This is a genomic window from Hydrocarboniphaga sp. (genome assembly GCF_965279055.1).
Classification (GTDB): domain Bacteria; phylum Pseudomonadota; class Gammaproteobacteria; order Nevskiales; family Nevskiaceae; genus Hydrocarboniphaga.
Genome location: NZ_OZ257125.1, coordinates 4,045,711 through 4,101,072, shown reverse-complemented (window position 1 = coordinate 4,101,072; position 55,362 = coordinate 4,045,711). Strand labels below are relative to the sequence as shown.

At 65.5% G+C, this 55,362-nt stretch carries 55 protein-coding genes and 1 tRNA gene (2 of these 56 cut by a window edge); 30 read left to right on the top strand and 26 right to left on the bottom strand.

Features of this window, described 5'->3' with window-relative positions; all coding sequences use genetic code 11:
• Positions 1–728, top strand: partial view of a hydrolase gene (locus tag ACQZF9_RS18505; RefSeq protein ID WP_428310437.1) — the 3' portion only. It extends 316 nt beyond the left edge of the window; only the last 728 of its 1,044 coding nucleotides appear in the window; its start codon lies off the left edge, out of view; its stop codon occupies positions 726–728.
• A gap of 7 nt (positions 729–735) precedes the next feature.
• Here ACQZF9_RS18505 and ACQZF9_RS18500 read toward each other — a convergent pair whose 3' ends face one another.
• The gene (locus ACQZF9_RS18500) at positions 736–1,146 is read right to left on the bottom strand and encodes a PilZ domain-containing protein (RefSeq protein ID WP_428310436.1); all 411 of its coding nucleotides are present in this window, start codon (positions 1,144–1,146) and stop codon (positions 736–738) included.
• A gap of 195 nt (positions 1,147–1,341) precedes the next feature.
• On the opposite strand from ACQZF9_RS18500, the gene ACQZF9_RS18495 reads away from it, so the two are divergent.
• The 5 genes from ACQZF9_RS18495 (at position 1,342) to ACQZF9_RS18475 (ending at position 6,816) form a co-directional block, all read left to right on the top strand.
• Positions 1,342–1,698: a hypothetical protein gene (locus ACQZF9_RS18495; protein ID WP_428310435.1), complete on the top strand. Its 357-nt coding sequence runs from the start codon at positions 1,342–1,344 to the stop codon at positions 1,696–1,698.
• Positions 1,695–3,521 carry a long-chain-acyl-CoA synthetase gene (locus ACQZF9_RS18490; RefSeq protein ID WP_428310434.1) on the top strand — a complete coding sequence of 609 codons (1,827 nt, stop codon included), beginning with the start codon at positions 1,695–1,697 and terminating at the stop codon, positions 3,519–3,521. The genes ACQZF9_RS18495 and ACQZF9_RS18490 overlap by 4 nt, the downstream gene beginning before the upstream one ends.
• A 147-nt stretch (positions 3,522–3,668) precedes the next feature.
• Complete coding sequence (locus ACQZF9_RS18485; RefSeq protein ID WP_428310433.1) at positions 3,669–4,178, top strand: hypothetical protein; 510 nt, start codon at positions 3,669–3,671, stop codon at positions 4,176–4,178.
• A 72-nt stretch (positions 4,179–4,250) separates the two neighbouring features.
• Positions 4,251–5,543 carry an acyl-CoA dehydrogenase family protein gene (locus ACQZF9_RS18480; protein WP_428313457.1) on the top strand — a complete coding sequence of 431 codons (1,293 nt, stop codon included), beginning with the start codon at positions 4,251–4,253 and terminating at the stop codon, positions 5,541–5,543.
• Positions 5,544–5,595: 52 nt separating this feature from the next.
• The gene (locus ACQZF9_RS18475) at positions 5,596–6,816 is read left to right on the top strand and encodes an acyl-CoA dehydrogenase family protein (protein ID WP_428310432.1); all 1,221 of its coding nucleotides are present in this window, start codon (positions 5,596–5,598) and stop codon (positions 6,814–6,816) included.
• 155 nt (positions 6,817–6,971) lie between these two features.
• On the opposite strand, the gene ACQZF9_RS18470 is transcribed toward ACQZF9_RS18475, so the two are convergent.
• The gene (locus tag ACQZF9_RS18470; RefSeq protein WP_428310431.1) at positions 6,972–7,823 is read right to left on the bottom strand and encodes a metal-dependent hydrolase; all 852 of its coding nucleotides are present in this window, start codon (positions 7,821–7,823) and stop codon (positions 6,972–6,974) included.
• A gap of 96 nt (positions 7,824–7,919) precedes the next feature.
• Between ACQZF9_RS18470 and ACQZF9_RS18465 the strand changes: the two genes are divergently transcribed.
• Positions 7,920–8,765: a MerR family transcriptional regulator gene (locus ACQZF9_RS18465; RefSeq protein WP_428310430.1), complete on the top strand. Its 846-nt coding sequence runs from the start codon at positions 7,920–7,922 to the stop codon at positions 8,763–8,765.
• 105 nt (positions 8,766–8,870) lie between these two features.
• On the opposite strand, the gene ACQZF9_RS18460 is transcribed toward ACQZF9_RS18465, so the two are convergent.
• Both ACQZF9_RS18460 and ACQZF9_RS18455 read right to left on the bottom strand, forming a co-directional pair.
• Complete coding sequence (locus ACQZF9_RS18460; RefSeq protein ID WP_428310429.1) at positions 8,871–9,731, bottom strand: metal-dependent hydrolase; 861 nt, start codon at positions 9,729–9,731, stop codon at positions 8,871–8,873.
• A gap of 181 nt (positions 9,732–9,912) precedes the next feature.
• Positions 9,913–10,554 (bottom strand): TetR/AcrR family transcriptional regulator, encoded by a 642-nt coding sequence (locus ACQZF9_RS18455; RefSeq protein ID WP_428310428.1) that lies wholly within the window; start codon positions 10,552–10,554, stop codon positions 9,913–9,915.
• A gap of 81 nt (positions 10,555–10,635) precedes the next feature.
• Here ACQZF9_RS18455 and ACQZF9_RS18450 point away from each other — a divergent pair, with 81 nt between their 5' ends.
• Complete coding sequence (locus ACQZF9_RS18450) at positions 10,636–11,478, top strand: SDR family NAD(P)-dependent oxidoreductase (protein ID WP_428310427.1); 843 nt, start codon at positions 10,636–10,638, stop codon at positions 11,476–11,478.
• 245 nt (positions 11,479–11,723) lie between these two features.
• Positions 11,724–12,218, top strand: a complete 495-nt coding sequence (locus ACQZF9_RS18445) for a hypothetical protein (protein WP_428310426.1) — start codon at positions 11,724–11,726, stop codon at positions 12,216–12,218.
• 4 nt (positions 12,219–12,222) lie between these two features.
• Here the strand turns inward: ACQZF9_RS18445 and ACQZF9_RS18440 are convergent, their stop codons facing one another.
• The 4 genes from ACQZF9_RS18440 to ACQZF9_RS18425 all read right to left on the bottom strand — a co-directional run bounded on the left by ACQZF9_RS18440 (position 12,223) and on the right by ACQZF9_RS18425 (position 16,908).
• Positions 12,223–13,266 carry an AraC family transcriptional regulator ligand-binding domain-containing protein gene (locus tag ACQZF9_RS18440; RefSeq protein WP_428310425.1) on the bottom strand — a complete coding sequence of 348 codons (1,044 nt, stop codon included), beginning with the start codon at positions 13,264–13,266 and terminating at the stop codon, positions 12,223–12,225.
• Between the two features lie 68 nt (positions 13,267–13,334).
• The gene (locus ACQZF9_RS18435) at positions 13,335–14,201 is read right to left on the bottom strand and encodes a sterol desaturase family protein (protein WP_428310424.1); all 867 of its coding nucleotides are present in this window, start codon (positions 14,199–14,201) and stop codon (positions 13,335–13,337) included.
• 93 nt (positions 14,202–14,294) lie between these two features.
• Positions 14,295–16,346 carry an FAD-dependent oxidoreductase gene (locus ACQZF9_RS18430; protein ID WP_428310423.1) on the bottom strand — a complete coding sequence of 684 codons (2,052 nt, stop codon included), beginning with the start codon at positions 16,344–16,346 and terminating at the stop codon, positions 14,295–14,297.
• A 22-nt stretch (positions 16,347–16,368) separates the two neighbouring features.
• Positions 16,369–16,908 (bottom strand): thioesterase family protein, encoded by a 540-nt coding sequence (locus ACQZF9_RS18425; protein WP_428310422.1) that lies wholly within the window; start codon positions 16,906–16,908, stop codon positions 16,369–16,371.
• A 235-nt stretch (positions 16,909–17,143) separates the two neighbouring features.
• Between ACQZF9_RS18425 and ACQZF9_RS18420 the strand changes: the two genes are divergently transcribed.
• From ACQZF9_RS18420 to ACQZF9_RS18410, 3 genes are all read left to right on the top strand, one after another.
• A complete protein-coding gene (locus ACQZF9_RS18420; RefSeq protein WP_428310421.1) occupies positions 17,144–18,427 on the top strand; it encodes an acetyl-CoA C-acetyltransferase in 1,284 nt (427 codons plus the stop codon).
• A gap of 207 nt (positions 18,428–18,634) precedes the next feature.
• Complete coding sequence (argJ, locus tag ACQZF9_RS18415; RefSeq protein WP_428310420.1) at positions 18,635–19,852, top strand: bifunctional glutamate N-acetyltransferase/amino-acid acetyltransferase ArgJ; 1,218 nt, start codon at positions 18,635–18,637, stop codon at positions 19,850–19,852.
• Between the two features lie 31 nt (positions 19,853–19,883).
• Entirely contained in the window at positions 19,884–20,813 is a 930-nt protein-coding gene (locus ACQZF9_RS18410) for a Nudix family hydrolase (protein WP_428310419.1), read from the top strand.
• Between the two features lie 116 nt (positions 20,814–20,929).
• Here ACQZF9_RS18410 and ACQZF9_RS18405 read toward each other — a convergent pair whose 3' ends face one another.
• The 8 genes from ACQZF9_RS18405 to ACQZF9_RS18370 form a co-directional block, all read right to left on the bottom strand.
• Positions 20,930–21,142 carry a DNA gyrase inhibitor YacG gene (locus tag ACQZF9_RS18405; RefSeq protein WP_428310418.1) on the bottom strand — a complete coding sequence of 71 codons (213 nt, stop codon included), beginning with the start codon at positions 21,140–21,142 and terminating at the stop codon, positions 20,930–20,932.
• Between the two features lie 10 nt (positions 21,143–21,152).
• Positions 21,153–21,941, bottom strand: a complete 789-nt coding sequence (gene zapD / locus ACQZF9_RS18400; protein WP_428310417.1) for a cell division protein ZapD — start codon at positions 21,939–21,941, stop codon at positions 21,153–21,155.
• 95 nt (positions 21,942–22,036) lie between these two features.
• A complete protein-coding gene (gene coaE, locus ACQZF9_RS18395) occupies positions 22,037–22,648 on the bottom strand; it encodes a dephospho-CoA kinase (RefSeq protein WP_428310416.1) in 612 nt (203 codons plus the stop codon).
• A 3-nt stretch (positions 22,649–22,651) separates the two neighbouring features.
• Positions 22,652–23,527: a prepilin peptidase gene (locus ACQZF9_RS18390; RefSeq protein WP_428310415.1), complete on the bottom strand. Its 876-nt coding sequence runs from the start codon at positions 23,525–23,527 to the stop codon at positions 22,652–22,654.
• A 47-nt stretch (positions 23,528–23,574) separates the two neighbouring features.
• Complete coding sequence (locus tag ACQZF9_RS18385; protein WP_428310414.1) at positions 23,575–24,795, bottom strand: type II secretion system F family protein; 1,221 nt, start codon at positions 24,793–24,795, stop codon at positions 23,575–23,577.
• 142 nt (positions 24,796–24,937) lie between these two features.
• On the bottom strand, positions 24,938–26,644 hold the full coding sequence (gene pilB, locus ACQZF9_RS18380; protein ID WP_428310413.1) for a type IV-A pilus assembly ATPase PilB: 1,707 nt from the start codon (positions 26,642–26,644) through the stop codon (positions 24,938–24,940).
• Between the two features lie 142 nt (positions 26,645–26,786).
• Complete coding sequence (locus ACQZF9_RS18375; RefSeq protein ID WP_428310412.1) at positions 26,787–28,793, bottom strand: O-antigen ligase family protein; 2,007 nt, start codon at positions 28,791–28,793, stop codon at positions 26,787–26,789.
• Positions 28,794–28,837: 44 nt separating this feature from the next.
• Positions 28,838–29,248, bottom strand: a complete 411-nt coding sequence (locus ACQZF9_RS18370) for a pilin (protein WP_428313456.1) — start codon at positions 29,246–29,248, stop codon at positions 28,838–28,840.
• A gap of 262 nt (positions 29,249–29,510) precedes the next feature.
• Here ACQZF9_RS18370 and leuS point away from each other — a divergent pair, with 262 nt between their 5' ends.
• The 5 genes from leuS (at position 29,511) to def (ending at position 34,523) form a co-directional block, all read left to right on the top strand.
• Positions 29,511–32,186: a leucine--tRNA ligase gene (gene leuS / locus ACQZF9_RS18365; protein ID WP_428310411.1), complete on the top strand. Its 2,676-nt coding sequence runs from the start codon at positions 29,511–29,513 to the stop codon at positions 32,184–32,186.
• Positions 32,187–32,813: an LPS assembly lipoprotein LptE gene (gene lptE / locus ACQZF9_RS18360; protein WP_428310410.1), complete on the top strand. Its 627-nt coding sequence runs from the start codon at positions 32,187–32,189 to the stop codon at positions 32,811–32,813. It begins immediately after the preceding gene.
• Positions 32,814–32,896: 83 nt separating this feature from the next.
• Positions 32,897–33,622 carry a DUF481 domain-containing protein gene (locus ACQZF9_RS18355; protein ID WP_428310409.1) on the top strand — a complete coding sequence of 242 codons (726 nt, stop codon included), beginning with the start codon at positions 32,897–32,899 and terminating at the stop codon, positions 33,620–33,622.
• Between the two features lie 11 nt (positions 33,623–33,633).
• Positions 33,634–33,996 (top strand): (2Fe-2S) ferredoxin domain-containing protein, encoded by a 363-nt coding sequence (locus ACQZF9_RS18350; protein WP_428310408.1) that lies wholly within the window; start codon positions 33,634–33,636, stop codon positions 33,994–33,996.
• On the top strand, positions 33,993–34,523 hold the full coding sequence (gene def, locus ACQZF9_RS18345; protein ID WP_428310407.1) for a peptide deformylase: 531 nt from the start codon (positions 33,993–33,995) through the stop codon (positions 34,521–34,523). The genes ACQZF9_RS18350 and def overlap by 4 nt, the downstream gene beginning before the upstream one ends.
• Before the next feature lie 36 nt (positions 34,524–34,559).
• On the opposite strand, the gene mltF is transcribed toward def, so the two are convergent.
• On the bottom strand, positions 34,560–35,999 hold the full coding sequence (gene mltF, locus ACQZF9_RS18340; RefSeq protein ID WP_428310406.1) for a membrane-bound lytic murein transglycosylase MltF: 1,440 nt from the start codon (positions 35,997–35,999) through the stop codon (positions 34,560–34,562).
• Positions 36,000–36,282: 283 nt separating this feature from the next.
• Between mltF and ACQZF9_RS18335 the strand changes: the two genes are divergently transcribed.
• From ACQZF9_RS18335 to ACQZF9_RS18320, 4 genes are all read left to right on the top strand, one after another.
• Positions 36,283–36,375 (top strand) — tRNA-Ser (locus ACQZF9_RS18335).
• A gap of 392 nt (positions 36,376–36,767) precedes the next feature.
• Positions 36,768–37,028: a hypothetical protein gene (locus ACQZF9_RS18330; RefSeq protein ID WP_428310405.1), complete on the top strand. Its 261-nt coding sequence runs from the start codon at positions 36,768–36,770 to the stop codon at positions 37,026–37,028.
• A 55-nt stretch (positions 37,029–37,083) separates the two neighbouring features.
• Entirely contained in the window at positions 37,084–37,950 is an 867-nt protein-coding gene (locus ACQZF9_RS18325; protein WP_428310404.1) for a DUF692 domain-containing protein, read from the top strand.
• The gene (locus tag ACQZF9_RS18320; protein ID WP_428310403.1) at positions 37,947–38,738 is read left to right on the top strand and encodes a putative DNA-binding domain-containing protein; all 792 of its coding nucleotides are present in this window, start codon (positions 37,947–37,949) and stop codon (positions 38,736–38,738) included. Before ACQZF9_RS18325 ends, ACQZF9_RS18320 begins: the two co-directional genes overlap by 4 nt.
• Positions 38,739–38,751: 13 nt before the next feature.
• Here the strand turns inward: ACQZF9_RS18320 and ACQZF9_RS18315 are convergent, their stop codons facing one another.
• Positions 38,752–38,982 carry a biotin/lipoyl-containing protein gene (locus ACQZF9_RS18315; protein ID WP_428310402.1) on the bottom strand — a complete coding sequence of 77 codons (231 nt, stop codon included), beginning with the start codon at positions 38,980–38,982 and terminating at the stop codon, positions 38,752–38,754.
• A 481-nt stretch (positions 38,983–39,463) separates the two neighbouring features.
• Here ACQZF9_RS18315 and ACQZF9_RS18310 point away from each other — a divergent pair, with 481 nt between their 5' ends.
• From ACQZF9_RS18310 to trhA, 8 genes are all read left to right on the top strand, one after another.
• Positions 39,464–40,084: an energy transducer TonB gene (locus ACQZF9_RS18310; protein WP_428310401.1), complete on the top strand. Its 621-nt coding sequence runs from the start codon at positions 39,464–39,466 to the stop codon at positions 40,082–40,084.
• A gap of 32 nt (positions 40,085–40,116) precedes the next feature.
• Positions 40,117–40,941 carry a MotA/TolQ/ExbB proton channel family protein gene (locus tag ACQZF9_RS18305; RefSeq protein ID WP_428310400.1) on the top strand — a complete coding sequence of 275 codons (825 nt, stop codon included), beginning with the start codon at positions 40,117–40,119 and terminating at the stop codon, positions 40,939–40,941.
• 4 nt (positions 40,942–40,945) lie between these two features.
• Positions 40,946–41,377, top strand: a complete 432-nt coding sequence (locus ACQZF9_RS18300) for an ExbD/TolR family protein (protein ID WP_428310399.1) — start codon at positions 40,946–40,948, stop codon at positions 41,375–41,377.
• A gap of 128 nt (positions 41,378–41,505) precedes the next feature.
• A complete protein-coding gene (locus tag ACQZF9_RS18295; RefSeq protein ID WP_428310398.1) occupies positions 41,506–41,940 on the top strand; it encodes an ExbD/TolR family protein in 435 nt (144 codons plus the stop codon).
• A 17-nt stretch (positions 41,941–41,957) separates the two neighbouring features.
• The gene (locus tag ACQZF9_RS18290; RefSeq protein ID WP_428310397.1) at positions 41,958–43,187 is read left to right on the top strand and encodes a hypothetical protein; all 1,230 of its coding nucleotides are present in this window, start codon (positions 41,958–41,960) and stop codon (positions 43,185–43,187) included.
• Between the two features lie 127 nt (positions 43,188–43,314).
• Positions 43,315–44,526 (top strand): hypothetical protein, encoded by a 1,212-nt coding sequence (locus ACQZF9_RS18285; RefSeq protein ID WP_428310396.1) that lies wholly within the window; start codon positions 43,315–43,317, stop codon positions 44,524–44,526.
• Positions 44,523–45,677, top strand: coding sequence for a HupE/UreJ family protein (locus tag ACQZF9_RS18280; RefSeq protein ID WP_428310395.1), 1,155 nt, complete (start codon positions 44,523–44,525; stop codon positions 45,675–45,677). Before ACQZF9_RS18285 ends, ACQZF9_RS18280 begins: the two co-directional genes overlap by 4 nt.
• A 6-nt stretch (positions 45,678–45,683) precedes the next feature.
• Positions 45,684–46,364: a PAQR family membrane homeostasis protein TrhA gene (trhA, locus tag ACQZF9_RS18275; protein WP_428310394.1), complete on the top strand. Its 681-nt coding sequence runs from the start codon at positions 45,684–45,686 to the stop codon at positions 46,362–46,364.
• Positions 46,365–46,540: 176 nt separating this feature from the next.
• Here the strand turns inward: trhA and ACQZF9_RS18270 are convergent, their stop codons facing one another.
• The 3 genes from ACQZF9_RS18270 to ACQZF9_RS18260 form a co-directional block, all read right to left on the bottom strand.
• Entirely contained in the window at positions 46,541–46,804 is a 264-nt protein-coding gene (locus ACQZF9_RS18270) for a hypothetical protein (protein WP_428310393.1), read from the bottom strand.
• Positions 46,805–46,814: 10 nt separating this feature from the next.
• Entirely contained in the window at positions 46,815–48,329 is a 1,515-nt protein-coding gene (locus ACQZF9_RS18265; protein ID WP_428310392.1) for a DUF4331 domain-containing protein, read from the bottom strand.
• A 124-nt stretch (positions 48,330–48,453) separates the two neighbouring features.
• The gene (locus ACQZF9_RS18260; RefSeq protein WP_428310391.1) at positions 48,454–48,849 is read right to left on the bottom strand and encodes a thioredoxin family protein; all 396 of its coding nucleotides are present in this window, start codon (positions 48,847–48,849) and stop codon (positions 48,454–48,456) included.
• A gap of 147 nt (positions 48,850–48,996) precedes the next feature.
• Between ACQZF9_RS18260 and ACQZF9_RS18255 the strand changes: the two genes are divergently transcribed.
• A complete protein-coding gene (locus tag ACQZF9_RS18255; RefSeq protein ID WP_428310390.1) occupies positions 48,997–50,559 on the top strand; it encodes an NCS2 family permease in 1,563 nt (520 codons plus the stop codon).
• Between the two features lie 27 nt (positions 50,560–50,586).
• Here ACQZF9_RS18255 and ACQZF9_RS18250 read toward each other — a convergent pair whose 3' ends face one another.
• From ACQZF9_RS18250 to ACQZF9_RS18230, 5 genes are all read right to left on the bottom strand, one after another.
• Complete coding sequence (locus ACQZF9_RS18250) at positions 50,587–52,140, bottom strand: hypothetical protein (protein WP_428310389.1); 1,554 nt, start codon at positions 52,138–52,140, stop codon at positions 50,587–50,589.
• Entirely contained in the window at positions 52,137–53,021 is an 885-nt protein-coding gene (locus ACQZF9_RS18245; RefSeq protein WP_428310388.1) for an ABC transporter ATP-binding protein, read from the bottom strand. Before ACQZF9_RS18245 ends, ACQZF9_RS18250 begins: the two co-directional genes overlap by 4 nt.
• A 52-nt stretch (positions 53,022–53,073) precedes the next feature.
• Positions 53,074–53,799: a DUF1223 domain-containing protein gene (locus ACQZF9_RS18240; RefSeq protein ID WP_428310387.1), complete on the bottom strand. Its 726-nt coding sequence runs from the start codon at positions 53,797–53,799 to the stop codon at positions 53,074–53,076.
• A gap of 197 nt (positions 53,800–53,996) precedes the next feature.
• Positions 53,997–54,695, bottom strand: coding sequence for a DUF4336 domain-containing protein (locus ACQZF9_RS18235; protein WP_428310386.1), 699 nt, complete (start codon positions 54,693–54,695; stop codon positions 53,997–53,999).
• On the bottom strand, positions 54,692–55,362 hold the 3' portion of the coding sequence (locus ACQZF9_RS18230; protein ID WP_428310385.1) for a LysR family transcriptional regulator. It continues 235 nt past the right edge of the window; only the last 671 of its 906 coding nucleotides appear in the window; its start codon lies off the right edge, out of view — the gene reads right to left on this strand; it ends in the stop codon at positions 54,692–54,694. Before ACQZF9_RS18230 ends, ACQZF9_RS18235 begins: the two co-directional genes overlap by 4 nt.

The following is a 55,362-nucleotide window of genomic DNA, read 5'->3' as shown; positions in this document are numbered from 1 at the left end:
TGATGCTGCAGCTGCGCGGCGCCGGCAAGGAGCCGAACCGGCTGCCGCGCTGCTATCACCACGGCGACACCGTCGATCTGCGCTGGGTCTGGCAGCGGCTGCATGCCGCCGAGCCGTACACGCCGATCGCGGCCGTCGGCTGGTCGATGGGCGGCAATATCCTGCTGCGCGCGCTGGCCGAGGAGGGCGAGCACTGCCCGGTCAGTGTCGCGGTCGCGGCCAGCGTGCCGTTCCGTCTGCTCGAATGCGCCGAGCGTTTGAACCGCGGCTTCTCGCGCGTGTACCAGCGCCATCTGCTGAGCGGATTGAAAGACATCGTCAGGCGCAAACAGGCGTTCCGGCCGCTGCCGGACTTCATTGATGTGCCGCGCGTGCTGAGCGCGCGCAGCTTCATCGAATTCGACGACGCCTTTACCGCGCCGTTGAACGGCTTCGGCGACGCGCTGAACTACTACGCGCGCACCAGCTGCGGCGCGGTGCTCGGCGATATCCGCAAGCCCACCCTGATCGTGCACGCGCTGGACGATCCCTTCATGCAGCGCGACTCCGTGCCGGGTGCGGCGGCGCTGGCCGCATCGGTGACTTTGGAACTGTCGGAGCACGGCGGTCACGTCGGCTTCATCGGCCGCGACGGCTTCGGCCGGCCGGATTGGTGGTTGGAGCGGCGGATCGCCGATCAGCTGCAGGCGGCGCTGGGGCGTGATGCCTCTCGCGGCCCCTTGAGTTGAACCCGGGCTATGCCATCGCCCGGCTGTACAGCCGCGTGGTCCGCGGTACCGCCCGGGTCTGCTGACGGCGCAGCAGATAGCGCTGCAGCCGGAAAACCGCGCGACTCAGGATCGAATCCTGCAGCGGCGCCAGTGCGGTGAACTCCATGCCCAGGCGCGTCGAGGTTTCGTTGCGCACGCAGTTGCGCACGGTGACTTCGGTATCCAGCTCGGCCTCCTCGAACGTGACGCGGCAGCGCAGCCGCACGCCGCGCGAGACCTGCACCCCGGCCGGCAGCCGCGCGCCGATGCCGGAGCGCGACAGGTCGAGCACGATGGCACCGACCGCTTCGCCCTGATCGTCGAACAGCGCCGCGCTGAGCAGGCCCGGGTCGGCGACCGGCACGCGGAACACGCTGCGACGCTGGACGTCTGTCATGAGCGAGTTGCCGAGGCGCAGAATGGGGAGGTATTCATTCGGACGGACGACGGTTCCGGGTGATCGGGTCGGGAGAGGGCTACAACTGCGTATCGGCCGCGCGCCGGCAATCTGCAGTTTTGGCTGCCACGCCAGGCGCGATTGGCCGAGCCGCCCTGTTCGCGCCCCCAAACAAGCTGGAGGATCGCGGCACTCATGACCCATTACCATCTCAACGCGCCGCTGTCGGCGGAACTCGGCGCTCGCGCCGTCGCCGTGTCCGCTGCGCTGCGCAGCGGCAAACTCGGCCCTGACAAGAGCGACGAGGTCAGCGAGCTGATCGTCGATCTGACCGATTTCACGATGCGCTATTTCTTCGCGCGCCCGGCCGAGGCGTTCAAGCTCGGCCTGGCCTCGCGCGGCATGATCGATCTGGGCATCCGCAGCACCGGCAAGACTATCCGCATGGCGCTGCGCCAGGTGCTGCCCAAGCTGACGCCGGAGCAGTTCAAGCAGGTCGCCGACTATCTCGACGAAGCGCTGCAGATCACCAAGCCCAAAAAGACCGCATGAGCTCAACTGCCGACGCCGTAGCCGACCGCGGCACGGACCGTATCCGCCTGGGCGACATGCTCGTCAGCGGCCTGCGCATGGTGCCGGAGCTGCCCGGCGTGCTGCGCGGACTGTTCCGGCTGGCGACCTTGAAGCACGATGCTCCGGGCTCGATCGGCTCGCTGATCGAGGGCCATGCCAAGGCGCGGCCGAACGCGCTGGCGCTGAGCTTCGAGGGCCAGCGCTGGAGTTATGCCGAGTTCAACGCCCAGGCCAATCGTGTCGCCTCGGTGCTGCGTGCCCATGGCATCAAGCCCGGCGACGCGGTCGCGATCCTGATGGAGAACCGCGCCGAGGTGCTGATCTGCGTGGCGGCGGTGCTCAAGCTCGGCGCGATCGCCGGCATGCTCAATCACCAGCAGCGCGGCGACGCGCTGACGCACAGCCTGAAGCTGACCAAGGCCAGCCTGGTGATCCTCGGCGAGGAATGCCGCGAGGCGATGGCCTCGGCGAGCTACCTGCCGGCATCCGGCGCCCCGCTGAGCGTGCTGTGGGATGGCGACAACGCCGCGCCCGAAGGCTTCATCGCGCTGCGTCCGCTGCTGGCAAGCGCCGCGGTTACGAATCCGCCGGAGACGGCGAAGATCCTGCTGAAGTCGCCGGCGTTCTACATCTTCACTTCCGGCACCACCGGCCTGCCGAAGGCTTCGGTGATGTCGCATTTCCGCTGGATACGTGGCATGGCCGGTATGGCCGAATCCGCGGTGCGGCTGCACCAGGACGACATTCTTTACTGCTGTTTGCCGCTGTATCACAACAACGCGCTGACCGTGTCCTGGGGCGCGGTGCTGGCGCGGGGCGCGGGCCTGGCGGTGTCACGCAAGTTTTCGGCCTCGCGTTTCTGGGACGAAATCCGCGCCACCGGCTCGACCAGCTTCTGCTACATCGGCGAGCTGTGCCGCTACCTGCTGAACCGCCCGCCATCGCCGCAGGATCGCGATCACAAGGTGCGTGTCATCGTCGGCAACGGCCTGCGCCCGGATATCTGGGACGCGTTCCAGCAGCGCTTCGGCATAGAGCGGATCTGCGAGTTCTACTCAGCCAGCGAATCCAACCTGGCGTTCGTCAATGCCTGGAGCATGTCGCGCACCGCCGGCTACTGCCCGCTGTCCTATGCCATCGTCAAGTTCGACGCGGATGCCGAACAGCCGCTACGCGATGCCAAGAACCACATGATCAAGGTCGAGTCCGGCGGCGTCGGCCTGCTGCTCGGCGAAGTCACCAAGAGCGCGCCTTTCGACGGCTATACCGACGCCAAGGCCAGCGAGACCAAGCTGTTCCGCAACGTGTTCAAGCCCGGCGATTGCTGGTTCAACACCGGCGACCTGGTGCGCGATCAGGGCTACAAGCACATCCAGTTCGTCGATCGCGTCGGCGACACCTTCCGTTGGAAGGGCGAGAACGTCGCGACCACCGAAGTCGAGGCGGCGCTTTGCACCTACGCCGGCGTCGAGGAGGCGGTGGTTTACGGCGTGCAATTGCCGGGCATGGACGGCCGCGCCGGCATGGCCTCGCTGAGTCTGAACACGGCAGCCTTCGACGGCGCCGCACTGGCGCAGCAGATGCACCAGCGTCTGCCGGCGTATGCGGTGCCGCTGTTCCTGCGCCTGCGTCACGACCAGGTCACGACTTCGACCTTCAAGCATCGCAAGGTCGATTTGAAGCGCGAGGCTTACGACCCGGCCAAGGTCGGCGATCCGCTGTACGTGCTGCAAGGCGGCGCCTATGTGCCGCTCAGCGACGACTGCTACGCCAGCCTGCAGCGCGGAGACTGGCGCTTTTGAGCGCCTTGGTTCGCTTGCCTTCCCTCTACTTCCCTTCAACTGACGATCGCGCCACTGCTTGACGGCGCTGCCGCAGGCCGCAGTGAACGCGGCCAATGTGGCGCGCCACGCAAGCTGTGAACCTGCATGCATCGCCGAGGAGTACCAATGAAAGTCGATATCGAGATCGAGCGCAGCATCGTCATCCCGCTGCCACCGGAAAAAGTACGGCCGCTGTTCGATGACATCGAAAGCACGGTGGCGCGCTTTCCCAAGCTGAAGAAGCTGACCAAGGTCGCCAAGGACCAATACGTCTGGGAGCTGAGCACGATTGGCTCGCGCATGGCCAAGATCGCGCACGACGTGACCTATGGCGCGCACTACCAGCGCAGTGCCGATGGCAGCGAGCTGTCGTGGAAGCCTTTGTCGAACAAGGGCAACGCCAGCATTGCCGGCGTGTTTCGTGTGCGCGAGCACAAGAGCGGCAGCGAGATCAGCTTCAAGGTCGACGGCGAGTTGCGCGACGTGCCGGTGCCGCTGATCTATCGGCTGGTCGCACCGCCGTTCATCCAGGGCAAGTTCATCCATCTGGTCGAGACTTTCCTCGAACGTACGCGCGACGCGCTGCTCGACCAGAAAGCCGCAGCGCCGGCAAAGAAGAAAGCCGCCGCCAAATAGCGCGCGGCGGCAACATCGGCCGGGGACGGCCCGACTCACGAAATCATTGGAGAGATCAGCATGCAGAACGTCATGGGCCTGGGCCTGCGCGTGCTCAACCGCTTTGCCCAGCTGCCGCTGGTCGATCAGCTCGGCCTGCGCAAATCCACCGAGCGCTGGCTGTATCAGGCGTCGAAGACCGGCTTTCAGGTCGCCACGTTTGCCGGCCGCCAGTTCAAGGCGACGCAGAAGCTGATCAAGCCGGCCCGGTTGCCGCGCACCGCGCGTCCCGAGCTGTTCGATCTGACGCCGTCGGAAGATCAGCAGATGCTGCGCGAAGCGGCGCAGAGTTTTGCGCTGGAGCAGTTGCGCGACGCCGGGCAGAAAGCCGACTTCGACTGCAAGGCTTCGCCTGAGCTGCTGGCTGCGGCCTCGGAACTCGGCGTCGGCATCCTCGGCGTGCCGGAAGAGCTCGGCGGCGCCGGCAGCGAGCGCAGCGCGATGACCAATGTGCTGGTCGCCGAGGCGCTGGCGCAGGGCGATCTCAGCCTCGCCGTGGCCTGTCTCGCGCCGACCGCGGTCAGCACCGCGCTGGTGCTGTGGGGCGACGAGCAGCAGCAGGCGACGTATCTGCCGGCTTTCGTCGGCGATAACCCGCCGGTCGCCGCTCTGGCGGTGATGGAACCCAGGCCGCTGTTCGACGCGCAGGTGCTGTCGACGAAGGCGACGCGCGTCGCCGGCGGCTTCGTGTTGAACGGATTGAAGTCGATGGTGCCGCGCGCGGCGGAGGCCGAGCTGTTCATCATCGCCGCCGATCTCGAAGGTCAGAGCGCGCTGTTCATCGTCGAGAGCAAGACCGCCGGGCTGAGCATCGAGGCCGAGCCGGCGATGGGCCTGCGCGCGGCGGCGACCGCGCAACTCAAGCTCAGCGACGTGCAGCTGAGTGCAAACGCACTGATCGGCGAGGGCGCCGCCGCGGTGTATGACGAATGTATCGCGCTGTCGCGCCTGGCCTGGTGCGCGCTCGCGGTCGGCACCGGCCAGGCGGTGCTCGATTACCTGATCCCCTACGTCAACGATCGCGTCGCGTTCGGCGAGCCGATCAGCCATCGTCAGGCGGTCGCGTTTGCGGTGGCCAATGTCGGCATCGAACTCGAAGGCATGCGCCTGCTGACCTTGCGCGCGGCGAGCCGCGCCGATCAGGGCCAGGACTTCGTGCGCGACGTCGCGCTGGCGCGGCGCCTGTGCGCCGACAAGGGCATGGCGATCGGCTCCGACGGCGTGCAGCTGCTCGGCGGTCACGGGTTCACCAAGGAGTATCCGGTCGAGCGCTGGTATCGCGATCTGCGTGCCGCCGGAATGATGGAAGGCGTGCTGTTGGTGTAGCCCGGGTGCAACCCGGGTTTCAACCTGGCTAGGCTCAGACAAGGAACACAACATGATGAATCTCGAAACGCCGAAGAAATTCCGTCCGCTGGTCGATCAGGCGCATCAGGTCGCGCTCGAAGTGTTCCGGGCGAACTCGCGCAAGTACGACAGGGCCGAGCACGCCTATCCGAAAGAACTCGACATGCTCGCTTCGGTGATGGACGGCATGAACGCCGCCGGTGCCGGCGGTGGTGCCGGCGCGGCCGGCGTGCGTCGCGACACGATGGACAGCGGCGAAAATAAGAACGGCTCCAACCTGTCGACCGCGCTCGGCATCATCGAGCTGTGCTGGGGCGATGTCGGCATGCTGCTGGCGATGCCGCGCCAGGGCCTGGGCAATTCGGCGATCGCCAGTGTTGCCAACGAGGAGCAGCTGGAGCGCTTCAAGGGACGCTGGGCGGCGATGGCGATCACCGAGCCGGGCTGCGGCTCGGATTCGGCGAACATTCGCACCACCGCGGTGCTCGATGGCGATCACTACGTTCTGAACGGCGAGAAGATCTACGTCACCAGTGGCGACCGCGCCGATCTGGTGGTGGTCTGGGCAACCCTGGATCGCAGCGTCGGCCGCGCCGCGATCAAGAGCTTCGTCGTCGAGAAAGGCACGCCGGGTTTCGAGCTGGTGCGCCTGGAACACAAGCTCGGCATCCGCGCGTCGGACACCGCGGCCTTCCTGCTGAAAGACGTGCGGGTACCGAAGGAAAACCTGCTCGGCGATCCGGAGGTGAACGTCGAAAAAGGCTTCGCCGGCGTGATGCAGACCTTCGACAACACGCGTCCGCTGGTCGCGGCGATGGCGATCGGTCTGACGCGTGCCTGCCTGGAAGAAACCAAAAAGCTGCTGGAATCCGCCGGCGTCGAGGTCGACTACAGCAAGCCTTCGCTGCTGCAATCGGCTGCGGCTGCCGCGCTGATCGGCCTCGAAGCCGATTACGAAGCGGCGCGCCTGCTGACCTTGCAGGCCGCGTGGATGGCCGACAACCGCAAGCCGAATTCGCTGCATGCGTCGATGGCCAAGGCCAAGGCCGGCCGCACCTGCGTCGATGTCGCGCTCAAGTGCGTCGAAATCTGCGGCACGCTCGGCTACGCCGAGGGCAACGGCGGCGTCGGGCTGCTGGAGAAATGGGCGCGCGACGCGAAGATCCTGGATATCTTCGAAGGCACCCAGCAGATCCAGTTGCTGATCATCGCGCGGCGCTTGCTGGGCAAGTCGTCGGCGGAGCTGAAGTAGGTACAACAGTGCTGTAGGAGCGGATCCTATCCGCGACTGAAGCCTTCAAGAGCACAGTCGCGGATAGGATCCGCTCCTACATGTGCCGGAATCGAGCCCAGCAAAAAGCCGCAGACCCTTCCGGATCTGCGGCCTTTTCGCATCAAACGCAGCGCTTAGCGCGTCGCCGCGTAAGTCGCGCTCAGCGGGCCAACCTCGGCCAGCAACTCCCGGTTGTCGTGATCCCAGGGATGGAAGTTCGGGCGGAAGTAGTCCAGCCACGGCAGCAGCAGGCTGCTCAGCGCGCCCGGGCTGAAGTACAGGAACTTGACCAGCGTGAGCCAGCCGCCGATGCCGCGCGCCTGCTTGTCGGCGCGGATCATCATGATGTGGAACACGAACATCAGCGCGAGGAAAATCGCCGACACGACGACCAGCGCGCCGCAGCGCAGCAGGTAGGCGCCGAGACCCTTGCCGAGCGCCTTCTCGTAGACGTCGTAGGCCACCGCCTTGTGCTCGGTTTCTTCCAGCGCATGCCAGCGCCACAGCGCGGTCAGGCGCGGATTGCTGCCGGCCAGCGCCTTGGGCTGGGTCAGCACGAAGTGCGCGAGCATCGCGGTGAAGTGTTCCAGTGCCAGCGTCACGGCCAGCTGCGCCGAGTTCGGGAGGATCTTCTTGACCCGCTCCAGCAGCACGCCGATGAAGCGATCGAGCCTGGTCGCCGGCAGGCCGGCGCGATCCATCAGCTCGTTGTATTCGACGTGCTCGCGGCCGTGCATCGCTTCCTGGCCGATGAAGCCCTGGACGTCGCGCTGCAACGCCGGGTCGGTGATGCGCTCGCGGTAATTGCGCACGCTGTGGATGAAGAAGCGCTCGCCTTCCGGAAAGAACACCGACAGTGCATTGAAGAAATGGCTGACGTGGCGGCCCTGGCCATGCCAGTGGGTCACCTCTTCGGGCGTGATCTGCTGCGGGATATCGAAGTCCAGGTCGCGGCGGACGGGCTGGACGGGGGCTTGGTTGTGCATGATTGGCTCCGGCGATGAAACGTTGCCATCGAACAATGTCACAGTCGTCCGGGCAGGTCAACAGGCAGCAACGGCAAGCTCGCTTATCATGTGCGCATGAGCAAACGCCGCCTGTTCCAACGCAGCCGCCGCCCGGGCATGGCCGAGGCGGACCCGCCTGCGCCGCCCCGGCAGGACGAAGCCGCGCAGGAGGCCGAATACAGCATCGACGAGCTGGCGCGCGCGGCGAACACCACGGTGCGCAACGTGCGCGCCTACCAGGACCGCGGCCTGGTGCCGCCGCCGGAGCGGCGCGGCCGTGTCGGCGTGTACGGTGAAACTCATCTGTCGCGGCTGCGCATCATCGGCCAGCTGCTGGCCCGCGGTTACACCCTGGTCAGCATCGCCGACCTGATCGGTGCCTGGGAAAACGGCTCGGATCTGGGCGGCCTGCTGGGTCTGGAATCCGCGGTATCCAGCCCCTGGGGCGACGAAAAGCCGGCGTGGCTGAGCCTGCCGGCGCTGGTGGAGATGTTCGGCGGCTCGTTCCATCCGAGCTGGCTGACGCGCGCCACCGCGCTGGGTCTGCTGGAGCTGGACGGCGTGCGTTTTCGCGTGTCCAGCCCGCGGCTGCTCTCGGCCGGTGCGGAGCTGGTCAAGCTCGGCATTCCGCTGGACGAAATGCTCGACGTGCTCGGCAGCCTGCGCGCGAACGTCGAGCAGGCCTCCGACCAGATGGTGCGGCTGATCGAGCGCCATCTGTTCGAGCAGTACGGAAAAGGGCTGCCGCCGGCCAGCGAAGCTTCACGCCTGGGCGCGACGATCTGGAAGCTGCGTCCGCTGGTGGAGATGGCGGTCAACGCCGAAGTCGCGCGCGCGATGGAGCGCTCCGCGACCCAGCATCTGGGCGACCGCCTGGCACATATCCTCGACCAGTTCGAGGCGAGCCAGCGTCAACCCTGAGATTGATTCCCTCCCCCGCTTGCGGGGGAGGGCTAGGGTGGGGGCATTCGTCACGGCGCGCCCCCATCCCGGCCTTCCCCCGCACGCGGGGGAAGGAGACAAGCGTTACGCGACGCGGCGTATCGGCGCAGCCGGTTTTGCATAAGCCGCCGCGAGTTCCTCGACCGCGCCTAGCAGTTCGCGATTGTCGTCGTCCCAGGGATGGAAACCCGGGCGAAAATACGCCAGGCCCGGCTTGATCATCTGCGTCAGCAGGCCACGTTTTCCGCCGAGAAAACGGCCGAATTCGAGCCATTGACGAACGCCGCGCGGACGCTGCTCGTCGGCCTTCATCAGCTGGGCCTGATAGGCCAGCACATGCGCCAGGAACAGCGGCATGACGACGACGAACAGGCTGGTGCGCAGCGCGTAAGCCGCCGCGCCGCGGCCGAACGCGGCCTGATAAACGTCGAAGGCCACGGCCTTGTGCTCGGTTTCCTCGACTGCATGCCAGCGCCACAGTGCCTTCAATTTCGGTTCGGCGCCGTCGAGCAGCGTCGGCTCGGCGAGCAGCAGATGCGCCAGCATCGCGGTGAAATGCTCCAGCGCCAGCGTGATCGACAGCTGCGTGCTCGGCCCGAGATGGTCTTTCAGCCAGCCCAGCAGCGCCGCGGTGTAGCGCTCCAGCGCCTCGGCCGGCAGGCCGGCTTCGCGGATCAGCTGGTTGTAGTGGTCGTGCTCGCGGCCATGCATCGCCTCCTGGCCGATGAAGGCGGTGATCGCGGCCTTCAGCTCGGGATCGGCGACGCGCTCGCGGAAGTGCCGCACGCTGTGAATGAAAAAGCGCTCGCCTTCGGGAAAGAACAGCGACATCGCATTGTAGAAATGAGCGACCGGCACGCCGCGCGGATGCCAGCGGCCGGCCAGCTTGCGGTCGATCCGGTCGATGCCGAAGTCGAGATCACGACGAATCGGGGTGGCCTGCATGACGATGCCTCCTGGCGAAGAACGATGGCCCACGTTCTGCCAGATGCTGCAGTGCGTCAAATTCCGTACGGACGCGATTCAGGCTGGCCGCGGCGTCGCCGGCAAGCGCTTGATTTCATTTGACGGGTAGAAACGGAGCCAGTGAACGAATGCGCACTGAACGCGCGTCCAGGTGCGCCTTTCAGGCGTTATTCGCGGCGACCACGGCGTTGAAGATCGACAGCGCGCTGTTGACCACGTCGTCGAGATCGCGCTTGTAGCCTTCCAGAAACCAGCTCATCGCGATGAACACCACCGAGCCGACCAGGCCGGCGGTGACCAGTTCCTCCTGTTGCTCCGGCACCGCGAGCTGCGGCAACCGGCGCGCGGTCATGCGGATCAGCAGCGCGAAGTCGGCGATCGCGCGCTGGCTCAGCCGCGTGACCTCCGGGCTGACGCCGAGGATCTCGAACAGCAGGATGCGCGCCGCGTCGGGGTTGTCGCGCATCGCGCTGAAATAGCCGGTCAGCGCCAGCCGCGCCAGCTCGCTCGGCGGCGCATTGCCGGCCGCCAGCAGGGTCTGTGCGATCTGGGCCTGGGTCTGCTGCACCAGGTGCTCGTAGACCGCGCCGAGCAGGCGCTCGCGGTCGCCGATCGCCTCGTAGAAATAGCGCTCAGTGAGGCCGGCTTCGGCGCAGACCGCGCGCACCGTGGTCGCCGGATAGCCCTCGCGACCGATCACCTTGATCCCGGCCTCGATCAGCTTGCGCTTGCGCTCGTCGCGGCGCTCGTCGGCGCTGGCGCCGCGATACGAACGTCCCGTGGTTTTTGCCGCTTTTGCCATTTCGACCATCGGCCCATATTGACTCCCGGCGTTGTCAGATGCAAAGTGACATCAGTCGTTGTCAAAATTACAGGGGATGAGATGAAAGACTTTTCGGGCAAGGTTGCCGCGATCACCGGCGCCGGTTCCGGCATGGGCCGCACATTGGCGCTGCAGCTGGCGCAGCGCGGCTGCCACCTGGCGCTGAGCGACGTCAATCGGGACGGCTTGAACAAGACCGCCGAGCTGGCGCGCGCTCATGGCGTCACCGTGACCGCCGACCTCGTCAACGTCGCCGACCGCGAGGCGATGGAAGCCTGGGCCGCGCGCAGCAACGCCGCGCACGGCAAGATCAACCTGATCTTCAACAACGCCGGCGTCGCGCTCAGCGCGACCATGGAAGGCGTCGAATACGCCGACTTCGAGTGGATCATGGGCATCAACTTCTGGGGTGTGGTCTATGGCACCAAGGCGTTCCTGCCGTATCTGAAAGCCTCGGGCGAGGGCCACATCATCAACACCTCGAGCCTGTTCGGCCTGTGCGCACAACCCGGCATGGGCGGCTACAACGCCAGCAAGTTCGCGGTCCGCGGCTTCACCGAGGCGCTGCGCCAGGAGCTGGACATGCAGAAGTGCGGCGTCAGCGCCACCAGCGTGCATCCGGGCGGCATCAAGACCAACATCGCGCGCGACAGCCGCGTCTCCAAGAGCATCGAAGGCCTGCTGGTCAAGGACGCGAGCAAGAGCGGCGCGCGTTTCGAGAAGCTGTTCATCACCACCGCCGATTCGGCGGCGCAGACGATCCTGAAAGCGGTGCAACGCGATGCCCGCCGTGTGCTGGTCGGGCCGGACGCCAAGGCCACCGACCTGCTGGTGCGCTTTTTCCCGAGCTTCTACCAGGTGGTGCTGTCGTACCTGGCGCGCAAGTTCATGAAGGGCGTCTAGTCGGCAAACGCCCCGCCCCGTTCCTCCCGAGTAGCGGGCCTCGGCCCGCGTATCGAGGGACGCATCGCGATCCGGCCCCTCGATACGCCGCAAGCGGCTACTCGGGACGAACCGGGTTCGGCTGGGGCATTGGCATCTTCCGCTCGCAAAAGCACGGCGATGCCAGACCGGCGGCGCCGCGCTCGGGTAGGCTCCAAGCCAGCCAGACGCGGCGGGGCCGCGTTGCCAGCCGGGGGATAAGCGCCATGTTCGATCTGACCACGTTCACCATCATCCACACCGCACTCAGCGTGATCGCGCTGCTGCTCGGCCTGGTTTCCATCGGCGGTCTGCTCGGTGGCAAGTCGGTCTCCGCGGTCGACGTGCCGTATCTGCTGACGTCGGTCGCGACCAGCGTCACCGGCTTCGGTTTTCCTTTCGTCAAGTTCCTGCCGTCACATGCGGTCGGCATCCTGTCGCTGATCGCGCTGGCGGTGGCGATCTACGCGCGCAGCGGTGGCCGCCTCGCGCATTGGGGGCGCAGCTACGCGGTGTCGATCACGATCAGCGTCTATTTCCTGGTGTTCGTCAGCGTCGCGCAGTCTTTCAGCAAGGTGGACGTTCTGCGCGCGGCGGCGCCGACTCTGGCCGAGCCGCCTTTTACGCTGGTGCAGGGCGGCGTGCTGATCCTGTTCGTGCTGCTCGGCATCGGCGCGGCGCGGATCTTCCCGCGCGCACCGCTACTGGCTCGCCCGGCCTAGATCGCTACTTGCGCGCAGCCGGCGCGGCCGCGCCCGCTGCACCGGCGCGGCGTGCGCGCCGGCTTTCGCGGTACTGCACCGGCGTCTGTCCGGACCAGCGCTTGAACGCGCGGTAGAACGTGCTCGGCTCGGAAAACCCCGTCAGATAAACGATGTTCTCGATCGCCTCGTCGGTCTTCGCCAGCAGCCGCTTGGCAAGGTGGAAGCGGAAGTCGGCGAGGATCTGCGAGAAGCTGGTGCCGGCGCGCGCCAGCTCGAAGCGCAGCCGCCGCGGCGGAATGTCCAGCTCCTTGGCGACGTCTTCCAGATCGCAGTTTTCCAGCTCCAGCCGCTGCGCGAACACGCCGCGGATGCGCTCGACCAGGTCTTCGCGCTTGAGCTTCATCAGCCGCTTTTCGGCCAGGCCTTCGTGCAGCAACAGCAGGTCCGGATCGGAATGCGGCGAGGCCAGGTCGAGCAGCGCCGGGTCGAACCAGATTTCGCTTTCGCGGCTGCCGAATTCCACCGGGCTGGCGAAAACCTTGTCGAAGTCTGCCTGCGGTGCGCGCTGGCTGCAGCGCAACAGCACGCGGCTGGCCTTGAAGCGATCCTCGGTCACTGCCTTGGCGAACTGGATCAGCTCGTAGACCACGCAGATTTCGGTGTGGCGCAGCTGCGGCGCGTCGACCGCGGTGCTGACCACGGCCATGCGCGCGCCCTGGCCGTCGACGACCAGGCGCACGTTGATCGCATCGGAAATCAGCCGCAGGTATTTCAGCGAGCGGCTCAGGCCTTCGCCAAACGTGCGGCTGCTGAACATCAGGTATTCGAGCACCTCGCCGCGGAACACCGGCAGGTGCGGGCACAGGTGCAGGCCGACCTCGGGGTCCTTGGTGACCGACTCGATCGTGCTCCAGAAAAAAACCTGTTGCTGATGCGGCGTGCGCAGATCGCGCAGCGCCAGTTTTTCGGCGTCGTAGCCGAGCCGCAGATAGACCGCCGCCACGTCGAGCCCGGCCTTGACCATGCCCTCGTGGACGATCTGAAGTAGTTGACCGGAATCCCGCATCGGCGCCCTTGAATTCTATGATCGCCTAGTGTGCCGGATTGGCCGCCGCGACACACACTCCGCGATGCTCACTCCGGCGGCCGCACCCACTCGGGCGGTGCCCATAGATGTTTCAGCCGCGTGCGCAGCGGGCCGGGGCGGCGCAGGTCACCGAACATGTCGCGCCATTCATGAAACATCATCGTGATCGGGTTGCGCGTGTGGATCTGCCGGGTGATGCCGTAATCGCAGCGCTCCTGTTCCGGCACGAAGCTGCCGAACAGCTTGTCCCAGATCACCAGTACGCCGGCGTAGTTGCGGTCGATGTACTGCGGGTTGCGCGCGTGGTGCACGCGATGGTGCGACGGCGTGTTGAACACCGCTTCGAACCAGCGCGGCATGAAACGCACCGCCTCGGTGTGGACGAAGAACTGGTAACCCAGATTCACCGCGACCACCAGGATGACATGCTCGGGCTTGAAGCCGAGCCAGGCCAGCGGGAGCCAGAACGCCCACATGCCCGACAGCGGGTAGGTCAGGCTCTGGCGCAGCGCCGTCGACAGATTCATCGTCTGCGACGAGTGATGGGTGACGTGGCTGGCCCACATCCAGCGGATGCGGTGGCTGCCGCGATGGAACCAGTAATAGAAAAAGTCCTGCAGCACGATCAGCAGCAGCAGGGTCCAGCCATTGAACGGAATGTCGAACAGCCGGTGCTGGTAGACCCCGTAGAACAAACCCAGCAACACCGCCCAGGCGATGCCGTCGGTGACCGCATGCGACAGCGCCAGCACGATGTTGGTGCCGGTCTCGTGCGCCGAGTAGGTCTGCTGCTGGCGCCGACGCAGAACGAAAAATTCCGTGGTCATGCAAACGATGAACACAGGCGCCATCAGCAGAAGAAAAATCTTCTCGAGGCCGATCTGCTGGATCGTGGTGATCAGGTCGCTGAACATGGCGATATTTTAGTCTCCTCGATTCGGTGCAAGGCTGGTAAATCGCGCCCGTAGCCCGGGTGAAACCCGGGGGTTCACCCGGGCTACGGTGAATCAAAGCCGCGCGGCCAGGCGGCTGCCCTGGTCAATCGCGCGTTTGGCATCCAGCTCGGAGGCGACGTCGGCGCCGCCGATGCGGTGCACGCTGACGCCGGCGGCTTTTAGCGGCTCCTCCAGTTCGCGCAGCGGCTCCTGACCGGCGCAGAGCACGATGTGGTCGACCTCGATCAGCTGCGGCCGCTCGCGCTTCTCACCGTAGCTGACACGCAGGCCGCCGGCCTCGATCGCCTCGTAGTTCACGCCGGGGATCATCTTCACTTCCTTCATCTGCAGGCTCGCGCGATGCACCCAGCCGCTGGTCTTGCCCAGGCCGGCGCCGGGCTTGCCGGGCTTGCGCTGCAGCAGCCAGATTTCGCGTGGGCTGGGCGCGATATCGCGAATCACGCCGGCGACGCCGCCGCGCGCCTCGCTCGGATCGCCGACGCCCCATTCGCGCTGCCAGGCCGGCAGATCCAGCGCGGTCGAATGCCCGTCGCTGGCCAGAAACTCGGCGACGTCGAAGCCGATGCCGCCGGCGCCGATCAGCGCCACGCGCTTGCCGACGGCGGCGCCGCCGCGCAGCACGTCGACGTAGGACAGCACGCGGCCCGCCGCTTCGGCTTCGGCCTGGCCGGGGATCTTGGGATTACGCGGCGACACGCCGGTGGCGATCACCACCTCGTCGAAGCCGGCGGCTTTGAGCTGCGTCGCATCGACTCTCTGGCCGAGCGTCAACTTGACGCCGGTGACGTCGATGCGCCGCCTGAAGTAGCGAATCGTCTCGTGGAATTCTTCCTTGCCGGGAATCTTCTTGGCCATGTTGAACTGGCCGCCGATTTCATCGGCCGAGTCGAAAAGCTCGACCTCATGCCCGCGCTCGGCGAGCACCGTGGCGCAGGCCAGGCCGGCCGGGCCGGCGCCGACCACCGCGATGCGTTTCTTCGTCGTCACCGGTTCGTATTTCAGCTCGGTTTCGTGTGCCGCGCGCGGATTCACCAGGCAGCTCGCGACCTTGTTCTGGAACGCATGATCCAGGCAGGCCTGGTTGCAGGCGATGCAGGTGTTGATCTCGTCGGCGCGGTTTTCAGCCGCTTTCTTGACGAAATACGGATCCGCCAGCAGCGGCCGCGCCATGCTGACCATGTCGGCGTAACCGTCGGCCAGCAGCTGCTCGGCCACCTCCGGCGCGTTGATGCGATTGGTCGTCACCAGCGGAATTTTCAGGCCTTCGCCCTTGAGTTTCTTCGTGACCCAGGCGAAGGCCGCGCGCGGCACGCTGGTGACGATGGTCGGCACCCGCGCCTCGTGCCAGCCGATACCGGTGTTGATCATCGTCGCGCCGGCGGCTTCGATGCCGCGCGCCAGCTGCACGATCTCGTCCCAGGTCTGGCCGCCCGGCACCAGGTCGATCAGCGACTGGCGATAGATGATGATGAAATCCTTGCCGACCGCGGCGCGCGAACGCTCGACGATTTCCAGCGCCAGCCGCTGGCGGTTGTCGACGCTGCCGCCGTACTGGTCGTCGCGCTGATTGGTGCCCGGCGCCAGGAACTGGTTGATGAAGTAGCCTTCGCTGCCCATGATCTCGATGCCGTCGTAGCCGGCCTCGCGAGCCAGCGCTGCACAGCGTGCAAACGCACGGATCTGGCGCTCGACGCCGCGCGTCGACAGTTCGCGCGGCGTGAACGGCGTGATCGGCGATTTGATCCTGCTCGCCGAAACCGACAGCGGGTGATAGCCGTAGCGTCCGGCATGCAGGATCTGCAGCGCGATCTTGCCGCCCTCGGCGTGTACCGCATCGGTGATCACGCGATGCGCGCGTGCCGAGGCGCTGGTGGAGAGCTTCGACGCCAGCGGCAGCAGCCAGCCTTCGATGTTCGGCGAAAAACCGCCGGTGACGATCAGGCCGACGCCGCCGCGCGCGCGCTCGGCGAAGTATTCGGCGAGCCGCGGAAAATGCTTGCGGCGATCCTCCAGGCCGGTGTGCATCGAGCCCATCAGCACGCGGTTCTTGATCTGGGTGAAGCCGAGGTCCAGCGGAGCCAGCAGATGCGGGTAGTGGGACATGACAAACCTCTAAAGGAAGAAACTATTGCGCGCCGCGCTCGGCCTTGAGCTGCGCCACCAGCGCGCTCTGGGCATCGCGCCATTGCGCGACATAGGCCGGCAGCTCGGGCGAGTCCGCGGCGTGGCCGCTGGCGTCCAGCACCAGGCGCGTCGGCACATTGCCTTTTTTGCTGATGAACAGATACCGGATCACGACCAGGGCCGCGACGCGCTGGCCGAGCAGATAGCGATGCTCGACGAAGAACCATTTCGAGTCCCAGCCGAGCAGCCGCGTATGCAGCTCGAAGCGCTGGAACGGGCGCAGCGAAACCGAGAAACGGCCGTTGGCATCGCCGGCCACGGGGCGCCAGCCACGGCGCAGTGCGCGCTTCCACAGATTGCTGCGCAGGCCGTGATCGAAGCGGCCGAGGTCGGCGACGCTGAAGTAGCGGCCGTTGTTCATGTGCAGATTGCTGTCGAGATCGCCGGGCATCACGCGCATGCGCAGCACGCTGGTGCCCAGCAGCGGCAACAGGCCGCGCAGCCGGCTGGTCAGCACGATGAAAAGGGTACGCAGCAGCAAGCTCGGTCTCCGGAGGGCGGACGTAGCGATGTAGGGGAATGTCGGCAGATTAGCCCGCCCACGGTCGATCTCACTGACGCGCACGCCAGACTTGCGTGTCGGCCCCGCCATGGCGCGCGCAGCATCCAGGCCCGAATCTGCGTGCGTCAAGAGCCCGGGCCGGTACGGCAGCGTCGACTAGCGGCGCGCTAAGCTTGGGGCTTCAAAAATTTCTAAAACCTCTGGATCTATCCCCATGAGCACCTTCGGTCGTCGAGTCGCCCTGCTGGGCGGCGCCCGCATTCCTTTCGCCCGTTCCAACACGGTCTACTCGTACAAGAGCAACCAGGACATGCTGACCGCCGCGCTGCGCGGCGTCGTCGACAAGTACCAGTTGCAGGGCGAGCGCATCGGCGAAGTCGCCGCCGGCGCGGTGCTGAAGCACTCGCGTGACTTCAACCTGACGCGCGAATGCGTGCTGTCCTCGGGCCTGGCACCGGAAACGCCGGCCTACGACATCCAGCAGGCCTGCGGCACCGGCCTGGAAGCGGCGATCCTGGTCGGCAACAAGATCGCGCTCGGCCAGATCGAATCCGGCATCGCCGGCGGCGTCGACACCGCCTCCGACGCGCCGATCGCGGTCGGCGACAAGCTGCGCACCATCCTGCTCGACCTGAACCGCGCCAAGACCGCCGGCCAGCGCCTGCAGATCCTGAGCCGCTTCCGCCCGGCGATGCTGGCGCCGTCGGCGCCGAACAACGGCGAGCCGCGCACGCGCATGAGCATGGGCCAGCACTGCGAAGTGATGGCCAAGGAATGGAACATCCCGCGCGAGGCCCAGGACCTGCTGGCGCTGGAATCGCACCTGAAAGCCGCCAAGGCCTATGACGAAGGCTTCTTCGACGACCTGATCGTCGAATACGCCGGCGTCACCCGCGACAACAACCTGCGCGGTGACAGCAAGCTCGAGAAGCTGGCGAGCCTGAAGCCGGCGTTCGATCGCAAGTCCGGCAAGGGCACCTTGACCGCCGGCAACTCCACGCCGCTGACCGACGGCGCCTCCGCGGCGCTGCTGTCCAGCGAGGAATGGGCCGACGCGCACGGCTTCAAGCCGCAGGCCTTCCTGACCCACAGCGAGACCGCCGCCGTCGACTTCGTCGTCAAGAAGGAAGGCCTGCTGATGGCGCCCTGCTACGCGGTGCCGCGCATGCTCGAACGTGCCGGCCTGACGCTGCAGGACTTCGACTTCTACGAAATCCACGAGGCGTTCGCCGCGCAGGTGCTGTGCACGCTCAAGGCCTGGGAAGATCCCAAGTTCTGCCACGAGCGTCTCGGCCTGGCCAAGCCGCTGGGTGCGATCGACCGCAGCAAGATGAACGTCAAGGGCAGCAGCCTGGCGCTGGGCCATCCGTTCGCCGCTACCGGCGGCCGCATCCTGGCCACCGCCGGCAAGCTGCTGGAACAGCGCGGCGGCGGCCGCTGCCTGATCTCGATCTGCGCCGCTGGCGGCATGGGCGTGGTGGCGATCGTCGAGCGCTAGTCTGTAGCGGGACGCGGGAACCCACCCCGTTCGTCCCGAGTAGCCGGGCTTGCCCGGCGTATCGAGGGACCGGATTGCGCGGCCACCTCGATACCCCCGCAAAAGCGCGGGCTACTCGGGACGAACGGGGTTTTCTTCGTTCGTCATGCGTAATACCGGCTTCGCTACAATTCGCGGCCCTTTTGCTTCACAGCCGCGAGAACTCCAATGCCCGTCGCCTACCGAGCCCCCGAAATCCTTGACCCGGTAGCCGGCGTGCGCCTGGGCGTGGCCGAGGCCGCGATCAAGAAGCCGGGGCGCAAGGATCTGCTGGTGATCGAGCTGGCGCCGGGCTCGCGGGTTGCCGGCGTGTTCACGCAGAACAGCTTCGCGGCCGCGCCGGTGCAGGTCTGCCGCGAGGTGCTCGCCAGTGGCGCCGCGGTGCGCGCGCTGGTGGTCAACGCCGGCAACGCCAATGCGGCGACCGGGCAGGGCGGTCTCGATGATGCACGCATCGTGGCCGCCAGCGTGGCGGCCGCGGTCGGTTGCGAAGCCGCGCAGGTCCTGCCGTTCTCGACCGGCGTGATCGGCCAGCGCCTGCCGGTTTCGCGGATGACGGCTGCGGTGCCGGCGGCGCAAGCCGATCTGCGCGCCGACGGCTGGCTCGCCGCGATGCGCGCGATCATGACCACCGACACCGTCGGCAAGGGCGCGACGCGGCGCGTGAAAACCTCGCAGGGCGACGTCACGGTGACCGGCATCGCCAAGGGCGTCGGCATGATTCATCCGAACATGGCGACGATGCTGGCCTATGTCGGCACCGACGCGCGCTTGTCGTCGGCTGCCGTTGAAGCGGCGCTGAAAACCGCGGCGTCGCGCAGTTTCAACTGCGTCACCGTCGACGGCGACACCTCGACCAACGACTCCTGCGTGCTGTTCGCGACCGCGCAGGTCGGCAGCGCCGATGTCGAAACCGGTAGCGCCGACTACGCGCTGATCTACGCGGCGATCGAGCAGGTCTGCCTCGAACTCGCGCATGCGATCGTCCGCGACGGCGAAGGCGCGACCAAGTTCGTCACCATCGAAGTCGGCGGTGCCAGCGACGAAGCGGCGGCACGCCAGGTCGCGCTGGCGATCGCGCATTCGCCGCTGGTCAAGACTGCGCTGTTTGCCTCCGATGCCAACTGGGGCCGCATCGTCATGGCGATCGGCAAGTCCGGCGTGCCGGTGGATCCGGCCAAGGTCGACCTGTCGCTGGACGAAGTGCCGCTGCTGCGCGGCGGCCAGCCGCAGGCTTCGTACACCGATGCCCTGGGTTCGGCCGTCGTCGCAAAAGAAGAGTTCGCGATCCGCATCGGCCTCGGCGCCGGCACGGCCAGCGCCACCGTGTGGACCTGCGACTTCAGCTACGACTACGTCAAGATCAACGCCGAGTACCGCACTTGAGCGGTACGTCAAAACGACGAGTCCGGACCTAGTGACGCTGCCGCTGATCCACGTCGCCTGCGGCGTTCTGCAGCGAGCGGACGGTGCGGTGCTGCTGGCGCAGCGCCCCGAGGGCAAGATCGCGGCGGGTTTCTGGGAATTCCCCGGCGGCAAGATCGAGCCCGGCGAGTCGGCGTCGGCCGCGCTCGCGCGTGAGCTGTTCGAGGAACTCGGCGTCACGGTTCGTGGCGCGCGGCCGCTGATCCGTCTGCGCCACGCCTATAGCAACCGCATCGTCGTGCTCGATACCTGGCTGGTCAGCGCGTTCGACGGCGAGCCCGAGTCACGCGAAAACCAGGCGCTGGCCTGGGCCGCGCTGGATGCCGTGAGCGGTTACGACTGCCTGCCGACCGTCGCGCCGATCATGAAGCCGCTGCGGCTGCCGGCGGACTACGTGTTCACTGCGCCGACGATGGATGAGGCCGCGATCCGCGCCCGCCTGCCGCGTCTGCCGAAGCCGGCGCTGCTGCGTTTGCGGCTGCCCGGTCTGAGCGACGCAGCCTATGCGGCGCTCGCATCGTCGCTTGCCGGCGACGTGCAGCGGGCCGGCTTGAAGCTGGTGCTCGATCGCAGCGTCGAGCTGTCGCGAACACTGGCTTGCGGCTGGCACGCGCCGGTCGCGGCCTGGCGCGATCTGAAATCGCGGCCCGATGTGCCGGCATTCTTCGGCTCGGCTCACACGCGCGACGAGCTGCTGGCCTTGAACGCGCTCGATGCCGACGCCGCCGTGCTCGGCCATGTGCTGGCGACGCGCTCGCATCCGGGCCAGATGCCGCTGGGCTGGGGCGGTTTCAGCGATGCCGCGCTGGAAGCCGGGCTGCCGGTGTATGCGATCGGCGGCGTCGGTGCGCGCGACCACGAGCAGGCCTGGAACCACGGTGGCCAGGGCTGTGCTGGGATCAACGCCTACTGGAGAGACTGAGCTTGCAGGAGCGGACCCTGTCCACGACTGAGGCTGCGACGGCCCAGTCGCGGACAGGGTCCGCTCCTACAGGTGAAGGCGCAGCAGCGGTAAAAAAAAGCGGGTAGCGACCCGCTCTACTGCAGCCGATCCCGCGGAATCTCGTTCGGATCGATCTCATCCCCGTCGATGTCATTCTCGACCGCCGGGATGGTGTACTGGCCATTGATCCAGGCGCCGAAGTCCAGCAGCTTGCAGCGCTCGCTGCAGAACGGGCGGAAGGGGTTGCTGGCTTCCAGCGTGGCGGGCGAGCTGCACTGCGGGCAGCGGCCGATTCTCGGGGCGGTCATCAGCCGAGGCTCAGAGCGTGCAGCACTGGATGCTGAAGGGCACGTCGCTGTGCACCTGGCTGCTGCGCCGGTTGACGTCGCGCAAGCTGACGAAGCGGATCGTGAAGCGGTGTGCGCCGGCACTGATCTCGGGATACGCGGCGGCCGAATGCGGCACGAACACGCGCAGCAGCTGCACCGGGCCCTGAGGCGCGTGCACGTAGAGGCCGCCGCGGGCGACGGCCGGCGTCAGCTCGGTGCTGCCGCGCAGCAGCTTCAGGTACAGGCCGATCGCGACTTCGAACGGTGCCAGGTCGGCGAACCAGGCGTCGAGATCGCGGTTGACCACGTCGTAGGGCTGCGACAGCCAGAAGTGGTAGGCCGGCAGATCGAAGCCGCAGCTGCCGCCGGGGATCGAGGTGCGGTTGTGGATCGAGATCAGGAACTCGTTGTCGCGCAGCGCGCTGCCGGCGAACTGTGTCGCCAGCTGCTGCAGGCCGTTGACCGAGGTGGTCAGCTCCTTGAGCACATGGCCGAGCCGATCGGGGTCGACGCCGGGGCGCGCGGCCAGCCGCGTCAGATGCGCGTGCTGTTCGAGCAGCTCCTTGAGGATGTCTTTCTTCAGGTCCGAGCGCGACAGCACGGTGAGCGTGTCGAGCAGGGTCTGCAGGCGCGCGCGCAGGCCGTACTGGCTGCGGTCCTGGCGATGATGCGCATGCTGGCCGAACAGGAACTCCAGCCGCAGGAAGGTCCGCACCCGCTCGTTGAGCGGCTGCTCGAAGCAGATGGAGTCGATTGCCTCGGCCGATCCTGAAGTCACGGGCGGTAGCTGAACAAAAGTGGCCCGGATTGTGACGCAGTGCACCAGTCACCGCAAATGAGAATCAGCGCTGCTTCACGAGGCATAGACGGACTTCAGCGGGAGTTTTCGATCTCGCGAAGATAGCGTTCGTGCAGCGTCCGCACCGTGATCAAGGTCTGCTCGACGCTGGCGTCGTTGACGATGACGTCGTCGGCCGCCGCCAGGCGCTGCTCGCGGCTGGCCTGTGCCGCGATCATCTGCCGCGCGAGGGTCTCGTCGACGGTGTCGCGCGCCGTCAGCCGCGCCATCTGAGTCGCCACCGGCACGTCGACCACCAGCACGCGGTCGACCAGCTCGCGCATCTTCGGCGCTTCGACCAGGATCGCGACGGACAGCATGCAGTACGGCGTGGTCTGCGCGTCGCGCCAGTGGCGCATGCGCCGTCGGATCGCTGGATGGGTGATCGCCTCGAGCCGGCGCAGCTCGTCCGGGTTACCGAACACGCGCTCGCGCATGCGCCGCCGGTCCAGCGTGCCGTCGGCGGCCAGCGCGTCGGCGCCGAAGGCTTCGGCGATCAGCGCCAGCGCCGGCTCGCCCGGCGCGACCACGTCGCGCGCCACCTGGTCGGCGTCGAGCACCGGCACGCCGAGCGCGACGAAGGCGTCGCCGACCAGGGTCTTGCCGCTGGCGATGCCGCCGGTCAGGCCGATCGTGAGTCTGGACATGCTTCAGTGCGGCTGGATGTAAGCCAGATAGGCGTGATTGATGCGCTCGCCCCAGATCAGCGCGATCCAGCCGGCGCCGGCGATATACGGCCCGAACGGAATCCGCGAGCTCCACTCGGCGCGGCGCGACACGATCAGCGCGACGCCGACCGCGGCGCCGACCAGGGCCGAAAGCAGCACGATCTGCGGCAGCGCCTGCCAGCCCAGCCAGGCGCCGAGTGCGGCCAGCAGCTTGAAATCGCCATAGCCCATGCCTTCCTTGCCGGTGGCGAGCCTGAACAGGTGGAACACGCCCCATAGCAGGCCGTAGCCGAGTGCGGCGCCGAGGATCGCCTCCGCCGGCGTCGCGAACACGCCCCACAGGCTGATCACCAAGCCGGTCCACAGCAGCGGCAGCGTCAGGTCGTCGGGCAGGTACATCGTGCGCAGGTCGGTCACGGTCAGCGCGATCAGCGACCAGGTCAGCACCAGCGCCGCGAGCAGTTGCGGTGTCGCGCCGAAATGCACGGCGCAGACCGCCGACATCAGGCCGGTGACCGCTTCGACGATCGGGTACTGCACCGAAATCGGCGCGGCACAAGCAGCACACTTGCCGCGCAGCATCAGCCAGCCCACGACCGGCAGGTTGTGCCAGGGTTTGATCGGCGTATGGCAATGCGGGCACTGGCTGCCCGGGCGGATCAGCGAAACGAGTTTTTCGCCCGGGATTTCCGCCGGCGCGCCGAAGCTGTCGCGGCAGGCGTTGCGAAAATCCTGCTCGATCCGCAGCGGCAGCCGGTAGGCGACGACGTTGAGAAAACTGCCTATCAGCAGGCCGAGGATCGTGATGACGATCAGCAGCAGGGTCGGACTGGAGTGGAGCGCGTCGATCAGGGCCATGGATTCATTTTAGAGGTGCCCCTCTTCCGTGAGAGGGAAAGCCAAGCTCAAACCACCTGGCCGAGCTGGAAGATCGGCAGGTACATCGCCACCACCAGGCCGCCCACCAGCACGCCGAGGATCGCCATGATCATCGGCTCGAGCAGGCTGGACAGCGAGTCGACCATGTTGTCGACCTCGGCCTCGTAGAACTCGGCGACCTTCGCGCACATTTCGTCCAGCGAGCCGGATTCCTCGCCGATCGCGACCATCTGCGTGGCCATCGGCGGGAACAGCGCGCTCTGCATCATCGTCAGCTGCAGCTGCTGGCCGGTCGAGACCTGGTCCTTCATGATCATGATCGCGTCGTGGAACACGATGTTGCCGGCCGCGCGCGCCACCGAATCCAGCGCCTCGACCAGCGGCACGCCGGCCGCGAACATCGTCGACAGCGTGCGCGCAAAACGCGCCACCGCGGACTTGTAGAGGATGTCGCCGACCACCGGCACTTTCAGCAGCGTGCGGTCGAGGAAGCGGCGCATCTTCAGCGAGCGCGGATAGAAATAGCCGAACGCGAAAATCGCGCCGCCGATGATGCCGGCGATCAGCCACCACTTGTCCTGGATGAAGCGCGACATGCCGATGACCATGACCGTGAACGCCGGCAGATCGGCGCCGAAGCCCTTGAACAGGTCCTCGAACTGCGGCACGACGAAGTACAGCAGGATGCCGGTGACGATGAACGCGACCACCAGCACCGCGCTGGGATAGGTCATCGCCTTCTTGACCTTTTTCTTGATCGCCTCGGTCTTCTCTTTGTAGGTGGCGATCTTGTCGAGCAGCGCCTCGAGCGCGCCGGAACGTTCACCGGCATCGACCAGGTTGACGAACAGGTCGTCGAACTGCAGCGGATACTTGGCCAGCGACTCCGAGAACGACGAGCCGCCCTCGATGTTGACCTTGATGCCCATGACCATCTCGGCCATCGTCGGATTCTGGTTGCCGCGGCTGATCAGTTCCAGCGACTGCACCAGCGGCACGCCTGCGCTCATCATCGTCGACATCTGGCGGCTGAAGATCGCGATGTCGCCGGCGCTGATTTTCTTCTTGCGGCTGAACAGTTCGAGCTTCTTGCGCACCTTGAGCGGGTTGATGCCCTGCTTGCGCAGCTGCGTCTTGATCAGGCTCTCGCTGGCGCCGCGGCTCTCACCCTTGACGCGTGCGCCCTTGCGGTCCATGCCTTCCCACAGGAAGGTGTGTTCCTTGACGGTAAGTGCTGCCTGCGCCATCGCGATCCCGAGCCTGCTTAAGCCCGCATCATTCCCCTCTCCCGAAAGCGGGAGAGGGTGGCGCGAAGCGCCGGGAGAGGGCAGGCGCCATCAAAGCGCATCGCGGCAGCGCGTGCAGCATCGCGCCGACTGGCGGCACGGATCACTCGCCCACCGTGGTGCGGTTGGCTTCGAGCAGATCGATGACGCCCTCGCGCACTTTTTTCAGCGCCGACTGGCGCAGGTTGGGGATGCCTTCGCGCTCGGACTGGTCGGCGATGTCCATCGCACTGCCGCCTTCCATGATGATGCGGCCCATCGCCTCGGAGAACGGCATCACCTGGTAGATGCCGGTACGGCCCTTGTAGCCGCGGTCGCACTGGTCGCAGCCGACCGCTTCAAACAGCGTGAAATTCGGCGCATCGACCTCGGCCTCGGTGAAGCCTTCCTTGATCAGCTCGGGGCGCGGAATGCTGGCCGGGCGCTTGCAGCTGGGGCAAAGCTTGCGCGCCAGACGCTGCGCGATGATCAGTGTCAGGGTCGAGGCCAGGTTGTAGGCCGGCACGCCCATGTTCATCAGGCGCACGATGGTCTGCGGCGCGTCGTTGGTGTGCAGCGTGCTCAGCACCAGATGGCCGGTCTGCGCCGCCTTGATCGCGATTTCGGCCGTCTCCAGGTCACGGATTTCGCCGACCATGATCACGTCCGGGTCCTGGCGCAGGAAGGCTTTCAGTGCGGCGGCGAAGGTCAGGCCCACTTTCGGGTTGACGTTGACCTGGTTGATGCCCGGCAGATTGATTTCGGCCGGATCCTCGGCCGTGGAAATGTTGACGTCGTCCTGGTTCAGGATATTCAGGCCGGTGTACAGCGACACGGTCTTGCCCGAGCCGGTCGGGCCGGTCACCAGGATCATGCCCTGCGGCTTGTCGAGCGCGCGCATGTAGGCTTCTTTCTGCACCGCGTCGTAGCCCAGCGAGTCGATGCCGAGCTGGGTGCTGCTCGGGTCGAGAATGCGGCAGACGATCTTCTCGCCCCACAGCGTCGGACAGGTGCTGACGCGAAAGTCGATCGACTTGCTGCGCGACAGGTTGAGCTTGATGCGCCCATCCTGCGGCACCCGGCGCTCGGCCAGATCCATGCGCGACATCACTTTCACGCGCGCCGACAGGCGCATCGCGGTGGCGATCGGCGGCGTCGCCACGGTGCGCAGCTCGCCGTCCTTGCGATAGCGGATGCGGTAGGTTTTCTCGTAGGGCTCGAAGTGGATGTCCGAGGCGCCCTGGCCGATCGCGTCGAGCATGATCTTGTGCACGTAGCGCACGATCGGCGCCTCATCCGCGTCGGACTTGGTGACGTCGGGCAGCTCGGCGACGGCGCCGTCGCTGATGTCGATGTTCTCCAAGTCGGCATCGCCGACGCCAATGTCCATCGACGCGGCACCAAGCTTCTGTATCGCCGCCTCGATCGCCTTGGTCAGCTTGTCTTCTTCGACGACCACCGCCTCGGTCTGGGTACGCGTGGCAAAGCGAATCTCATCCAGCGCCGCCAGGTTGGTCGGGTCCGACACCGCGACGAACAAGGTGCTGCCGCGCCGGAACAGCGGCAACGCATGCGTCTTGCGCAACATCTTCTCGCTGATGTCTTTCAGCAGGTTCGGATCGATGTCGATCGCCGCCATGTCCAGCAGCGGCGCCCCGAAGTCATTGCTCGCCACCTCCGCGATGCGGCGTGCCGACACCGTCTTGGACTCGACCAGCAGGCTGACGAAGGCCTGGCCGTTGCGCGTCGCCCGGGTCTGAAACTCGCGCGCCTGCTCCTCGCCCAGCAGCTGATCGGCGACGAGCTTGCGGGCGAGGCCGTTCAGAGCCATCGGTGAAGCTATTGAAGACAGAGGAGCAGCCAATAGATCAATCCCGTTCGATAGAGCGATCCCGCTCTCAATCCAATGTTGGTCTGGACAGTAGCGGGCGTCAAACGAAATCCTTGAATCGGTGACTTGCCCGCGGGCCTCGCTAGTCTCCAACAGCTGGCGGTCTGAAATTTTGCAGATCCTGAGCTATCCGACGTGTCTCGGGCGCCGCGTTGGCGGACGCAGTCAGCTCGGCTCCCAGCGTCCGGCCCTCGGCAAGTAGCGCATTCCAATAGTTCGCGGTCTCCATTGAGGGAAGCGGAATCCTCGACCAAGTGAATGCCGACCAGATCACTCGCAGTGCTTCGGCCTTCCGGTCTTCGCTCTCCAGATAGGCAGCGAGCACTCGGTAACCTTCCGGCCGTGCGGGAGCCCGATCTACCGCCAGGCGAAGCAGCGCCTCGGGTTCCGACGGCCGCAGGGATCCGACCTCACCGCGGGCCGATGGAACGCGCCACAGCAATTGCCCCAGAACCTGATACGCGTACGGGTTTTGCCTGCTCGCTCGTAGCCAGGCCTCCCCGTTGTCCAGAGCCAGCCGCGCCCACAGTGAACCAAGTGGTGATCCTTTGTGGACGAACGCGAGCTCGGTTGCGGCAACCGTTTGAGTCTGCAGCGCGGAAACATTGCCTGGACGCAGCGTGGAAAAAAAAGCAGCGACGCGATAGCGTTCTTCGGGGTCTTTTCCGGCAACAGAAAGTTCCGTAGAAAATGGAGTGAACTTGGTAGGTGTCAGTATCGCGCTTGCTGCCCAGTCAAGAAGCAGGCTGCCGGCAATCAAGGCAATTCCTAAGCTCGCTACTCCGGTCATGAACCAAGGGCGGATCGTTGTTTTCAGGGAACGTGTTCTACGATCAGGGATAAGAGCACCGTCCGCATTGCCGATATAGAGCCCGGCTACGAGTGAAAGCGGCGCTACATAAAAAATGAAATTGACGCCGGCATGCAGGAATAGCCCGATAGCCGCCGTTAGCATCGAAAAGCTCACAGCTGCCTTAAAACGCTGATCGCGAGCGTTTTGACTTGCAGCTGCAGCCGACCAAGCTTTAAGCGACAGCGCTAGCGCGGCTACTCCCCAGGCGAGCAGCAAAATAAGCAGTGCGGGGCCACCTTCCATCAGCATCTGCAGGTAGTCGTTGTGCGCCAAGTCGCCCGAAGTTTCGGTTTCTTCGGGCAATCGGTAGTACAGATACTGCAGGCGGTAGGTTCCAAGCCCCGTGCCGAACAGCGGATGATCCAGCCACGCTGCCCACGCCGATTTCCACATCATGATTCGAAAGAGTGTGGAAGGATCGTGAGCCAGATCAAGGCTCCGCGACAGCGCTTCTGGTTGATAGAGCTTTATTGCGGCATAGCAGACAACGGCCAGCCCCCCGATCTGTATGGCGGGCCTGATCACGCCGATGCCGGTACGCCAGATAACTGCCAGGGTGGCCAGCTCCATCAAACCCATCACACCTATTGCCCCGCGCGAATAGGTGGCAAAAAGCGCCAGCAAGCCGATGCCGATGCCAACAAAATACACTCCGCGTTTTATAGGCGATTGTCGGGTATCGCAATATTTGGCAGTGGCGGGCAGCAGGAAGACATACAGCAGGGCGCCGAACGAATTGAAATCCCGAAATGGGCCATTGACGCGCTCGGCGCCGCCCAAGTACTGGCAGCACGCCCATATGGAGACGCTTAACCCTACCAGCGCCAGTCCAGGCCACAACAGGATTTGTCCGGTGAGCTGCCGCCCAAGCAAATAACCGATGGGAAGCAGCCCGATGATCCAAGCGAACCAGTAGCTGCACCAAGGCATGGTGCCGAAACGGCTCACCGTGAACAGAGCTGTGAGATGGACTACGGCCAGTTTGGCGATCCAGCCCGTTGGAAAAGTAAGTGAGCCGGGTTCTTCGGCATTCTTGAAGCCCAGAGCGAGTACACATAGCAGCAAAGCGATCGCCGCGGCCAGCAGATACAGTTGATCCTCAACGCGTACGAGCAGCACCACCAGCACGAACGAGGCCCATACCATCCCGGTCCGGCCGATCTTTTGAGAAGAGGAAATGGCACGACTCCGGGTAGAAACCGCGGGCAAAAAAATGCCGCCCACTAGGGACGGCATTTTTACTTCGGCTAACCCTTAAGTTGGGGCTAGGTGACGTTGCTTTACTGTTTGCAGAAGTTCGCACTTGAGCAAGTGCCGCCCTGAGTCCAGCGCATCACACCGCTGCTGTCGAGGGTCGGCGTCAGTACCGTTGTGTAGCCGCCCGCGTTGGCATTGGCGGTGACCGTGATCACGCCGTCGGTGACCGCTACGCTGGTGACGTTCGTCGGCATCGTCGCCGGCAGCGGCGGAATGCCGTTCGAGCCGGCCGTGCAACCGGTCAGCGTCGCCAGAGTGTTGACGCACTCGGCAACAGGAACTTTGTAGCCATCGGAAACGGAGATGGACTCTGCGAAGCGCGCCTTCTTGACGTAGTTCTGGTAAGCCGGGATCGCGATCGCGGCCAGGATGCCGATGATCGCGACGACGATCATCAGTTCGATGAGGGTGAAGCCCTGCTGTGCTTTTTTCATGGGAAGCGCTCCGATTGTGGTGGACAAAGGGAGTTCTCTCCCTGTGCTGAAGCAACAGCAATGGCTGTGCCTTGGCTAATTCGATACGTGATCTGCGTCAAAACAATGGCTTACGTAACCATTCTCTGTGACGCAGCGCCGATTTTCGTCAGCGACTGACAAGGCTTGTCACTCTCGGCTCCTGACTTGCGTGTCGTCTGCGACGGCCCGCGCACCCCCGCTGCTAAACTCCGCGCTTCCTTCGAACCACCGATCACGAGACATGCAGGAGCAATACAGCCCCGCCGAGCTGGAAGCCGGCGCGCAGGCTTACTGGGACGCGCACCAGTCCTTCAAGGCCGTGGAAGACGCCAGCCGCGAGAAGTACTACTGCCTGTCGATGTTCCCGTACCCCAGCGGCAAGCTGCACATGGGGCATGTGCGCAACTACACCATCGGCGACGTCATCAGCCGGCATCAGCGCATGCTCGGCAAGAACGTGCTGCAGCCGATCGGCTTCGACGCCTTCGGCCTGCCGGCCGAGAACGCGGCGATCGCCAACAACACCCAGCCGGCGAAGTGGACCTACGCCAACATGGAGTACATGGTCGAGCAGCTGAAGCGGCTCGGCTTCGCCTACGACTGGTCGCGGCGCCTGGACACCTGCCGGCCCGAGTACTACCGCTGGGAGCAGCTGCTGTTCACGCGGCTGATGAAGAAGGGCCTGGTCTATCGCAAGGACTCGGTGGTGAACTGGGATCCGATCGACCAGACCGTGCTGGCCAACGAGCAGGTCGTCGACGGCCGTGGCTGGCGCTCCGGTGCGGTGGTCGAGCGGCGCTCGATTCCGCAGTGGTTCTTGAAGATCACCGCCTACGCCCAGGAGCTGCTCGACGATCTCGACGCGCTGCCGGGCTGGCCGGAACCGGTCAAGACCATGCAGCGCAACTGGATCGGCCGCAGCGAGGGCCTGGAGCTGCAGTTCGCGGTCGAGGGCGAAGCCGAGCCGTTGAAGGTTTACACCACGCGCCCCGACACCCTGATGGGCGTCACTTACCTGGCGGTCGCCGCCGAGCATCCGTTGGCGCAGAAAGCCGGCACGCGCAACGCCGAGCTGGCCGCTTTCCTGAAGGAAGCCTCGCGCAGCGGCGTTGCCGAAGCCGAGATGGAGACGATGGAAAAGCGCGGCATGCCGCTGGGCATTTCCGTGATCCATCCGATCACGGGAGCGCGCGTGCCGGTGTGGGCCGCGAACTTCGTGCTGATGGGCTACGGCACCGGCGCGGTGATGGCGGTGCCCGGCCACGACGAGCGCGATCACGAGTTCGCCACCAAGTACGGCCTGCCGATCAGGCGCGTGATCCGCACGCCGCTGGAGGCCGAGCTGGAGGCGCGGCTGGCGACGCTGGGCGAGCTGTCCGACGAGGACGAGCCGGTCGAGCACTCCGCGCAGGAGCCGCTGCTGAAACAGCTGCGCCAGATCCAGACGCATGCCACCACCGAACACGGCACGCTGATCAACTCCGGCGAATACGACGGCCTGGATTTCCAGCAGGCATTCGATGCAATCGCCGCGCGTTTCGAGAAACAGGGCAGCGGCTCGCGCCGCGTCAACTTCCGACTGCGCGACTGGGGCGTGTCGCGCCAGCGTTACTGGGGCTGCCCGATCCCGGTGATCTATTGCGCGAAGTGCGATGCGGTGCCGGTACCGGAAGACCAGCTGCCGGTGGTGCTGCCGGAGGATGTCGCCTTCACCGGCGTCAAATCGCCGATCAAGGCCGATCCGCAGTGGGCGAAGACGACTTGCCCGCAATGCGGCGGCCCGGCGACGCGCGAGACCGACACCTTCGATACCTTCTTCGAAAGCAGCTGGTATTTCGCACGCTACGCCAGCCACGACAACAACCAGCAGATGCTCGACGAGCGCGCCGACTACTGGCTGCCGGTCGACCAGTACATCGGCGGCATCGAGCACGCAATTTTGCATCTGCTGTACGCGCGCTTCTTCCACAAGCTGATGCGCGACGAAGGCATGGTCAAGTGCGACGAGCCTTTCACGCAGCTGCTGACGCAGGGCATGGTGATCAAGGAGACGTATTTTCGCGAAGCCGCCGACGGCAAGAAGACCTGGATCAACCCGGCCGACGTCGTGCTGGAGCGTGACGCCAAGGGCCAGCCGATCGCGGCGAAGCACGCAATCGACGGCCAGCCGGTGGTCATCGGCGGCATCGAGAAGATGTCCAAGAGCAAGAACAACGGCGTCGATCCGCAGGCGATGATCGAGCAGTACGGCGCCGACACCGTGCGCCTGTATTCGATGTTCGCGGCGCCGCCGGATTATTCGCTGGACTGGAAGGAAGAAGGCGTCGAAGGCATGGCGCGCTTCCTGCGCCGGCTGTGGCGCGGCGTGCAGCAGCACGTGTCGCGCGGCCCGGCTCCCAAGCTCGATGTCGCCGCGCTCAATGCGCAGCACAAAGATCTGCGCCGGCTGCTGCACGAAACCATCGCCAAGGTCGGCGACGACTACGGCCGCCGCCGCACCTTCAACACCGCCATCGCGGCGATCATGGAACTGCTCAATGCCGTGAGCCGCGTTGAAGCGGACGACGATCAATCGCGCGCGGTGCTGCAGGAAATCTGGGAGGCAGTGACGCTGATGCTGAACCCGGTGACGCCGCATATCGCGCATGCGCTGTGGAAAGAGCTGCGTGGCAGCGACGACGTGCTGGCGCAGCTCTGGCCGATCGCCGACGCGACGGCGATGGTGCGCGATCAGGTGACGCTGGTGGTGCAGATCAACGGCAAGCTGCGCGGCAAGATCGACGTCGCCGCCGACGCTGCGCAGGACGCGATCATCGCGGCCGCGCTGGCCGACGAAAACGTGCAGCGCTTCCTGGCTGGTGCGCCGATCAAGAAGCAGATCGTGGTGCCCGGCAAGCTCGTCAACCTGGTGATCTGAGTGCGCGCCAAGCTCGTTATCGGTTCGGTCGCGGTCGCGCTGCTGGTCAGCGCCTGCGGCTTCCACCCCGCCGGCTCACGGCCGTTGCCGGACGTACTGCGCCGCGTCTACATCGACGTGATCGTGCCGTATCGCGTGTCCGAGCCGCCGTTGGAGACCTCGTTGCGCCAGCGCTTGACGCGCCAGGGCGCGACCGTGACCAAGGAGGCGGCCAGCGCCACCGCGACGATCAAGCTGACCAACCTGAAGGAAGGCCGGCAGGTGCTGTCGGTCGGTCCCGACGGCAAGGCGATCGAATTCCTGCTGGTGACCACGGTCGATTACGAAGTCATCGACGGCGCGCAGGTTCTGGTCACGCCCGGCAGCCTGCGGGTGACGCGCGATTACTCTTTCAGCGACGAGCAGGTGCTGGCCAAAGAGGCAGAAGAAGCGCGGCTGCGCGAATATATTCAGGATCAGTTGGCAGAATTGCTGCTGCTGAAAGTCGAGACGCAGCTGTCGCACCAGGCCGGCAAGGTGGTCGGCGAACCGGCGAAGGTGGTGCAGCCGCAGGCGACGCCGGCCGATGCAACGCCGGCGCCCGCGCAGGACCCGGCGCAGCCGCCGATGCCGGCACCGACGCCCTAGCGGCGCGTTGCCGTTGCAGCGTCGGCGCGCACGCCGACGCTGAGTTTCACCGTTGCAAACCCACAATACGAACGAGGTCTTTCATGCAAAGGATTGCGGCTGTCTGTCTGGGTTTCCCGCTGCTCGCGCTGGCACCGTGCGTCGCCAACGCCGAGCCCTGGTGGGGCGAAGCGTCAGCGGGCTTGCTGAACACGTCGGGCAACAGCAAGACGAGTTCGGGCAATGCCAAGTTCACGCTCGACTATCTTCAGGGCTCGTGGCGCAACGCGTTTCTGTCACAGGCGCAGTTCGCGTCCGACGACGGTGCAACCACCGGTGAACGCTACCTGGTCACCGACAAGATCGACTACACGTTCTACGAACAGAATTACGTGTTTCTGGCCGCGGATTTCGAAAAGGATCTGTTCGGCGGTATTCGGCAACGCACGTCGCAGACGGCCGGCTTCGGTCGCCACTTTCTGACCGGGCCGAAACATTTTCTCGACATCGAACTCGGTGCCGGTGCCCGTGAACAGATCGAGCAGGATTCGCGCGAAAAAGACACCGATCTGATCGGCCGCTTCGGCGCGGACTACCAGTACAAGATCAACGACAACAGCGGCTTTCGCGAAACCATCAAGATCGAATCCGGCGACGCCAATACCTTCTCGCAGTCGGTTACCGAGTTGAAGCTGTATGTGATCGGCAATCTTTTTGCGTCGGTCATCTACACGGTTCAGCATAACTCGCAGGTCGAACCCGGTATCAAGAGCACCGATACGACGACGGCGCTCAATTTCAGCTACGCATTCGGCAAGAAGCCGGGTTAGGAGTTTTGCGTATGAGTTCCGAAGACGAATCCGCGCCCGCCGCGCCGCCGGCGCCGGAACGCAGCTTCTACAAAAATCACGTGTTTTTCTGCACGAATATGCGTGACACCGGTGAGCGCCGCTCCTGCGGGCGCCACGGCGCAGTGGAAGCACGCGATCACGCGAAGAAGCGCATCAAGGAACTCAAGCTGGCCAAGCCCGGCTCGGTGCGCATCAACAACGCCGGCTGCATGGAGCGTTGCGAACTCGGGCCGTGCCTGGTGATCTATCCGCAGGGCACCTGGTACGGCTACCAGAATCAGACCGACGTCGACGAGATCATCGATCGCCATGTTGTCGGCGGCGAAATCGTCGATCGGCTCAAGCTCCGATGATCCGCCCGGTGCTGCGCATGGGCGATCCGCGCCTGCTGCGTATCGCAAAGCCAGTCGAGGCTTTCGATACGCCGGAATTGCACGCATTGATCGCCGACATGTTCGACACGATGCGCGCGCTCAACGGCGCGGGCCTGGCGGCGCCGCAGATCGGCGTCGATTTGCGCGTGGTGATTTTCGGTTTCACGGCCAGCCCGCGCTATCCAGAAGCCGCCGCTGTGCCGGAAACGATCCTGATCAATCCCGAGTTGACGCCGCTGGACGACGAACTCGAAGACGGTTGGGAAGGCTGCCTCTCTGTGCCCGGCTTGCGTGGCGTGGTGCCGCGTTACAAGCGCCTGCGTTATCGCGGCTGGGACGCTGGCGGCAACATCATCGATCGCACGGTCGATGATTTTCATGCGCGTGTGGTGCAGCACGAATGCGATCACCTCGACGGCATTCTGTATCCGATGCGCGTGCGGGATTTCACGCGCTTCGGCTTTCAGGAAGAGCTGTTTCCGGGGCAGGTCGTGCAGGACGATTGAGCGCTGCAAGCCGGGTTTCACCCGGGCCACAGGTCTCTACAGGATCGGCGCGCGAATCTTCAGGATCTGCTCCGCGCTCGGTATCACGTCCGCAGGCGGTGCGATCGCCGGCGTCATCAGCACACTCTGCGGCGCATTCTGCGTCGTGCCGCCGGCGCTGTCGGTGAGCCACACCAGCATGTCGTAATAGGTGCGCACGTTGCCGACGAACTGCATCGCCTGACGTCCGCGCGCGTAACCATGCTTGGTCTGCTTGTACCACTTCGGCTGGCCGAGCAGCGGCAGCGATCCGCGGATGTCGAGCCAGCGCGTGCCGTCACCGCCGAGGCTGTTGGTCAGCTCGCGCACATCGTTCAAATGGCCAACGCCCATGTTGTACGCGGCCAGGGCAAGCCAGGTGCGATCGGGCTCGGCAATATCGGCCGGCATCTGGTCGATGATCGCGCGCAGATACATCGCACCGCCCCCGATGCTTTGCAGCGGGTCTTCCCGATCCGCGACTTTCAGATGCAGTGCGGTCTGCGCGGTCAGCTGCATGATGCCGCGCACGCCGGTCGGACTGACCGCGGCCGGATCCCAATGCGATTCCTGATACGAAATCGCCGCGATCAGACGCCAGTCCAGATTGTATTTGCGCGCTGCTTTTTCGAATGCGGCGCGATAACGCGGCAGACGTGTCTGTGCATGCGTCGCCAGCGCCACGGCGCCGAGCGCGTCGACCTGTTCGATGTGGCCGAAGTGCCGATCGCGCAGCCGCGCGAGTTCGGTATCGCCAATCGAGTTCAGGTAATCGCCGGCCGCGTCGAACAGGCTGGGGTCGCGATCCTGCGCAAATGCCCAGGCGATATCTTGCGATTCCGCCAGCGCAAACGCGACGCGCAGCTTCGGGTAGTAGCGCTGGTTGATCGCGATCAGGTCCGAGTTGGCGACGGTGTAGTCGATCTCGCCGGAGGCGACTTTCTCGAGCAGGTCTTCGGCATCGTCGTCGCTGGACTCTTCCCAGACCAGGCCGGGGTTGGAGTTGCGCAAGGCCGCGAGCCGCTCGGCATGCGAGCTGCCGGCCGGGACCACCAGATGGCCGCCGAGGCCGCCGAGATTCTCCGGCTGCGCGGTGCCCATCCGGTACACGAGCTGAGGTACCACGGTCAGCACCGGGCGCGAAAACCGCACGTGCTGCCCGCGGAGCGCGGTCACGCCCAGACTGGCCGCGGCCACGTCCACCTGGCCCGTGCGCACCATGTCCAGCGCTGCTGGCGGCGATGCCGCCACCTCGATCTGTAGTTCTACGCCCAGCTTGTCCGCAAGACCTTGCGCGAGATCGTATTCAAACCCGGTCGGCCCGTCGGGCCCCTGGTAATACGTGGTCGGACTATTGACCGTCGCGACCCGCAACACCCCGGTCCGCTTCACTTTCTCAAGCGAGCTGACCGACGGTGTGCAGGTTGTGAGTGCACAACAGGCAACGACGCCGAACATCAGCGTTGCAGCCCAAGCACCCGGTTTGCGAAGAGCAGTAGGCTTCACTGCGTCATTCATCTACAATGCACGCCCTATCGCTTCGGCCGCGCACCCTAGCACAGGCGTTCGTTCAGGTAACTGAACGAATTCTGTACAGGATGGGCTTCAGGGCCGGGTCCGATTGGTCACTCGCTGGGCTGAAAAGTTCAGTGGCCTGAGCAGACCAGCGTTCACCCGCGGTCGGTTCCGGCGCCGTAGATTGATCATTACGGCTGGCGATACAATAAGTTGCAGCCTCTGCGGAGAGGTACCGAAGTGGCCATAACGGCGCCGACTCGAAATCGGATGGTGGGTGAAAGCCTGCACAGGAGTTCGAATCTCCTCCTCTCCGCCACTATTGTGAAAGCCGGTCATTCGCACTCCGAATGACCGGCTTTTTTGTTGGCCGCGCGCAAGTCGCGGCCTGACCGGCCGGTCATCACGCCGTTTGCCGACCTTGCCCGCAAGCCATTTCAGCGCGGCTCCGAGACCGGACGCTCGGCAATAAGCCGGCGACTCGCAGTGGCATCGCAACCGATGCAATCGGCGGAGTATGCGTCTCAGGCCAGCGACAACAACGCTGGTTCGGTTCAAGGCTTGATCCAGAACTTGAATCGACACGTATGGCTCAGGGCGAGGAAGTGGCGACGCACTACTTCGCTGTTCATCAGAGCCAGCGTTGATGTGTCGCCGTCGTGAGTCATTCATCCATTCGTGTTTCGTATTGTTCTCAACGGAGATATCCAAATGAAGTCCATCAAAATGACCGGTCTTGCTTTCGCCACCGCCGCTGCCGGCCTGTTTTCGGTTGCCGCCACCAACACCGCTTTTGCCGGTGACGCCGCCAAGGTTTCCTGCGAGCACTCCAGCGCCTGTAAGGGCCAGGGCGCCTGCAAGACGTCGGCGAATGCCTGCAAGGGCCAGAACGCCTGCAAGGGCCAGGGCATGACCGAGAAGAGCAGCAAGGCTGATTGCGAAGCCGCGCAGAAAGAAGTCAAGAAGAGCTAAGGCTCGTTGCCACGCGGATCGGCATGTCGCCGGTTCGCGTGGCAGCATTGATTCGATGCCTGACCACTCAAATTCTGCTTCGCTGACGCATCCGTCGCTGGGCTTCGGCCTGGGACTGCGCGTCGATCACTACGATGCGATTCTCGCCGGCGATCCTGCCGTCGACTGGTTCGAGATCGTGTCCGAGAATTACCTGATTCCCGGCGGTCGGCCCTTGCATTACCTGGCGCGTTTTCGCGAGCGCTATCCGCTGGTCATGCATGGCGTGTCGATGTCGATCGGCAGTGTCGATCCGCTCGACATGGACTATCTGAAACAACTGAAAAAACTCGCCGATTTCGTGCAGCCGGCGTGGATTTCCGATCACCTGTGCTGGACCGGCATGGGCCGAAACAACCTGCACGATCTGATGCCGATGCCCTACACCGAAGAGGCGATCGATCATGTCGTGGCGCGCGTGCGCCAGGTGCAGCAGGTGATCGAGCGGCGCCTAGTGCTGGAGAACGTGTCCAGCTATGTCAGCTACCGGCAATCGCAAATGAGCGAGTGGGAATTCCTCGCCGAAATCGCGCGGCGCGCCGATTGCCTGCTGTTGCTCGACGTCAACAATGTCTACGTCAGCGCGCACAACCATGGCTTTGACGCGCGCGAGTTCATCGACGGCGTGCCGGCCGATCGCGTGCAGCAGATTCATCTGGCCGGGCATCAGCATCAGGGCGATCTGATCATCGACACCCATGACGCGCCGGTGATCGGCCCGGTCTGGGATTTGTACGCCTACGCATTGCGCCGCTTCGGCGCGGTGTCGACCATGATCGAGCGCGACGACCACATTCCTCCTCTGCAGGACATGCTCGACGAGCTGACCTACGCGCGGGATATTGCAGCGTCGATCGTGTCGCCTCGTACCGCAGCCGCATGAATCCGCTCGAGCAGCTGCAACGCGATTTCACCGGCTACGTGCTGCGAGGCGATGCGGCGATTCGGGATGCGGTTGTCGAAGACGGGGTGGCCGACGCGCCGCGTCGTCTCGGTATCTATCAGCAGGCTTATCGGCTGCGTCTGTGCGAAGTGTTGCGCAACGATTTCCCTGGCCTGCTGCATCTGCTGGGCGCCGAAGGCTTCGATGAAATGGCGCGCGCCTATGTGGAAGCCTCGCCGTCGCCCTACTTCAATGTGCGCTGGTATGGCGATCGTCTCGGCGACTTTCTGCAGCGCGCCGTGCCGTGGTCGCATTCGCCGGCTCTGGCTGAGATGGCGGCGCTGGAGTGGCAGATGAGCCTGGCCTTCGATGCTGTCGACGAGTCGCTGGCGACGATCGAACAAGTCGCCGCGCTGTCGCTCGAACAATGGCCGCTGATGCAGCTTTCATTCAGTGCTTCATTGCGCTGCGTCGAGCCGCGCTGGAACGTTGCGGCGATCCGCCTGGCACTCGATCTCGAACGCGAGATTCCTGAAGTTGCCTTGCTCGCCGAGGCGCAGCGGCGCGTGATCTGGCGCCGTCAGCTCGGCGTGCGGCACCGTGTGCTCGAGGCCGACGAGGCGGCCGCGCTGGAAGCGGCCGTCGGTGGTGCCTGCTTCGGCGAGCTGTGCGAGCGGCTCTGCGAATGGCACGATGAAGAACAGGTGGCGATGCGCGCCGCCGAGCTGCTGAAGCGCTGGATTCAAGAAGAATGGATCAGCGCGCTGGTCGTCGACAGCAGCCGCTGAATACGCGAAAGCCTCAGACGATCTCGCCGAGGATCGTGCCGACCGGATAAGCCACGCCGGCGGCCTTGATCAGCTTGAGCCTGCCACTGGCCGGCGCCTCGATCTCCTGCACCGACTTTTCGCTTTCGAGCGAATACAGCAACTGCCCCTGGCTGATGCTGTGGCCGTCTTCGACATGCCATTCGGCGAGCGTGCCTTCGTTCATCGAGAAGCCCAGCTTGGGGAGAATAATTTGCGTGCTCATGGGCGATGGCCGGCTGAATGGTGGCAGGATCTGCCTGTCACCTATTGTAGCGGCGACGCGGCCTCTCGAATAAGGCCAGTTTATTGCATATGCTCAGCGGCTCCGATCGGATGGTGCTGGCTTTTACAGGGCCATGAAATATGATCGGCCGATAAATCTAAGGACGGTCGCGTCGCGATTGCGCCGAGTCGAACGAAGCCAGCGGGCGATGCAACGCCCGCTTGTCATCATCGACCAGGCCAGGGCGTCAGCAGCCGGACAGCCAGCCGATGCGGCCCGCCGCAGACGGCAGGCGTAACGAAAAAAGGGTGCAGTTGTGAGAGAAGCGCAGCGACGCGGTGTCGCGGCCGGTTACGGTCGCGTGGAAAAAATCGGCTTGGTTTGTGGCGCGGGCATCGTGCCACTACCGACCTGTGGTTTCGGGCCGTCCCGCAACGGGGCCGCTGTCGACCGCCCGTTTTCTTTCCTTCAGGGCTGACGCATGGATTTCTCCAACAAGCCGCAATCATCCCGTCGCCTCGTCGGTCTCATCGGTGTGGTGGTGTTTCACGTGCTGCTGGTCTGGGGGCTGGTGAATGGTCTGGCGCGCAAGGCGATCGAGCTGCTGCCGGCGCCGATCGAGACCAAGATTCTGGACGAGGTGAAGAACGAGGAGCCGCCGCCTCCGCCGCCGCCGCCGCCGAAGCTGGACATTCCGCCGCCGCCGTTCATTCCGCCGCCGGAGATCAACATCGCGACGCCGCCGCCGCGGGCGAGCACGATCACAACGACGACGGTGGCGCCGCCGCCGAACGTGGCACCGGCACCGCGGCCGGCGAACAACACCAAGGCGCCGGTGGTCAAGGCCAAGGCCTGCAAGGAGCCGGATTATCCGGCGGTGTCCGAACGCCTGGGTGAAACCGGATCGGTGACCTTGCAGTTGCTGGTCGGCATCGACGGCAAGGTCACCGACAGCAAGGTCGAAAAATCCAGCGGATTCGATCGCCTGGACAAGGCGGCGCAGCAGGCGTTGTCGCGTTGCAAGTTCGAGCCCGGCATCGTCGACGGTGCGCCAGCGCCGGCCTGGGCGCAGCTCAAATACACCTTCCGCAAGCAGGACTGATCGGTCTAATGAAGTACATCTGGAGGATGGATATGTCGTTCGTCAAAACGCTGAAGCAGTCGCTGGCCGGAGCCGCCCTGGTGGTGTTGTCGAGCACGGTGTTCGCACAGGATCCGGCGCCTGCCGCGCCGACAACGGAAGCCGCGCCGGCCGAAGCGCCGCTGGCCGAAGCGAAAACCGAGAGTGTCGAAAACCCCTACGGTATCGGCGCGTTGTGGAAGCAGGGCGACTTCGTCGCGCGCTTCGTGCTGATCTCGATGCTGATCATGTCGGGTGCGACCTGGTACATCATGATCGTCAAGTTCATCGACCAGACCAAGCTGATGGGCCAGGCGAAAGCCGCCAACGCGACGTTCTGGAAAGCCCGCTCGGTGCCCGACGGTGTCAATTCGCTCGCCGCCGGCAGCCCGTTCTGGTACATCGCCGACCGTGGCGTCTCCGCACAGAACCACCACGAAGGCACGCTGGTCGAGCAGATCGACCTGAGCAGCTGGGTGACGATGAGCATCAATCGCGCGGTCGACGAAATCCAGTCGCGCCTGCAGGGCGGTCTCGCGGTGCTCGCCACCGTGGGCTCGACGGCTCCCTTCGTCGGCCTGTTCGGCACGGTCTGGGGCATCTACCACGCGCTGACCGCGATCGGCATCAGCGGCCAGGCGAGCATCGACAAGGTCGCCGGTCCGGTCGGCGAAGCGCTGATCATGACCGCCATCGGTCTGGCGGTCGCCGTCCCGGCGGTCATGGGCTACAACTGGCTGGTGCGCCGCAACAAGGCCGGCATGGAAGCGGTCCGCGCCTTCAGCGCCGACCTGCACAGCGTGCTGCTGTCGGGCTCGCGCGTCGGCGACAAGGCCTGATCCGATGGGCATGAACATCGGCAGTGAAGGATCGGGAGACGAAGACGAAGTCGTCTCCGCGATCAACACCACGCCGCTGGTGGACGTGATGCTGGTGCTGCTGATCATCTTCCTGATCACGATCCCGGTGGTGACGCAGACGATCCCGGTGAAACTGCCGAACGAACGCAACCAGGCGCTGCAGACCAAGCCCGAGAACATCACCATCGTGGTGGACAAGGAAGGGAACATGTACTGGAACACGCAGGCGATCCCGGACGTGAACACCTTGCTGGAGAAGCTCAAGGTCGAGGCGGTGAAAGTGCCGCAGCCGGAAGTGCACATCCGCGGCGACCAGACCGCACGCTACCAGGCGATCGGCACGGTGATGGTCACCTGCCAGCGAGCGGGCATCGCCAAGATCGGCTTCATCACCGAACCGCCGCCGCGAGGCTGAAGCCAACACGAACCCCCGTCATTCCCGCGAAGGCGGGAATCCAGAGACGATAAGGCGCGGCTCTCTGCCCACTGGATTCCCGCCTTCGCGGGAATGACAGGTTGAAGCCAACAAATGGAGCGGCAACGATGGGAATGAACCTAGGAAGCGGCAGCGGCTCCGGTGATCCGGAAGTCGTGGTCGACGTCAACACCACGCCGCTGATCGACGTGATGCTGGTGCTGCTGGTGATGCTGATCATCACGATCCCGATCCAGACGCACGCGGTGAAGCTGGATATGCCATCGGCCAACCCGCCGGCGAGCGACGCCCCGCCGCCGCCGGCGGTGGACCTGGAGATCGACTTCGACGGCACGGTGCTGTGGAACGGCACGCCGATGGATCGCGGCACGCTGGACGCGAACTTCCGCCGCGAAGGCGAAGCGGGAGAAAACCAGAGCGAGTTTCATATCCGCCCGAACAAGCTGGTCGAGTACAAGTACGTCGCCGCGGTCCTGGCCTCGGCGCAGCGTCACGGCGTGACCAAGATCGGTCTCGTCGGTAACGAACAATTCATGCAGTAGGCAAGCAGCAGGACTCCATGCACAACCAGACCTCGAAAACCTTCCGTCTCGCCTCCGGCGCCTTGCTGATGCTGATCGGCGCGCAGAGCTTTGCAGCCGACAAGCCGACCGTGCGTCCGGAAGTCGGCGCGCCGCTGCAGGAAGCGCAGAAGGCGCTGCAGGCGAAGAACTACAAGGATGCCAAGGCCAAGATCGACCAGGCCGAAGCGATCGGCAAGCTGACGCCGTACGAGAACTACATCGTGCAGCGACTGAAGTCCTCGGCGGCGATCGGCACCGGCGACTACAAGAGCGCGCTGGGCGCCTACGAGCAGGTGCTGGCGTCACCGGAACTGCCGGCGGCGGAAAAGCTGCCGACGCTCGACGCCTACGTGAAGATCGCCTACGCCTCGAAGGACTACGCCAAGACCGCCAGCGCGATCCAGCAGTACAAGGCCGCCGGCGGCACCAGCGCCGAGACGCTGGGCCTGTATGCGCAATCGCTATATCTGGCCGGCAAGTACCAGGAAGCCTCGGTCGCGCTGAGCGCCGAGATCAAGGGCCTCGCCGCCGCCGGCAAGAAGCCGACCGACACGCAGCTGCAGCTGCTGGCCTCCTGCGCGCTGAAGCAGAACGACATGGTCGCCTACACTGCGGCGCTGGAGCAGCTGGTCACCTACAGCCCGAAGAAGGAATACTGGCTCGATCTGCTGGTGCGCACGCAGCGCAAGCCCGGCTTCTCCGATCGCCTGGATCTGGACATGTACCGGCTGCGCGACGCCACCGGCACGATGGAAAAGGCCGACGACTACATGGAGGCCGCGCAGCTGGCGCTGCAGTCCGGCTTTCCGGGCGAGGCGCAGAAGTTCGTCGACGAGGGCTACGCCGCGAAGCTGCTCGGTGCCGGCCCCGACGCGCCGCGCCATCAGCGTCTGAAGGATCTGGTCACCAAGAAGATCGCCGAAGACAAGGCCACGCTCGCCGAAGGCGAGAAAGCCGCTGCCGCGCAGGCTAGCGGCGATGCGCTGGTCAACACCGGCTTCAACTATGTCGCGTATGGGCAGGCCGACAAGGGCCTGCCGCTGATCGAGCAGGGCATCGCCAAAGGCGGTATCAAGCTTGCTGACCAAGCTAAGCTCCACCTGGGCGTCGCCTACCTGATGGCCGGCAAGAAAGACCAGGCGCTGAAGGCGTTCGCGGCGGTGCAGGGTAGCGACGGCGCCAAGGACATCGCGCGCCTGTGGACCTTGCAGACCAGGTCGAAATAAGCCCGATGGAGGTCGGCAATCCCTTGCCGACATGAGGCCGGGACGGCGCATCGACAGCACAGACGGCAAAGGATTGCCGACCGGCGCCGCGCCGCATCCGCCGAGGCGCCGGCTGCGAATACTCAGCATGCGCGCCGCTCTTCTCCGTTTTGCCTGCCTGCTGCTGACCGCGGGCAGCAGCTGTTCCGCGGCGAGCGCGGCGGCGCCGCGTTCCTATATTCCCGGCGACGACAGCGTCGTGCTCGAAAGCCTGCCGGTGCGCCGCGATCCGGCGGTGCGTGCACTGCGCAGCGAGCGCGCGCTGCTGGCCGCGAGCCCGCGCGATCCGGCAATCGCCGCCGCCTATGCGCGTCGCGCGATCGAGCTTGGGCGCACGCAAAGCGATCCGCGTTTCTACGGTTACGCCGCCGCGGCCCTGTCGCCCTGGGATGCGGATGCGAAGGCGCCGGTCGAGATCGACTGGCTGCGCAGCGTGCTGCAGCAGCAGCGCCACGATTTTACTGGTGCGATGTCGGCGCTGGATGCGCTGCTGCAGCGCGAAAACTATCCGCCGGCGCATCTGACTCGCGCCTCGCTGCTGATGGTGCAGGGCCGGCCGCGCGAGGCGCTGCGCGACTGCGCCGCGCTGGCCCGCAGCAATCTGGTCACCGCGACCAGTTGCGCCGCTTCGGCAAGCAGCCTGTCGGGCCGTGCCGCCGCAGCGCTGGCCAGCGTCGATTCCATCATTCCGCGGCTTACCGGTGCCTCGCTGGATGAGCGCCTGTGGACGTTGACGCTGGCGGCGGAACTCGCCGCGCGGCTGGAGCGTGACGACGCGCCGCAGCGCTACGACGCCGCGCTCGCCGAACTCGATGCCAGCAACAGCGGCGATGCCTATCTGCTCGCCGCCTATGCCGACTACGAACTCGACCGGCAGCGTCCGCAGCCGGTGATCGCAAGGCTGCGCGATCAGCAGCGCGTCGACACCCTGCTGCTGCGCCTGACGCTGGCCGAGCAGCAGCTGCAAGCTGCCGGCACGCCGCAAGCGGACTTCGATGCGCACCGGCGCGAGCTGATCTCGCGCTTCGACGCCGTGCGTGCCCGCGGCGAGACCACGCATGGCCGCGAAGAGACGATGTTCGTGCTGCGCATCGAGCAGGACCCGGCGCGCGCGCTGCTGCTGGCGCAGAGCAACTGGCAAGTGCAGCGCGAGCCCGTCGACGCGCGGCTGTTGCTGGAGGCAGCGCTGGCCGCGAGGCAGCCGGCCGCCGCCGCGCCGGTGCTCGAGTGGATGCGTGCGACCACGATCGAAGATCCGCTGCTGCATCGGCTCGCAGAACAGCTTGGAGCGGCATCGTGATCGCCGCGCTCGCGCGCCAGGCCGCGCTGTCGACGCTGATGTTGTGCGCCTTGCTCGCCAGCACTCGCGCCGACGCCCACGCCGCCAGCACCAGCTATCTCGATCTGAAGATCGAGCAGGCCACGATCAGCGGCGAATGGGACATCGCGCTGCGCGACCTGGAAGAGGCGATCGGCCTGGACGCCGACGGCGACGGCGCACTGAACTGGGGCGAAGTGCGCGGCGCCGCGCCGCGCATCGAGGCTTATGCGCTGGCGAATCTGCAGCTCGGCGACGGCCATGCGCGCTGTGCGCTCGCGGTGCGGGAACTGCGCATCGCCGAGCATCTCGACGGCCGCTATGCCGCGTTGATGCTGCAGGGCGAATGCGCGCACGCGCCGCAGCAGCTGTATCTGCACTACGGCCTGCTGTTCGACCTGGACCGGCTGCATCGCGGCCTGCTCAAGCTCGACTACGGCCAGCAGATCAGCAGCGACGTGTTCTCGCCGACTCGTCCCGACATCGTCATCGAGGCCGGCGGCGCCTCGACTGCGCGTGTTTTCCGCACCTATCTGCACGAAGGCATCTGGCATGTCTGGACCGGCTGGGATCATCTGCTGTTCCTGGCCGCGCTGTTCCTGCCGGCGGCGACGCGGCGCACGCGCGAGGGCTGGCAGGTTGCGAGCAAGCTGCGTCAGCCGCTGCTGGAATCGGCGCGCATCGTCACCGCGTTCACGATTGCGCATGCGGCAACCCTGAGCATCGCCGCGCTGGGCTGGGTGCATTTCCCGACGCGCTGGGTCGAGTCGGCGGTGGCCGCGACCGTGGTGTTCGCGGCATTGAACAATCTGGTCCCGATGGTCAATCGCGGCCTGCCCTGGCTGGCGATTTTTTTCGGGCTGATTCATGGCTCGGCGATCGCCGGCGCGTTGATGGAGCTGGGCCTGCCGACCACCGGGCGGGTTTGGGCGCTGCTGGCATTCAACATCGGCGTCGAGATCGCGCAGCTGAGCCTGGTCTGTGTGGTCGTGCCGCTGGGATATGCGCTGCGGCATCGCCGCGTGTATCGCTACGGCCTGCTGTTGCCGGGCTCGGTCCTGGTGATGGCCATCGGCCTGCTGTGGCTGGTCGAGCGCATGCTCGACTGGCGCCCCCCATTCGCGTTCTTCTGACATGACATGAATACGCTGATCGACAAACCCCTGCCCGCGCCGCTGCGCAGCCTGCCGCCGCCGTATTCGATGAGTGAGGAATTCGCGCATGCCCTGAGCCACGGTATTGGCATCGTGCTGGCGATCGCCGGCCTGTGCGTGCTGGTGGTGTATTCGGTGTTGAACGGCGACGCGCTGCACGTGATCGCCAGCAGCATCTTCGGCGCCAGCCTGATCCTGCTATACACCGGCTCGACGCTGTATCACAGCGTGCGGCACGCGGCGACCAAGTACCAGCTGCGCAAGCTCGATCAGGCGATGGTGTATCTGCTGATCGCCGGCAGTTATACGCCGCTGGATCTGATCAGCATCGGCGGTGCATTCGGCTACGGCCTGTTCGGCCTGACTTGGCTGGTGGCCTTGTCCGGCATGTTGTTCTGCCTGCTGGCTCACGAGCGCCACGAGCGTTTCGCGCTGGCGTTTTACCTGGGCCTGGGATGGAGCGTGCTGCTGATTTTGCCGCGGCTGATCCACGGCATGCAGACCGGCGGCCTGGTGCTGCTGTTCGGTGGCGGCTTGTGCTACACCATCGGCGTTGCCTTCTATTTGCGCGAAAGCCAGCGCTATTTTCATGCGATCTGGCATCTGTTCGTGCTGGCCGGCAGCGCCGCGCATTTCTTCATGGTGCTGCGTTACGTGATTCCGTAACGGCGCCTCAAGCGTCGTCCCCGCGAAGGCGGGGACCCAGTGCGGTGAGCGCGATGGGACATCTCTGGATTCCCGCCTTCGCAGGAATGAGCTTGATGAAAGGCGTGCTCGACAGCACCCACAAAAAAGCCCCGCCGAAGCGGGGCCAGTGGACCACGGGATGGTTGAAGTCGCCGCTAGATCGAGCCTGAGCAGGCCGGCGTCAGCGTGGCGACGTCGATCGCCTCGTCGGTGTCGTTCAGATCCAGTGCGTTGATTTCGTCCGGCGTGTTTTTCTCGCAGGTCTTGGTATTGATCTGCGTCGTCGCCAGAGCGTTGACGTCGGCCGGCTGCATGTCGTCGCCGGGTTCGTGGCCGTTGTCGTGGCAGCCGGTGAGCGCCAGCGCCAGCAAGGCGCCGGCGCTGACGACCATCAGCTTGCTGCGGTAGGAGATCGTCATGATCGGGCTCCTAGTTCGCGGCGCTGACGCTGCCCGGCAAAGGCGTGCCGAGATACGGGAAAACGGTCAGGTAATCGGCCGGGTTCGGCAGCGCGCCGTCGTTGACCACGGCGCCGGCATTCTTGACCGTCGGCGTTGCCCCGCTGACATCGCAGGTCTGCAGATTCAGCGCGTTCTCCGCGGTGATCGCGCCTTCCACTGCGGTCAGCTCGATGTCGACGACGTCGTCGACCGGGCGGCGGCCGTTCGGGAAGCCGGCCAGATCGCAGGCGAGGAAGCCCAGATCTTTCTGGCTGGCGGCCGGGGTCGGTGCCACCGCGGTGTTCAGGCGCAGCATCTCGCCCGGCACGGTCAGGTTGGCCGGCGAGGTGAACTTGAACGACGCACCGTTGACGGTCGCGGTGATGCCGGTGACGAAGGCCGCGAGCAGATCGTTGCGCGGCGTCGCCGGCGGCGGCACGTTGAACAGCACGTTCACCAGCACCGGCAAGGTCGGATACAGCACGTAGGTGCCGAAGTTGGCGACGTCGTTCTTCGGCTCGCTGCTGTTGAACTTGTCCTTGTCCGGCAGGCCGATGACGACTTCGTTGACCAGCGGCGAACCCAGGCGCGACACCTGCGTGTAGGCACCGCCTTCGATCGTCGGACCCTTGCCCTTGCTGCTGGCGACCGGGCCGGTCGGCGACGGGTTGAGCACGCGCGACTGGCGCAGGCTAGCCGTGGTCCAGGCACCGATCACCGGATCGCTGTTGGCGATCAGGCAGCTGCTAGGCACTTCGAGCGCCAGCGAAGTCACGTTCTTGTCGTAGATCGCGTTGCTGGCCGAATCGCGCGCGCCCAGCGGATTCAGGTTGACCAGATCGAACACCTGGCCGAGATTGACGACGAAGCCTTCGTGACGCTGGCCGACGAACACGCGTCCCTGAGTGGCGCAGCCCGGAATCGCGATCGGGCGAATGAAGCCGTTGGCGTAGCTGGCATAGTCGGGAATCGACTTGTTGCCGATGTTGTCGCTGGGCTTGGCGAAGGTTGCCGAGCCGCTTTCGCCGTCGGTGACCGGCGTCGCGGTGCCGCTGCGACGATTGCCGCGCACCAGGGTCAAGGAATAGCTCTCGGTCACGTTCAGGTTGGCGCCGCTGGCATCGACAGCGCCGATGTTGGTCAGCGGCACGGCGACGTTGCCGGTCGGTGCGCCGGTGGGCACGCCGAGACCCTTGTAGGTGTTGGTGAAGCGGAACTGGAACGTCAGGTCTTCGGCCGCGTCGCCGTTGTTGTCGACATGGATTTCATACAGCGCATTCGGGTCGAGCTTGAAGTAGTTCGGGCCACCACCCGGATCCTGCAGCGGCTGGTAGTTGGCGATCAATGTCACGAAACCGTCACGGCCCGGCTCGTAACTGCGGAACATGTAGAAATCGGTGCCATCGACTCGCGGCATGCCGCCAATCAAGGGCGCTTCTTTATGGCTCGATGCAAAGGCAGCGAACGAGGTCGTGCAAAGCGCCGCGACGACGAGCGGTTTCATTTTAAAGTTGCGCATGGGATTTTCCCCTCCTGGAGCTGAATCAGCCCCCAGTCCTACGCGCGGTCCTCAGCCTTGGATGCGGCCTTTCGGCATTGCGCTTCGACAGCGATGCTACGGCGCCGCTTCAAGGGATCTTGTCGAGACCCTTGTTCAACAGCAGGCTGATGCTCTTCTGATCGGTATAGCCGGTGGCACGACCGCGCTCCTGCTTGCCGGCAAACACGATCAGGGTGCTTTGACGCTCGACTTTGTAACGAGCGCGCACGTCGGCCTGGCTGTCGTAGTCGATCACCAGCACGGTGTACTGATCGTAGGGCGCGGCCGAGACCACCTGTTTGAGCATCGGCTGCTGCACGCGACAGGTCGGGCACCAGTCCGCGTGCACGTCGAGCACCAGCGGCTTGCTGGCCTTGCTCAGCTCGGCGAACTTTGCGTCGGTGTAAGGCAGGAATTCGGCAGCCTGCGCCGATGTGGCAGCGAGGCTGACGGCGAGCAGCAGCAGCCGGGTGAAGGATTTCATGGCATGTCTCCGTGGCGAGTCGGGTCGATCGCCTGTATTAGACAATGCAGCTGAAGCGCCGCGGTATGCCAGCGCGTTCACCGGAACGGCGCCTGCGTACAGTGCTTGCATCTAGACCATGCTTTCGGATTCAGCGGAGATCGGGAAATGCGTTTGTTCGTTCGCGGTGATGTCGATGGCCTGTTCGGCCTGGCGCTGGATAATCTGATCATGCTGCTGGTGTTGTCCGGCCTGTGCCGCTACGTGCTCGGCTTTCCCGACGAGTTGCTGCTCGGCCACATTCTGCCGGGCGCCGCGGTGTCGCTGCTGGTCGGCAATCTGTACTACAGCTGGCAGGCGCTGCGCCTGGCGCGAACCGAGGGACGCGACGATGTCTGTGCGCTGCCATACGGCCTCAACGCGGTCACGGTGTTCGCATTCGTGTTCCTGGTGATGCTGCCGGCCAAGCTCGCGGCGCAGGCCGCCGGCGCGGCCGATCCGGCGCGTGTCGCCTGGCAGGCCGGACTGCTCGCCTGTTTCAGCTGCGGCGTGATCGAAGTGCTCGCCTGTTTCGTCGCCGACTGGATGCGGCGCGCGACGCCGCGCGCGGCGCTGCTGTCGACACTCGCCGGGCTGGCGCTGGCGTTCATCGCGCTGGGCTTCCTGTTCCGCGCGTATGCGCATCCGGTGGTGGGTCTGTCGACGCTGGCGGTGGTGCTGCTCGGCTATTTCGGACGCGTGCGTTTTCGCGGCGGCCTGCCGGTGGGCCTGGTCGCCGTAGCGCTCGGCACGGCGCTGGCCTGGGGCACCGGGCTGGCGCCGACCGGCGCCGCGCCGCCGATGCCTGCGCTGCATCTGCCGCTGCCGGTGCTGGCCGATCTGCTGGCCGGCATCCGCGGCGATTTCCTGCTGACGTATTTCGCGGTGATCGTGCCGATGGGCCTGATCATCGTCGTCGGCTCGATGCAGAACCTGGAGTCGGCTGAAGCCGCAGGCGACCGCTACGACACGCGCTCGTCGCTGGCGGTCAACGGCATCGGCTCGATCGCAGCTGCGGTGTTCGGCTCCTGCTTTCCGACGACGCTGTACATCGGCCACCCGGGCTGGAAGGCGATGGGTGCGCGCGCCGGCTACTCGGCATTGTCCGGCATCGTCGTCGCGCTGCTGTGTCTCACCGGCACCTTGTCGGTGTTCACCTATCTGGTGCCGGTGGAAGCGGGCATGGCGATCCTGCTGTGGATTGGCATCGTCATGACCTCGCAGGCCTTCCAGGCAACGCCGCGGCATCACGCGCCGGCCGTGGTGATCGGCATCCTGCCGGGGCTGGCGACCTGGGGCGCGATGATGGCCAAGTCCGGCCTGCATGCGGCCGGTGTCGGTACGGCCGGTGGCCTGGCGTTCTCGCCGGATCTGATCGGCAAGTTCCTGCAGAGCGACGTCTACATCGGCGGCGCGTTCGCACTCGAGCAGGGCGTGGTGTTCACTGCGATGATTCTTGCCGCGACCACCGTCGCGGTGATCGAGCGCCAGTTCCTGCGCGCGGCGCTGTGGTGCCTGATCGCGGCGGCCCTGTCCGTGACCGGACTGATGCACGGCTATCGCTACGGCTTCGCCGATACCGAGCTGGCGCTGCAGCCAGGCTGGAACTGGGTGATCGGCTATGCGCTGATGGCGGCGGTGTTCGGCTCGGCGCGCTGGCTGACCCGGCCCGACGACAGCGCGCACACCTAGTCGGGTACAGCCCGGGTTGCACCCGGGCTACGTGCGGGTCAGCCGCGGCCACAGGGCCAGCAACAGCGCCGCGAACAAGGGCAGCAACAGCAGATGCTGCTCGATCGTGGCGCCGGGTCGGACGAAGGGATTCAAGGTGCTCTGGCCCTGGGCGCCGATGTAGCCGAACAGCACCAGCAGCAGCTCGAACGGCCGTGGATTGCGGCACAGAACACCTAGCGAAAGACCGGCGATCGCGACCAGCGCCGCGGTCAGCAGCAGCGCGATCGGCGCGAGCCAGCCGATGGCAAAACTGCGGATCAGCGACGGCAGCACCGGCAGCACCGCGAGCAGCAGCGCGACGACGATGCGCGCCGTCAGCAGCTGCCGCGTCGCGCCGGCGGCGGTGAACAGCAGCGGCCCTGTGTGGGTTTCGCGCTCGCGCAGGATCGCGCGTGCGAACACGTCGGCGCTGATGATCCACGCCGCGATGCAGGCCGGCGCCAGACCCTGCTCGTTGCAGAAAATCTGGAAGCCGATCACGCCGGCGAGCGCCGCCCACCACCACAGCGCGCGCTGCCGCAGCACCAGTTTCAGCTCCGCCGCGATCATCATGCCGATACGGCCGCCTTCGATGATGCGCAGCGCCGGATCGAGCCAGGCCAGTGCGCGGCCGGTAAATTTTTTACCGATGTGCTCGCGCTGCGTGTGCGACGCCGCCCAGTCCAGGAACGGCGACAGCGCGACGACGCCGACCATCGCCAGCAGCGGCCACAGCGCGCGGCCGGGCAGATCGTTCGCGTGCAGCGGCCAGGTGGTCCACTGGAACAGCGTCGGCTCGCCGCTGTAAGGGCTGGAGCCGATGGAGATGCCGAAGCTGCGAGCCTGCGGCGCCACCACGGACAGGTAATCGCGCAGATCGCGCATCGCGATGATGGTGCCGCCAGGATCGCTGAGCCAGCTGCGGGCGCCGTGGTTGAGGCGCTCGTCGAGCAGCGGAAACGCGGCGATGAACATCGTCATCCAGACGAAGAAATACAGCACATTGCCCAGGGTTTTACGCAGGCCCGGCACCAGGTCGAACAGCACCGCGAAGAACGCGGTCACGGCCATCGCCGGCAGGCTCAGGATCAGCACCGGCTTGCACAGCTCGATCAGGTCCAGGCTGTTATCCTCGCCGCGCCACAGCTGCGCGCACCCACCGATGACCAGGCCGATCAGGATGATCAGCATGAACACCAGCAGATGGCTGGCCCATTTCGCCAGCAGGTAGCCGGGCCGTGTCATCGGCGTGGCGACCAGCAACTGCCAGACGCGCGTATCGAAGTCGCGCACCAGGGTGCCGCGCACCAGATAGAAGCCGAACAGCGACAGCGCGGTGGAATACATCAGCGCCAGCACCATGCCGACCCAGGCGCTGGAGTAGTAGCCGCGCACACCGCTGCCGAGGCTCACCGTCATGTAGCCGGCTTGCAGCGACGGAAAACACCACCAGGTCAGCACCGCGATCACCGCCAGCACGACCCAGAAACGCAGCGCGCGCGAGCGCTGGCGCAGGTCGGCGATCAGGATCGCGTTGAAGCGACGCAGCGCCGCGCTCATGTGGCGTCTACGCGCGTCAGCAGCCACAGGTAGGCGTCTTCCAGATCCGGCGCGACCGCCTGCGCCTCGTCGGACGGCGAGCGCTCGCCGACCACGCGTAGCCGCACGCTGCCATCGGCGCGGCGCAGCGAGCTGCTGATCTGATGTTGCGTGCGGATTTCGGCAACGCGCGTGTCCGCCACCAGCCAGTCCCAGACATGGCCCTGCGCCTGCGCGACGAGCTGCTCCGGCGCGCCGTGAAATCGCAACCGGCCCTTGGCCATCACCGCCAGATCGGTGGCGCTGGCCTCGACGTCGGAGACGATGTGCGTCGACAGGATCACCAGTCTTTGCCCGGCGAGATCGGTCAGCAGATGGCGGAAGCGCAGGCGCTCTTCCGGATCCAGGCCAACCGTGGGCTCGTCGACGATCAGCAGCTGCGGATCGTTGAGCAGTGCCTGCGCGATGCCGATGCGCTGGCGCATGCCGCCGGAGAAATCGCCGAGCCGCCGATCGCCGGCTTCCGACAGGCCGACGGCCGCCAGGCACTCGTCGATGCGCGCGCGCGCCTTGGCGTTCGGCAGGCCTTTCACCGCGGCGAGGTACGCAAGAAATTCACGCGCGCTGAGCGCTTCGTAGATGCCGAAATCCTGCGGCAGATAGCCGAGCTGCGCACGCAGCGCGTCGGGATTTTTCGCGATATCGACACCGTCCCACAGCACGCGGCCCTTGCTCGGCTTGATCAGCGTCGCGAGCATGCGCATCAGCGTCGATTTGCCGGCGCCGTTGGGGCCGAGCAGGCCGACGATGCCGGGGCCGAGGCGCAGGTTCAGGTCGGCGACGGCGTCGCTGCCGCCGGCATAGCGGTAGTGCAGTGCTTCGATGGTCAGTTCACAGGTCATGGCGGCACGCGATGGCAGTGCCGGCGATCATCCTTGATCGCAGCAGTGCTGACTAGCTCGCCGGCACCCGCTGCTGCGCCGAGGCGACGATGCGGCCATCACGCTTCTGCTGCGCGAACGCGATGACGCGGAAGGTACTGCCGCCGCTCGCTTTGGGCAGCGACAGTTTCGGCGGTGATTTCGGATCGACCGTCTGCAGGCTGCGCACGACGCCGTCCTCGCGCAAGGTGCGTCCGCCGTTTTCGCCGCTGCCGACCGGGGTGACGATGCCGTCCTGGACGATCGCGACCTGGTAGCGCAGGGCTTCGTTGCGGCTGTCGATCGGCGCCAGCGTCAGGCTCAGCTGGTCGGCGCTGCGCGCCACGCTGAACTGCAGCATCTGGTGCGGATGCGTGGCCGCTTCCTTGAGCCCCGCGATCACCGCGGACTCGTCGCTGCCGATGGCATCAAGGCGCCCGTCGATGATCGCCTGCGGTGTATAGACGCGGCTCGGCTGGCCCAGCGTCTGGGCATATCGTCGTTGCCTGTCGGTCAGCGACGCCGACGAATACGGGTCTTTCCAGCCGATGTCGTTCCAGTAGTCGACGTGCTGCGCGAGCACCAGCACTTCGACGCCGGCGATCGGCTGCTCGGCGTTCAGGCGTCCCGCGAGCGCTTCGGCCGGCGGGCAGCTGGAGCAGCTTTGCGAGGTGAACAGTTCGAGGATCACCGGCGTGCGCGGCGCGGCGGCGGCGTTGCCGACGAAGGCGAGAGCGGCGAGGGCGAGCAGACGATTCATGGTGATTCGGATTGATCCAGGCATGGCCCATTGAATCGCTTTGACGCCGACAGCGACATGGCCGCGCGTCCGCTCATTCTGCCGCGGCGTTCGCGGACCGGGCGCGATCATCGCTGCGATTTCTCGGTCGCGGACAGGGTCCGCTCCTACAGGAAGAGCCGCCGTTGTAGGAGCGGACCCTGTCCGCGACCGACGCCCTACAACCAGCTCATCCCCTGCCGCAGTGTCTCCCTGGCATCCGTCGTGATGATGTCGCCATGCGCGACGATCACGCGATCGAAAGGCAGCGCCAGAATCTGCTCCAGGCTCGCGCGCGCCTTGCGACGATTGACGTAGACCAGGCGTAGCAGCGGATGCCAGCCGACCTTGCCGAGTATGCCGCCGGCTTTCAGGTACCAGCGTGTGAACGCATGCGCGTTGTCGTGGAAATTTTCCACCAGGTCGCTGGTGATCAGGCTGCGTGACGCAACGTGGTACAGCACGGTTTCGGCCATCAGGCTGCCGGCTATCGTCGTCGGCAGCAGCTCGCCGTTCCAGTCCGCCGGCGGTGTATCCGACAGCGTCGCGGTGAACTTCAGATCGGGGCGTTTTTTCTGCAGCTTGGCCGGGCCATACAGCTTAGCGCCGGGGTAGGCGCGCAGTACTTCGCCGGCATAGGAGTGATGAAACATGTTCGGGCAGACGATGTGTTTCACCGGCCCTAGCGCATCGATCGCGCGGCGCAGGTCGCCGCTCAAGGCGATCGGCGAATGCAGCAGCAAGTCGCCCGACGACAGGCGCACCACGGTCATGCGCGTGCCGATATGCAGGACCATGAACTGGTGCGGTATCGAGCTGATCCACAGGTTCTCGGCCAGCTGCGTCAATCCACCGGCGTCGATCATCGGCGTCGTCATGCTGCATTCTCCCCGTTGTCTTGTTTAATGAAATCGATGAAGGCTTTCAGCGCGGCCGGCTGCTGGCGCCGGCTCGGGCTGTACAGGTACAGGCCCGGATAGTACGGGCACCAGTCGGCAAGCACTCGCTGCAGGCGGCCGGAATCGATCAGCGGCTGCACTCGCGCTTCGAACAGATAGGCCAGCCCGATGCCGGCCAGCGCCGCGTCCATCGCCAGATCCCAGTCGCTCAGCGTCAGCGGGCCGTCGACTTCGATCGTCAAGGGCCTGCCGCCGCGCTCGAACTCCCAGCGATACAGCGCGCCGCCCGGAAAGCGCTGGCGGATGCAGGGATGCTGCGCCAGATCGTGCGGCGTCTGCGGCACGCCGTAGCGCGCGAAATACGCGGGTGTCGCCACCACCGCCGAACGCTGACGCGGGCCTATCGGGATCGCGGTCATGTCGCCAGCGATGGTTTCGCCAAAGCGCAGGCCGGCGTCATAGCCGGCGCCGACGATGTCGACCAGCGCGTCGTCGACCGCGACCTCGATCCTGACGTCCGGATAGGCCTGCAGGAAGCGCGACGCCACCGGTAGCAGCACCAGCTGCACTGCGGCGCGCCCGGCGTTGAGGCGCAAGGTGCCGGCCGGTTTGCCGCGCAGCGCGTTGAGGTCTTCGATCGCGTCGG

Coding starts and splice junctions, on each gene's coding strand:
- ACQZF9_RS18500 (WP_428310436.1), bottom strand. CDS start 1,146: ATGACAGACGTCCAGCGTCGCAGCGTGTTCCGCGTGCCGGTCGCCGAC.
- ACQZF9_RS18495 (WP_428310435.1), top strand. CDS start 1,342: ATGACCCATTACCATCTCAACGCGCCGCTGTCGGCGGAACTCGGCGCT.
- ACQZF9_RS18490 (WP_428310434.1), top strand. CDS start 1,695: ATGAGCTCAACTGCCGACGCCGTAGCCGACCGCGGCACGGACCGTATC.
- ACQZF9_RS18485 (WP_428310433.1), top strand. CDS start 3,669: ATGAAAGTCGATATCGAGATCGAGCGCAGCATCGTCATCCCGCTGCCA.
- ACQZF9_RS18480 (WP_428313457.1), top strand. CDS start 4,251: ATGGGCCTGGGCCTGCGCGTGCTCAACCGCTTTGCCCAGCTGCCGCTG.
- ACQZF9_RS18475 (WP_428310432.1), top strand. CDS start 5,596: ATGATGAATCTCGAAACGCCGAAGAAATTCCGTCCGCTGGTCGATCAG.
- ACQZF9_RS18470 (WP_428310431.1), bottom strand. CDS start 7,823: ATGCACAACCAAGCCCCCGTCCAGCCCGTCCGCCGCGACCTGGACTTC.
- ACQZF9_RS18465 (WP_428310430.1), top strand. CDS start 7,920: ATGAGCAAACGCCGCCTGTTCCAACGCAGCCGCCGCCCGGGCATGGCC.
- ACQZF9_RS18460 (WP_428310429.1), bottom strand. CDS start 9,731: ATGCAGGCCACCCCGATTCGTCGTGATCTCGACTTCGGCATCGACCGG.
- ACQZF9_RS18455 (WP_428310428.1), bottom strand. CDS start 10,554: ATGGCAAAAGCGGCAAAAACCACGGGACGTTCGTATCGCGGCGCCAGC.
- ACQZF9_RS18450 (WP_428310427.1), top strand. CDS start 10,636: ATGAAAGACTTTTCGGGCAAGGTTGCCGCGATCACCGGCGCCGGTTCC.
- ACQZF9_RS18445 (WP_428310426.1), top strand. CDS start 11,724: ATGTTCGATCTGACCACGTTCACCATCATCCACACCGCACTCAGCGTG.
- ACQZF9_RS18440 (WP_428310425.1), bottom strand. CDS start 13,266: ATGCGGGATTCCGGTCAACTACTTCAGATCGTCCACGAGGGCATGGTC.
- ACQZF9_RS18435 (WP_428310424.1), bottom strand. CDS start 14,201: ATGTTCAGCGACCTGATCACCACGATCCAGCAGATCGGCCTCGAGAAG.
- ACQZF9_RS18430 (WP_428310423.1), bottom strand. CDS start 16,346: ATGTCCCACTACCCGCATCTGCTGGCTCCGCTGGACCTCGGCTTCACC.
- ACQZF9_RS18420 (WP_428310421.1), top strand. CDS start 17,144: ATGAGCACCTTCGGTCGTCGAGTCGCCCTGCTGGGCGGCGCCCGCATT.
- argJ (WP_428310420.1), top strand. CDS start 18,635: ATGCCCGTCGCCTACCGAGCCCCCGAAATCCTTGACCCGGTAGCCGGC.
- ACQZF9_RS18405 (WP_428310418.1), bottom strand. CDS start 21,142: ATGACCGCCCCGAGAATCGGCCGCTGCCCGCAGTGCAGCTCGCCCGCC.
- coaE (WP_428310416.1), bottom strand. CDS start 22,648: ATGTCCAGACTCACGATCGGCCTGACCGGCGGCATCGCCAGCGGCAAG.
- ACQZF9_RS18390 (WP_428310415.1), bottom strand. CDS start 23,527: ATGGCCCTGATCGACGCGCTCCACTCCAGTCCGACCCTGCTGCTGATC.
- ACQZF9_RS18385 (WP_428310414.1), bottom strand. CDS start 24,795: ATGGCGCAGGCAGCACTTACCGTCAAGGAACACACCTTCCTGTGGGAA.
- pilB (WP_428310413.1), bottom strand. CDS start 26,644: ATGGCTCTGAACGGCCTCGCCCGCAAGCTCGTCGCCGATCAGCTGCTG.
- ACQZF9_RS18375 (WP_428310412.1), bottom strand. CDS start 28,793: ATGCCGTCCCTAGTGGGCGGCATTTTTTTGCCCGCGGTTTCTACCCGG.
- ACQZF9_RS18370 (WP_428313456.1), bottom strand. CDS start 29,248: ATGAAAAAAGCACAGCAGGGCTTCACCCTCATCGAACTGATGATCGTC.
- leuS (WP_428310411.1), top strand. CDS start 29,511: ATGCAGGAGCAATACAGCCCCGCCGAGCTGGAAGCCGGCGCGCAGGCT.
- ACQZF9_RS18355 (WP_428310409.1), top strand. CDS start 32,897: ATGCAAAGGATTGCGGCTGTCTGTCTGGGTTTCCCGCTGCTCGCGCTG.
- ACQZF9_RS18350 (WP_428310408.1), top strand. CDS start 33,634: ATGAGTTCCGAAGACGAATCCGCGCCCGCCGCGCCGCCGGCGCCGGAA.
- def (WP_428310407.1), top strand. CDS start 33,993: ATGATCCGCCCGGTGCTGCGCATGGGCGATCCGCGCCTGCTGCGTATC.
- mltF (WP_428310406.1), bottom strand. CDS start 35,999: ATGTTCGGCGTCGTTGCCTGTTGTGCACTCACAACCTGCACACCGTCG.
- ACQZF9_RS18330 (WP_428310405.1), top strand. CDS start 36,768: ATGAAGTCCATCAAAATGACCGGTCTTGCTTTCGCCACCGCCGCTGCC.
- ACQZF9_RS18325 (WP_428310404.1), top strand. CDS start 37,084: ATGCCTGACCACTCAAATTCTGCTTCGCTGACGCATCCGTCGCTGGGC.
- ACQZF9_RS18320 (WP_428310403.1), top strand. CDS start 37,947: ATGAATCCGCTCGAGCAGCTGCAACGCGATTTCACCGGCTACGTGCTG.
- ACQZF9_RS18315 (WP_428310402.1), bottom strand. CDS start 38,982: ATGAGCACGCAAATTATTCTCCCCAAGCTGGGCTTCTCGATGAACGAA.
- ACQZF9_RS18310 (WP_428310401.1), top strand. CDS start 39,464: ATGGATTTCTCCAACAAGCCGCAATCATCCCGTCGCCTCGTCGGTCTC.
- ACQZF9_RS18305 (WP_428310400.1), top strand. CDS start 40,117: ATGTCGTTCGTCAAAACGCTGAAGCAGTCGCTGGCCGGAGCCGCCCTG.
- ACQZF9_RS18300 (WP_428310399.1), top strand. CDS start 40,946: ATGGGCATGAACATCGGCAGTGAAGGATCGGGAGACGAAGACGAAGTC.
- ACQZF9_RS18295 (WP_428310398.1), top strand. CDS start 41,506: ATGGGAATGAACCTAGGAAGCGGCAGCGGCTCCGGTGATCCGGAAGTC.
- ACQZF9_RS18290 (WP_428310397.1), top strand. CDS start 41,958: ATGCACAACCAGACCTCGAAAACCTTCCGTCTCGCCTCCGGCGCCTTG.
- ACQZF9_RS18285 (WP_428310396.1), top strand. CDS start 43,315: ATGCGCGCCGCTCTTCTCCGTTTTGCCTGCCTGCTGCTGACCGCGGGC.
- trhA (WP_428310394.1), top strand. CDS start 45,684: ATGAATACGCTGATCGACAAACCCCTGCCCGCGCCGCTGCGCAGCCTG.
- ACQZF9_RS18270 (WP_428310393.1), bottom strand. CDS start 46,804: ATGACGATCTCCTACCGCAGCAAGCTGATGGTCGTCAGCGCCGGCGCC.
- ACQZF9_RS18265 (WP_428310392.1), bottom strand. CDS start 48,329: ATGAAACCGCTCGTCGTCGCGGCGCTTTGCACGACCTCGTTCGCTGCC.
- ACQZF9_RS18260 (WP_428310391.1), bottom strand. CDS start 48,849: ATGAAATCCTTCACCCGGCTGCTGCTGCTCGCCGTCAGCCTCGCTGCC.
- ACQZF9_RS18255 (WP_428310390.1), top strand. CDS start 48,997: ATGCGTTTGTTCGTTCGCGGTGATGTCGATGGCCTGTTCGGCCTGGCG.
- ACQZF9_RS18250 (WP_428310389.1), bottom strand. CDS start 52,140: ATGAGCGCGGCGCTGCGTCGCTTCAACGCGATCCTGATCGCCGACCTG.
- ACQZF9_RS18245 (WP_428310388.1), bottom strand. CDS start 53,021: ATGACCTGTGAACTGACCATCGAAGCACTGCACTACCGCTATGCCGGC.
- ACQZF9_RS18240 (WP_428310387.1), bottom strand. CDS start 53,799: ATGAATCGTCTGCTCGCCCTCGCCGCTCTCGCCTTCGTCGGCAACGCC.
- ACQZF9_RS18235 (WP_428310386.1), bottom strand. CDS start 54,695: ATGACGACGCCGATGATCGACGCCGGTGGATTGACGCAGCTGGCCGAG.